Genomic DNA, 57,671 nt, shown 5'->3' on the forward strand with positions numbered 1-57,671 from the left:
TATCTCGGTTATCCGTTAATTCCGTTGGTTTCTTCCTCATCAGAAGCACCCTCTGCATCCAGCACTGGTGCATACTTATCTATGCGGGCATGGCGGGTAATGATGTCCCATAACTCTTCTTTCCCCAATCCCTCTTCGGATGAAAACGGCACAAACAAATCCCCTGAACGAAGACCCAGTGATTCCTTAATGACTTTGATATATTTGGCTCTGCGTGTTTTTGGAATCTTGTCCATCTTGGTTGCTACAACAACCAAAGGCAGTCCATTATGACGAAGCCATTCGTTCATCATCTTGTCCTCTTTGGACGGTTCATGTCTCATATCCACCATCTGCATAACCAGTTTCAATTCTTCGCGTCCCAACAAGTATTTCTCCATCATTTTACCCCAGGCAAAGCGTTGCTCTTTGGAAACTTTAGCGTAGCCATATCCCGGAAAATCGACGAAGTAGAGATCCTGATTAATTTTATAATAGTTGAGTTGCTGTGTCTTACCCGGTGTTGAGCTCGTCCGAGCCAAATTTTTACGATTGATCAAACGGTTGATCAGGGAAGATTTCCCCACATTGGAGCGTCCCGCCAAAGCAATCTCTGGCAGACCGTCATCGGGGTATTGTTCAGGCCGAACGGCACTGATAATAAATTCAGATTGATTTACTTTCATATTGTATCTTTCCTCTCTTGAACGCCTGTGCTATGCATCACCTGTTGAAGGTATTATGCCATGGATTGTTCTATCATACCAAAAAAACCGTTCCAGCGGACGCCGAAGCCTCCGCAGAACGGTCTACTCTTCATACGAACCTTTCGGATGTGTGGATTACAGGTTAATGCCTGTCTGCTCCACAAGTGCATGCTGCAATACCTGATCCATATGGGCTACAGGTACAAACTCCACATCTTCCTTGATGCTGTCTGGAATGTCACGCAGGTCCCGTTCGTTATCCTTAGGCAATAATATTTTTTTATAACCGGCACGATGGGCTGCCAGTGATTTCTCTTTCAGACCACCAATCGGCAGTACACGTCCACGCAGTGTTATTTCACCAGTCATCGCGATATCCTTGGACACATGTTTGTTTGTCAAGGCTGAGATTAACGCTGTTGCCATCGTAATCCCGGCAGATGGACCATCCTTCGGAATCGCTCCTTCCGGAACGTGGATATGGATATCGTTCTTCTCATGGAAGTCAGGCGAAATTCCAAGCTGTGTAGCTTTGGAGCGGGTATAACTGAATGCGGCTTGTGCCGATTCCTTCATGACATCCCCCAGTTTACCTGTGAGAGTCAATTTACCTGTTCCAGGCACAACAGTCACTTCAATGATAAGGGTATCTCCACCCACTTCAGTCCACGCCAGACCCGTTACGGTACCAATCTGATCTTCCAGTTCGGCCATACCATAACGGAACTTGCCAGGTCCAAGGTAGTCTTTGATCTTATCTGATGAGATGTTAATCTGACCTTCCACGCCAGATACGACGTTCTTGGCAGCCTTCCGGCACAACGAAGCCATCTGCTGTTCCAGATTACGCACACCTGACTCCCGTGTATATTCACGAATTACACGCAACAACGCGTCATCCGGGATTTCCAATTGCTCTTCTTCCAGACCATGGTCCTGCTTCTGTTTGGGCAACAAATAGTTTTTCGCAATTTGCAGCTTCTCCAGCTCCGTGTAACCAGGGATATTGAGCATTTCCATCCGATCCAGCAATGGACGCGGAATATTGTGTACCGTGTTGGCAGTTGTTATAAACATAACGTTGGATAAGTCAAACGGCAATTCTACAAAATGATCACTAAACGTATTATTCTGTTCTGGATCAAGTACCTCAAGTAACGCTGCGGAAGGATCTCCGCGGAAGTCTGAAGCCATCTTATCAATCTCGTCCAGCAGGAATACCGGATTCAGTGAACCTGCCGTTTTCATCCCCTGGATGATACGTCCAGGCATGGCGCCTACATAGGTGCGTCGGTGACCACGAATCTCGGCTTCATCACGCACGCCGCCCAGAGATATTCTTACAAACTCCCGACCCAGCGATCTGGCGATCGAACGGGCAAGTGATGTTTTACCAACCCCTGGAGGTCCAACCAGACAGAGAATGGGCCCTTTGAGCTTCTTGACGAGTTTCTGGACAGCCAGATATTCAAGCACACGCTCTTTGGGCTTTTCCAATCCGTAATGATCTGCATTCAGCACATCTTCGGCTTTTTGGATATCCAGATCATCCGCTGTCATCTGACTCCAAGGAAGGCCAAGCAGCCAATCCACGTAGTTGCGAATGACTCCACCCTCAGCTGAACTTGCAGGCATTTTCTCCAGTCGATCAATTTCTTTCTCGACCTTTTCTTTCACCTTGTCCGGCAAGCCGAGTTCTTCCATCTGTGTGCGAAGTTCCTCGACCTCACCCGCACGGCCTTCTTTTTCACCCAGTTCTTTCTGGATCGCTTTCATCTGCTCGCGCAAATAATATTCCTTCTGCGTTTTCTCCATCTGTTTCTTCACACGTTGGCTGATCTTGCGTTCAAGCTCCAGCACCTCGCGCTCATTGTTCAGGATATCCAGCAATTTCTCCAGACGTTCCCGAACGTCGATGGTCTCCAGAATTTCCTGTTTATCCTTGATCTTCAAGGACAGGTGACTCGTGATGACATCGGCCAGCCGCCCTGGTTCTTCGATGTCAGACACCGCTGCGAGTGTCTCTGGTGTCACTTTTTTGGACAGATTAATATAATTCTCGAACTGGTTCAGAACGGTACGCATCAAGGCATCCGTCTCCGGATGGGTGTTCTCCTCTTCAGGCAGCTCTTTAGCCAGTACTTCATAATATTCCTCGTTGTCCGTATATTCAATAATTTCAGCCCGTTCCAAGCCTTCTACGAGTACACGAATCGTACCGTTTGGAAGCTTCAGCATCTGTCTGACCTTGGCCACGGTTCCGATTCTGAAAATGTCCTCTTGTGTTGGTTCTTCAATATTTACTTCGGCTTGGGAACATAGGAGAATCAGATGTTCTTCTACCATCGCTTTTTCTAAAGCCTTGACCGATTTCTCCCGGCCCACATCGAGATGCAGTACCATACTCGGGTAGACGAGAAGTCCTCTTAAAGGCAGTAAAGGAAAACGACGACCTTTCGCTTTGCTCGGTCCCATCGCTTTCGCACCTCCAATGGCTCTCAGGTTGTAGTCATTCATTATTCTATCAAATGTTCACATAAAAAACCAATGAAGGGAAGCGCTTAGCAGCTTCCCGAATCTGTAACCTGTCCTGGGCGAGGCACGTCCGCACGCAAATAGGAAGCGGATGCCGGTGGAAAAATCTCCGTTGCAGGTGCAACTGTCTCCTCTGCAAGCTTCGTTTGTTCCATCTGTTGTGATTCCGGAACCCAGGCGAACACTTCACGGAATACATCCTCTACGGTATCTACCGGGATAACGCGCAAGCCATCCAGATTCTCAAAAATGGACTGCCAGTTCTCCGCGGGAATAATAACGGTCTTCGCTCCTGCCTGAAAGGCAGCCTCCACCTTGGCCAGCACGCCACCAATAGGCTTAACCCGACCATGAATACTGATCTCGCCAGTCATCGCTGTCTCATGATCCACAGGGCGTCCCTGAATCGCTGATGTAATGGCAGTCGCCATGGCAATCCCGGCGGATGGACCATCAATAGGCGTCCCACCTGGGAAATTCACGTGTAAATCGTAATCATTCGGACGAATACCCATGGCTTTTAATACGGTTAACACATTTTCAACCGAGCCTTTTGCCATACTTTTTCGCCGGAGTGTACGCGAACCGCCTCCAATCTCTTCTTCATCCACAACGCCTGTAATGTTGATTCGGCCTTGATCTTTAAGAGCCGGAACAGCAGACACTTCGATCTCCAAAATGGTTCCCATATTCGGTCCGTATACCGCCAAGCCGTTAACAAACCCCACCTGTGGGTGTGTAGGGACCTTCCGATCAGGCCGTGGCTGAATCTGGCTGCTACCCGCCACCCACTCCACATCAGACGCCTGAAGCGTCTCACGCTTCTCTGTCAGCGCAAGCCCAGCAGCCAGCTGGATGATGTTAACCGCTTCGCGTCCATTGGTTGCATATCGCTTGACCACATCAACGGCATCCGGACATGGACTGAACCCTATTTTCTGAACAGCATCCTCTGCAATTCGCCCAATCTCCTCAGGCAACAAAGGACGGAAATAAACTTCCATGCAGCGTGAACGCAAAGCTGGTGGCAGTTCATGAGGCGAACGAGTCGTTGCTCCAACAAGGCGGAAATCGGCCGGAAGGCCATTTTGAAAAATATCGTGGATATAAGCAGGAGTATGCGTGTCTTCCGAGTTATAGTACGCACTCTCCAAAAACACCTTGCGATCCTCCAATACTTTCAACAGCTTATTCATCTGAATCGAATGTAATTCACCTATTTCATCAATAAAAAGCATTCCCCCATGCGCTTTCGTCACAGCGCCCGGTTTGGGTTGGGGAATACCAGCAACGCCCATAGCTCCTGCTCCCTGATATATCGGATCATGAACCGAACCAATTAAGGGGTCCGCTATACCACGTTCATCAAAACGGGCTGTTGTTGCATCCAGCTCCGTGAATTTCGCATCTGGCTTGAAAGGAGAAGATGGATTCTTCTTGGCCTCTTCCAACACAACCCTTGCGGCAGCTGTCTTCCCGACTCCGGGAGGGCCATAAATGATAACATGTTGCGGATTCGCACTGCATAATGCAGCTTTAAGGGCACGCAACCCATCTTTTTGCCCAACAATATCATTAATGGTGGCTGGACGCGTCTTCTCCGACAGCGGCTTGGTGAGTGAGATCGAACGCAGCTTGCGCAGCTTCTCCAGTTCCTTGCGAGATTCACGCTCAACGGCACTGCGGTTCGTTTTCTGGCCACGCAGCAGGTTCCAGAAATACAAACCAATCACCACTCCAAAAAATAACTGAATCAACATGATGACCATACCAAATTCCATGTCTTCACATCCTCCTATTTTGTCGCTATTCTCATATGAGATCATGCTAATACTTGGTAGTATAGCCTTTTCAACGCGACGTAAACGGGCGATGCAGAATTTGTATGCGAGAAAATAAAAAGCCCGCCATCGCTGGCGAGCTTTTGTTGTAACAAGATATGAATCAATCAGTGCGAACGACCAGGAATAACCCCTGTCTCTTCGTAGGCTTCGACGATTTTGTCGATCTCTTTTTTTAATTCCTCAACCATGATTTCTTCAGGTACTTTACGAATCATCTTGCCGTGACGGAACAAGAGACCTTCTCCACGAGCACCTGCAATTCCGATATCCGCTTCTTTGGCCTCACCTGGACCATTAACCGCACAACCCAACACTGATACTTTAATCGGCACCTTCAGTTTGGAGATATACTCTTCCACTTCGTTGGCAATGGAGAACAGGTCGATATCCAATCGTCCACACGTTGGGCAGGAGATCAATGTAGCTGCATTTGTAATGAGTCCAAATGTTTTGAGCAGATCACGAGCGACCTTAATTTCTTCTACCGGGTCCGCACTCAGTGAGATCCGCATCGTAGAACCAATACCCATGGACAATAAGGCTCCCATACCTGCGGAGCTTTTGATCGTACCGGAGAACAGTGTACCTGCTTCGGTAATCCCGAGATGCAACGGATACGGAATGATTTGAGCTGCTTTGGTATATGCCTCAATCGCCATCGGCACATCCGATGCTTTGAGCGACACGATGATATCATGGAAATCAAGCTCTTCCAAAATACCAATGTGATACAAAGCACTTTCTACCATAGCATCTGCCGTAGGATACCCATACTTCTCAAGGAGATGGTTTTCCAAAGACCCCGCATTTACTCCAATCCGAATCGGAATGCCGCGGTCTTTACAAGCCTTAACCACTTCTTCCACTTTCGCACGTTTACCGATGTTACCTGGATTAATCCGAACTTTATCGATGCCGTTCTCAATCGCAAGCAAAGCCAGCTTATAGTTGAAATGAATGTCCGCTACGAGCGGTATATGAATGCGTTTCTTGATTTCCTTGATGGCTGCGGCAGCTTCCTCATTATTCACCGTTACACGTACCACTTGGCAGCCCGCTTCTTCCAGTCGCAGAATCTCTGCAACCGTTGCTTCAACGTCTGCCGTTTTGGTTGTACACATACTTTGGATAATGACTTCGTTACTGCCACCGATCGTTACGTTTCCCACTTTCACGGGACGTGTATCCTGTCTTAAATACATGAGTGATTTCTCTCCCCACAACGTCAAAGCTCCACCCTGACAGAGACATGAATTCGCCTTCTGCCAAAGTGGAGAACTGACAAGTCTATATTTCAGAGTTCAACGGGATTCAGGCCTTTATTAGGCGCTCTCTTCCTGCTTATCGTCCTTCGATTGGCTTAGTTCAGGCACGACTCTTTTCTCAACAACTTCTTCAGTAATGACACAGTTCGTAACATCATCACGTGAAGGCACTTCATACATGATTTCAAGCATGATACCTTCAATGATGGCACGTAATCCACGTGCACCTGTGTTACGTTTAATTGCTTCTTTTGCAATCGCAAGCAATGCAGCTGGTTCAAATACCAGATTCACATTATCCAGCTCAAGCAATTTTTGGTACTGTTTGGTAAGCGCGTTTTTTGGTTCCGAAAGAATCCGTACCAACGTATCTTCATCCAGCGGCTCCAAAGTGGAGATGACTGGCAGACGGCCTACAAATTCCGGAATCAGACCAAATTTCAGCAAATCTTCCGGCAATACCATACCCAGGTATTCACCTGGTTTCAGATCTTTTTGCTCAGAAACGGTATTAAAGCCAATGACTTTTTTACCGATCCGGCGTTTGATCATTTGCTCCAGACCATCAAAGGCACCGCCGCAAATGAACAGGATATTCGTTGTATCGATCTGAATGAATTCTTGATGAGGGTGTTTACGACCACCTTGTGGTGGTACAGAAGCCACAGTTCCCTCAAGAATTTTCAAGAGAGCCTGTTGCACACCTTCGCCCGATACATCACGAGTAATGGATGGGTTTTCGGATTTACGCGCTACTTTATCAATCTCATCGATATAAATAATGCCACGCTCTGCTTTTTCCACATCATAATCAGCAGCTTGAATCAGTTTGAGCAGGATGTTCTCCACATCCTCACCTACATAACCCGCTTCTGTTAATGAAGTAGCATCCGCAATAGCAAAAGGAACATTCAAAATTTTTGCCATCGTTTGCGCAAGCAACGTTTTACCAGAACCCGTAGGTCCTAACAGCAAAATGTTACTCTTTGACAGTTCAACGTCTTCAATTTTGCTTTGTGTGTTGATCCGTTTGTAGTGATTATACACCGCAACAGACAATGACTTCTTCGCTTGTTCCTGTCCAATAACATATTGATCCAGGATATTACGAATTTCTTTTGGTTTTGGAATATCTTTGAGGTCTACTTCTTCGTCATGACCGAGTTCTTCCTCAACGATTTCGGTGCAAAGTTCGATACATTCATCACAAATGTACACGCCTGGTCCAGCGACCAGCTTACGCACCTGCTCCTGAGATTTACCGCAAAAAGAGCATTTCAGTTGCCCTTTCTCATCGTTAAATTTAAACATGAAACCACCCCTTTAGGAATTGATCGGTCTACTGAGCACCTGGTCAATAATGCCGTACGTCTTAGCCTCTTCAGCGCTCATGAAGAAGTCACGGTCTGTATCCCGCTCAATTTTCTCAAGAGACTGACCCGTACGATCGACGTATATTTGATTCAGTTTCTGACGTGTTTTAATAATCCATTCTGCGTGTATCTTAATATCCGCAGCCTGTCCTTGAATGCCGCCAAGCGGCTGATGAATCATTACTTCGCTATTTGTCAGCGCATATCTCTTGCCAGGTGCACCGGCTGTCAGCAATAACGAGCCCATGCTTGCTGCCATCCCAACGCAAATGGTAGATACATCCGGCTTGATAAATTGCATCGTATCGTATATACCCATCCCTGCGGTGACAGAACCACCAGGTGAGTTAATGTACAAGCTGATATCCTTCTCAGGATCGTCGGCTGCCAAAAACAAAAGCTGTGCTATGACAAGATTGGCTACATCGTCATCAATCGCACTGGTTAGAAAGATAATGCGATCTTTCAGCAAACGTGAATATATATCGTAAGACCGCTCGCCTCGATTGGTTTGTTCTATAACCATTGGCACCAGACTCATGAGACCAACCTCTTTTCTACATGTAATTAGACATAGGCCACCTGTAAAGCAAACCCAAATTCATTCTAACACTTTCCTGTGACAATGTCATTTTTCACAAGAAGGGTCAGACATCCGTTTGTTTACTTTTTTAGCCTGATCATATTTAACCATGTTTTCTATGTATGTGCAAATTGAAGCCATCCTATGCCGTATTGCCTTTTTTTATTTGCATGAAGTACATAGGTATGTAAAAAGTGTACAGGGATCAATAAAATTAGTGTTCATCCATATAATTACTTCATTTTCTATAAAATGGATGTCATAATTTAAAAATAAGGCACGCAATAATTCACGTGCCTTATCGTTTATTCAACTGACAAGTTGATAACAGCTTGTCTTATTTTCCGTCAGCTTCTGCAACAACTTCTTCAGCTGGAGCTTCAACCGGTTCAACAACTGTGCTGTTCTCAACAAGAACGTCAATCGTTTTACGCAGTTTAACTTCATCGCGAAGGCTGTCCAGGGAACCATTACCTTCGAGGATGCCACGGATCTCATCAGCAGGACGCTTGTAAGATTCAGCCATTTTCTCGAGTTCTTGATTCACTTCTTCGTCAGATACTTCAATGTTTTCCGCTTTACCTACAGCTTCAAGCACCAGGTTGTTGCGAACACGTTTAGAAGCATCTTCTTGCATTTGTCCTCTCAGGTCAGCTTGAGTCTGGCCAGAGAAGCTCAGGAACATTTCAAGGTTCATACCTTGGTTACGCAAACGGTTATCGAAATCACGCATCATGTTTTGTACTTCGCTCTCAACCATTGCAGCAGGAATGTCCACTTCAGCGTTCTCAGCCACTTTTTCTACAACTGCATTTTCTTGTGCAGCTTTGGCTTCGTCAGCTTTACGGGATTCCAATTGTGTTTTCAGGTCAGCTTTGTACTCTTCAAGAGTGTCGAATTCGCTAACATCTTTAGCAAACTCATCATCCAATGCAGGAAGCTGTTTGCGTTTGATTTCGTGAATTTTCACTTTGAATACCGCTTGTTTGCCAGCAAGTTCTGCTGCATGGTAGCTCTCTGGGAAAGTCACTTCTACGTCTTTGAAGTCACCTGTGGACAGACCCACAACTTGTTCTTCAAATCCAGGAATGAATGTGTTGGAACCCAGTTCCAGGGAATAACGCTCAGCTTGTCCACCTTCGAAAGGTACACCATCAACGGAACCGTCGAAGTCGATTACTGCAACGTCGCCGTTAGCAGCGGAACCTTCATCGATTACAACGAGTTCAGCGTGACGTTGTTGAAGACGCTCAAGTTCTTCAGTCACTTCTGCTTCAGTTACTTCACCTTTTGCTACAGCAACTTCGATTCCTTTGTACTCACCAAGAGTAACTTCAGGTTTCACAGTTACTTTTGCTTTGAACTTGAAAGTTTGTCCTTTAGCGAATTGTTCAACATCTACGTCAGGACGATCAACCGGGAAGATATCCGTTTGGTCGATTGCTTCTGTATAAGCTTCAGGAAGCAAAATGTCAATTGCTTCTTGATAAAGGCTCTCTACACCAAAACGTGCTTCGAAGATGGAACGTGGTACTTTACCTTTACGGAATCCAGGTACGTTTGCTTGTTTAACCACTTTATTAAAAGCTTTGTCGAGTGCTGCAGTTACACGATCTGCATCCACTTCAACCTCAAGAACCCCAAGGTTCTTCTCTATCTTTTCCCAAGTTGCTTTCATTGTATACTTTCCCCTCCAAAATTCACATGTTCACGTAGGCAATCACGTACAAAATAACCATTTTAGTATAAACAAGATTAGATTCTTTTTCAAGGGGAATCCCTTGATACGGTTTAAGGAAAACGTTTCCGGCCTCTATTAACCATCCAATCCGGCAGATACAAACTGCTTCATGGAACGATAAGCCTGCTCCAGCCGAAAGCGCATTGCCCCTGTCACAGCATACATTGAGCGAGTATTTTCCTCATCATGCGAGCCACCCAGACTGTCTGCAACGGTCATATGTAGAGCTGCTGCCCATATATCTGTCATGGAATCATTTTCTTCCAACATGGATACATAATCACGAGTTCCATACACGGCCATGACATATTGTATCCATAACTCCTGAGCAAAATAAAAGAGCGTAGGTTCATGAACCTCCGTCTGATCTGCCACTCGTTCCAAAATCTGAACGATCTGGAGCGGGAATTCCTCTGGTTTAAGAGGCACGGTATCAATCTCGACTTCAACCTGCTCTTCGCCTCTCGTAAACAGGATCATACCTTGAACGCCTCGGCGACGCAAGGTTTGCAGCACCCGAAATTGAAGCAGAGGGTGAAGCGACTTCTCTTTTAACCAACTCGTAAGTGCCTCATCAATCTTCGGCAGATCAAGATAGGCCAGCTGCTCCAAAGCCAGCATCGTCTGTTCAGACAGCGGCTCTTCCATGACTGTGCGAAGCATCTTATCTGCATAGCCATCATCCTGTTCAAGCTTCATTCGGGCATGCTGCCGTGCCATGTCCTCCTCACTAATCTCTTCTTCCTCTTCTCGTTCTTCAAGAACGGCAGGCGAGGTTTCTTCATATTGAGGAAACGCAGCCTGAAGCCATTCGAGCAGGGCCCGCCATTCATCGTAGTGGCGCTCTTCCTGTCCCTGACATTGCAGCAAAAAGTGAAGCAATTTCATCGCTTCACCATACCGTTCATTTTCAAGCATAACTGTCAATTGAATCTGGTAATAGTCCAGCGTCTTAGGAAACAGCACAATATTGTTGTTATGCTCGGTTTCCGGGGTCGTGGATTCCTTAATGGGAGCACCTCCTCTATATCCTGAATCTCCAGTTGGAATCAACCTAAATAGATATATATTAAAACGATTGTTGATCTATTTTTTTGAGTTCTCCTGATATTCTAACATAACCTTAAATATAATGAAAAAAACGTTACTGCCGCCAAATATCATATACGAAAAACAGTTTAAAATAAAATGCTTGATATTCCTGTATGCATATGATAAAATCAATTTTGCTTGAAAAAATTCATGTCTCAGTAGCTCAGCTGGATAGAGCAACGCCCTTCTAAGGCGTCGGTCGGGGGTTCGAATCCCTCCTGGGACGTATTAAAAAGAAGCTTCCTTCGGGAAGCTTTTTTTGCGTTCTGGGGATGAGAATCCCAATGGTTCGTCGGAGCATCCACTTCGTTAGCACCACTTCGCAGTCTCGACTGCAAGGAGAGTATCCCTCCTGGGACGTATTAAAAAGAAGCTTCCTTCGGGAAGCTTTTTTTGCGTTCTGGGGATGAGAACCCCAATGGTTCGTCGGAGCATTCGCTTCGTTAGCACCACTTCGCAGTCTCGACTGCAAGGAGAGTATCCCTCCTGGAACGTATTAAAAAGAAGCTTCCTTCGGGAAGCTTTTTTGCGTTCTGGGGATGAGAATCCCAATGGTTCGTCGGAGCATCCACTCCATTACATGCTCTATGTCGCTGCAGGTGGCAGTATCGATGTTCTAACGAACATAGGACACTTTATTTGCTCCAAATTCAGCATCATGGAATTCTAACGAATCTTAGAAAGCTTATTTCACCATTCTGGAATATTAACTAACTTATTTGCACTTCATAGCCTGATTAACGTCGCTGAGGTTCGGTAGAATCTGAAAATAGCGATTTTACCCATTATAAGACTTCATGGATTCGTTAGAGTTCACAGGCTAGTCAAAGCACCCACGGTCCATTAGGTGTTTTTTCATTTCATTGCTCAATATTGACATAGAATGTTATGCTTACGGAGTGGATTATGTAACAATCCATACATATTAACTTCATAGGACACAGGAGATTTTATCAATGTCATCTTCAATACAGCAACACTCATCTATCCATACCGAGGAAGAACATTCTTCAACATCCAAAAGATTTGGCCTGTTATTAGCAGGCATTATCGTCATCGCCGCTACCATGAGGTCACCGATTACAGCAACCGGACCTGTAGTGGAGATGATCCGCTCAGATACAGGTATCGGCCATACAATGGTCGGGCTTCTGACCTCACTTCCTTTGCTCGCCTTTGCAGCAGTCTCCCCCTTTGCACCACGTCTTGCCAAACGGTTAGGACTCGAATCTGCTCTGCTATTGGCTGTTATGATTGTAACCATTGGGGTGGCCTTACGCTTGTTGCCTTCCGTTCTCTCCTTATATGCTGGAACCGCAATTTTGGGGTGCGGCATTGCATTAAGCAACGTGCTTTTGCCAAGTTTAATCAAACGCGATTTCCCATTGCGAGTAGGTATCGTCACCGGATTATACTCTGTATCCATGAACATATTTGGCGCCATCGCCTCAGGTGTGAGTGTACCCGTAGCAGGAGCCACATCTATGGGTTGGCGTGCTTCGTTAGGCATGTGGGCCTTGTTGTCCGTATTGGCGCTTCTCTTGTGGCTCCCCCAGATCGCCGCAGGACGTCAGCGAATGTTATTCATAGCCACACAGAGTGAAGGGACGCCTGTACGTCTACGGACCTCTTCCCTTGCCTGGTTCATTACTTTATTTATGGGTCTGCAATCTCTAATATTCTATACAACGATTACCTGGCTTCCCGAGATTCTCGCTGAGCAAGGATTCAGTCCCACCTCAGCAGGGTGGATGCTCTCCCTAATGCAGATGGTTAGTGTACCGGCTACCTTTATCGTTCCAATCCTCGCCGGCCGAACGCGAGATCAGCGTGTTCTAACCGCGATTACGTGCTCTTCTTTGATTGTCGGGTATGCTTTATTGTTAAGTGGCATCGCTTCGCTCGTTACCATTGGTGTCACGTTGGCAGGAATAGGTGCTGGAGCTTCATTTGGAATGGTAACCATGTTCTTCGTCCTTCGCACAAAAGATGCCAGACAAGCTGCCAGCCTGTCCGGTATGGCCCAGTCCTTCGGATATATGCTTGCGGCAGTGGGACCTCTACTGTTCGGTATGCTTCATGACTGGACAAAAGGATGGACCCTGCCGTTGCTAATACAGGTCATTCTCGCCATCGCTTTGCTAATCGCAGGGATTCAGGCCAGCAAAAATAGAATGATCGGTTAGTCATACAATTCATTTATAAAAAAACAAAACAGCCTCCATCCTGCAAATCAGGATGGAGGCTGTTTATGCATAGAACAATTCCTTCATTAATTTAATCAATTTTAATCGATTTCAATGAGGGATGAACTTACTTCACTTTTACCTTAATCGTGTCTGTGCTGGTCACACCAGCTGCGTTAATTAACTCTGCCCGATACGTATACGTGCCCGATGCTTTCCCGGACAGTGTAGTCACAGCACTTTGCGCATTAGGTGTAGCCGAACGGAGTTCTTGCGTATCGATCAACTTATCATTTTCATAGAGACGATACTCTGTAGCGTTGGTCCCCCACCACAGGTTCATGGTCACCTTATATTTTCCATCGCCATCCCAGTTATCCTGAGAGAGAACTGCTTTGCCTGGCGTAGCGTTGGTAACCCGAACAGTCAACGTCTGACTCCGCGTTGTTCCCTTGTCGTTGGTCAGCTCAGCCACGTACGTATACGTGCCATTGGCTTTGCCCGTGATCTTCGTCTGAGCAAACTGCGCCCAAGGCGCGTTGTAAGTCAGCTTCTGCGTATCAATCAAAACCCCGTCCTCATATAACTTGTAGCTAGTTCCGTTCTCACCCCACCACAGGTTCATGGTAACGATATACGAGCCCTCTGGCAGGCCGTTGCCTACCCAGTTATTGTGAGACAACACAGGCGTACCTGGGGCCTTGGTTGCCGGAGTTTCAGGTTCGGTCTCCACGGCTTCCAATTTCAGTGCCGTATTGGCTGTGCCCACAAGCCCCTGTTGGTCTTTTACTGTAAGTTCAATGGCATACTCGCCCGCTTCAATTCCCTCCAAAGGAAGGCTGAAGGTACCATCAGCTTGTACTTCAAAGACTCCTTCTTTATAAACCGAACCATCCTCTTTTTTCACAACATACGTTGCTTCCAGGGAAGCTGCCGGATCAAACGTGATGTCCCATCCGCTGGCAAGCGCAGGAGCTACACTGAAGTACAAGTCTTCCACGCTACCATTAAGAACAACAGGCTCATCCTCTTTGAACTCCAACGCTTCTGGTGCAGTTACAGCCGGAGCTGTCTTTTTCACCAAAAATGGTGAAGTGTCTTCCTTATAAGTTTTACCGTCCGTACCAATAGTAGTGATGTCTACCGTATATAAACCATCCGGAATCTCTGTCACTTCATCGGTTGTGTAATCTGCATATGAGCCGTCCCAAGCAAGGTTGTATCTTGCATTGGCACTGAAGTTAAAATAGTTACCAAAGATGGAGCCAATATAACCATCTTGATAATATCCACCTTCCGGATTAAGACCATCATAGATCTCAATCAGGGCAAATGTCATCGGATTATAGAATTCCATCGCTACATTAAGGGTATCCAACGTACCATCAGCCTTCAATGGGTAGTGGAATGGATTTTTCTCAGTGCCTTTTACGGTTTCAATATATTTAACCCCACTCAACGTAACGTTGAAATGAGCAACATATGGCACAGTAAAAGTATTGGTTCCATTCGAGAACTCAATGTACCCTTGTGCTTCTGTAGTCGCAGTAATCCCTCTTGGAACGGTGATTGTCACTGCAAGTTCTTCCTCACCATTCAGTGTGAAGGAACTCTTGTCTACGGCAACGGATACACCTGCCACATTACGAGTTGGATTCACATTTACGGTGTAATCCCCTCCACTACCATTCAGCGCTTCAACTTTAATCGTTTTGGTAATCGTCTTTTCATCTGTGCTCAGGAAATTACCGTAGTTGATACTTCCGGTGATATTTTCCTTCTCAACAACAGAGCCACTTTCTGTGTATTGTGTTACATCAAGCACTTTGACAAAAGCCGCAGGATCAATGGTATTTACAGCCTGAATACGGCCAGCACCTTGATCAAATACATCAAACTTGGCTGTATCCAGCACCTTACTATTGTTCATCAGTGCAACTTTGATATCAAATGGTGTCCATTCCGGATGCTTCTCGATCAGCAGCGCAATCATACCTGCTACATGAGGTGTAGCCATACTTGTACCTGATTTACGATCATAAGCTTGTGCGTAATCTGCGTCTGGCTCATCCTTGCCGTAGGCAGGAATCGTAGACAAAATGCTTGTACCTGGTGCAACAATATCCGGTTTGATGTCCAGTGTGACCTTAGCAGGTCCACGTGAACTGGATGAATTCATTTCATCACCCGGAGTTTGGGAACGTTCAAAATCACTAAAGCTCACTTCAACGGCTTGGCCTGCGTCCAGCTCAGCCTTGATCACATCTCCATCTTCCTTGGACATGCTCAGTGTTGGAATGAGTTCAAAGTTATCGCCCAGACTTACACCGATTGGGCCGGGAATGTTGTTATATACAATAACAGCCAAGGCTCCAGCGGCTTTAGCATTGGCGATTTTCTCTACAAATGCGATTTCACCACGCTGTATTAATGCCACTTTCCCTGTAAAATCCTTGCCTTCAAAATCAGTTGGCTTACCCAGTGCTGCATATTCAAGCTCATATTTTCCTGTCAAAACAGTTTCAGGGTCTGCGGAAAGGCTCCATCCCATCAGATCCAGACGGTAAACCGACTCTGTAATAGCCAGCGGAGCTTCAGTCGGAGCAACTACAGACTCTTCTTCCACAGGAGCAGCTTCAGGAGAAGCTTCAACCGGTGCAGAAGGTGATACAGATGGAGTGTTTTCAGTATTTTCTTCTGTTGTAACTTCTTCTACATTCGGAACTTCAGCTTCGTTAGAAACTGTGTCCTTCACAACTGCTGCACTTTCCTCATCAGCAGTTGCGGGTAAACCTTCCTCCGAATCTTCTGGCTCTTCTGTTCCAGGTGCCGTACCCAGTTCAGGAGATTGTTCAACCTCTGGAACCGGTTGTTGTTCAGGTTGTGTCTCTTCGCCTTCCTCACCAATCCAGAAGTGAGTATCAGCTGTAATCACCTGGCTAGGTCCTGTAGAGTTACCTACCGTAATGGCCATTGCAGACGCACCCGGAGAACCGAGTGTATAACGGTTAGGTCCGCTGTTACCACTTGCTACAACCGCTGTCACACCAGACAACATCGCATTGTTCAGGGCAACTGAAGTAATATAACTCGGGTCGTTGGCGGCGTTACCCAACGAGAGATTGATTACGTCCATGCCATCTTGAACAGAACGATCAATTCCGCCGAGTACCCATGAGGTTTGACCACTACCATACGGTCCAAGTACACGGTAAGCATAGATATCTGCTTCAGGAGCCACACCAACAATGCCGTAGTCCCCCGCCTCGCGAGCAGCAACGGTACCCGCTACGTGCGTACCGTGAGATGTGTAATAGGGGCTTCCAAGCTCGTTAAGCTCAGGCTCGCCCGATCCTTTCCATTCTTGATATGTTGTTTCATACGGGTCATTGTCGTTCCCAACAAAATCCCATCCACCTTTGTAGGCTTCTTGCAAATTAGGATGTTCATAGTCAATGCCTGTATCAATGACGCCGACTTTAATGCCATTTCCTTTGTAACCCAGATCCCATACTTCAGGTGCACCAATAAAAGGCGCTGTGTCTTTCATGTACGGGTTCACTTCATCTGTCTCTGGCGCTATTGTAACTTCAAGGTCAGGATATACGCTGACCACGCCAGGTATTTGAAGCAATTGTCCCACCTGGTTTCCTTTAAGTTCAATCGCTACACCATTCAGGGCATATGCATATTCTTCCAATACTTCATGTTTGATTTTCTTCTGAGTGAGGCTATGTACAAATGACTGTTGTTGTTGCTCAACTTGAGTCACAGCCTTTGTTTCCATAGAGGAGGTAAAAGATTTTCCGGAGAGGGTTGATTCACCTTGCGCTACTGCAACAGGTTTATTGGAAAGCTCAACGATCACTCGGGTGTTCTCTCCACCCAGACCTTCCAAGCTTTTATCCAAAAATGGATCTGCGGCAAGTTTTGCTTCCCGTCCTGCAAGAATCTCTCTCCATTGTTTGGCTTCGGCCGTACTTGGTAAGTTCTCAAGCTGAATAACTGAATCTGTGGGAGCGGCTCCAGCCGCGGGGAGAATAATGGAAAAGACCATCAGAACACTTAATAACGTGGATATCAATCGTTTACTCAAGGCTTTGCCCCTCCTTTTAAATGTGAATACGTCACCAAATGATGGGTTCCTGCTGTTTGTGCGTACTGCAATACACACTCCAATTTCACCGCCTATCTGCAAGAAGGATTGACCCTTGGTAAATTATTCTATCAAAATACCACATTTTCCTTCTAAATACTTACAAATATGATATAGAAATTACTTATATGGGTCTTGAGTATGATAAAAACATCCCTTTGTAATTATTTGTCGTTTGAATATTTCATTTTTAAAATTAATGCATCAAAAAAACCAAGAGCCTCTTTATCCGAAAGAGATTCCTGGTGTATAGGGGAAGCGTGGTTGATATACAAAGGATCGCCATAATTCGTTTAACATCCATAAAATTTGCTACATTTCACAAGATTCTACTTTATTCTGGCTTCACGGCTTCAATACGCAGACGCTTGTAATCGGCATACAGAGCATCATCTTCCCAAAGGTGAGGCATCACGATCTGACTGGTTTCATGGCATATTTGCTGTATCTCTTCATGACTGAGACCCTCAAAATAGTCCCCTCCAAAATGAGTCAACCAGCCTACTATACCTTGCTCACCATCTTCCAATCTGGTAGGACGGTCATAGTGATAGGCATGACGCACCACAAATCCACGTTGCTCTAAAATATGGCTATATTCTCCGATCGAAGGAAAATACCAAGGATTGCGTTCCGATGCACGAATGCCCTTGTTTCGCTCCATAACCTGCTCTAATGCATTCACAATGGTCTGAACGTTCCCTTTACCACCGAATTCTGCTACAAAACGCCCTCCGGGCTTCAAAGATTTCCATATACTATCCACCACTAGTCGTGGGCTTCGCATCCAGTGCAGGGCTGCATTGGAGAAAACGGCATCATACAGTCTATTCGTCTCAAACTGATGACCGTCTCCTTCCACAAACTCAAGTTCAGGGAATTTCTCCCTCGCCCGGCGAATCATGTCTGTCGATGCATCCATGCCAATAACTTCAGCTTCGGCCAAAGAAATTTCATACGTCAAATCCCCCGTCCCGCACCCCAGATCAAGAATGTATTCCCCTTTTTGGGGTTGAAGCCAGGAGATCAGGTTTTTGCCGTATCCGGACACAAAAGTCAGTTTGTTGTCATATTCTTCTGCCTGCCACTGATTTAATGATTTCATGGAACCACCGTCGCTTTCGTTATTGATATCCTCATTGTGGCATAGAATAGTTTATTCTTTAAATATATAAATTCTATATTGTTTATAGGTATAACCAATAAAGGTGCTGACGAAGCGAATGCTCCGACGAATCATTGGGGTTCTCTTCCCTAGAACGCAAAAGAAGCTTCCCAGGGGAAGCTTCTCTTTTTTTTACGTCCCAGGAGGGATTCGAACCCCCGACCGACGCCTTAGAAGGGCGTTGCTCTATCCAGCTGAGCTACTGAGACAAATATGTATAATAAATTTTCGGCGCGGTTCTTATTATACTCTGATTTCTATATTTTTCAATAGTTTTATAAAAAAATTAATAATTATACTTAACTGCGGGCTCAAACATGTACTTTACCGTATTATTCTCATACTCCAGTCCCTTTGAGAATATGATAGCTTGAACCAGGTTATATTGAGGAGATTGGAACATTTAGAGTAAGATTAACATCAGACATTTTCAATGTCAGAATTGCTGGGTAATCTTTTGCATACATACATTCAATGATCCATTGAAGGAGAGAATCGTCATGAGACAACTTTTATCAGCCCTATCCTACTTTAGTATTTTCTTTGCTCCGTTCCTGTTTCCGATCATTATATGGATTGTTGCCAAGGATGATTACATTGAGGGACATGCAAAACGTGCCTTATTCTCACATGTATTCCCCTTTCTCGCTGCCATTCCGTTATTTTATTTCTTCGTAACTGCGCATAGTCTGGGTTCCGCCGTTGGGTTTGTCATTCTATTCTTTGTGATTTACGGATTAAGCTTTGTGTACAACGTGGTCAAAGGGATTCAAGTGCTGCGCGAGTATGCTTGATCAACATCTCCACCTGATCTGACCATCGCATAACAAAACCCGCCGTTCAACAACGGCGGGTTTTTCCAGTTACAGATGCAGTCACAGCAACCAGCAACAGGTCGTTGTCTACGTATAACTCAACATCGAACTCTACTCCACTAACACCACATGTATTACTGGAGTATTACCTGTTAAGCTTGCCCGATCAGATACCGCTGAAGTGTTGGACCAAGCAAACCAAAGGCAAATAACTCACTTTGAAACCGAGCTTTATCTTCTTCGACTGTCATACCTTCGCTGTTCTCAAATGCGGCATCTGTCGCCTCTTCAAACGCAGTATGCATGTTATTGTTATACCAGTCGATCGCCGAATCGGAGTGATTGCGTACAATCCGAACAACTTCCAGCGAATTTCCGGGCTGTGTTGAGGCCACGTATACAAGTAACGACGGATCTCCGGCATTTCCAGGTTGCACTTCAACCTCTGCACAAGACAATCCATCTACCTCGGTTAACCTGCGTATTTTGGCATCTTGAATGGCATACATTCGTCATCGCGCTCCTTTTCCTATGTGCTTATCATGTACTTTGTTCAATCTGGTATCGTGTCTCTGGTGTGCCCAATCGGTAAATCTCCCGATACACCTGTTGTAATACCGTTTCATACGCCCGGTTTACGGACTCCTCCGGTGTATCTGGCCATGGGAATACCATGCCAGGAAAGGCCTCTTCCTCCTTTTCCTGCATGAGGCTCAGCAGTCCCAGTAATTGCTCCGCTTCCTGCGGCGTTGCCTGAATGACCCATTCATACGATGTTACCGACGGATCCGGAATAACGGAGCGGCCCATGACAGACACATAATACTTCCTACTGTCCATTGCATGTTCTCTCCTTCACAGGCATGTTGAGGCCGTTGTTCCTAGAACTAGTTTCCGAAGAGGACAGACATTTTATGCCTGCTTTCGGCATATATTTGTTACGACCTCTGACGAAAAAGACAACATTTGCTGGTTGCCAGTAACTAAGCAGCCATACGGATGAATGACTCGACCAAGAAAGGATGAACAAACCATGTGCGGTATTACCGGCTTCATACAGTGGAATCGGGATTTGACCCAGGAATCAGAGCTGCTGGTCCGTATGACGGATAGCTTGTCGAACCGGGGGCCCGACGCTTCAGGTACATGGATCTCCAATCCTTGTGCCTTTGGACATCGGCGTCTTAGTGTAATGGACCCCGAGAACGGCGCACAGCCCATGCATGCGTTACAGGGAGATACCTCCTATACCGTCGTGTATAACGGAGAACTATACAATGCACCCGAGTTGAAAAAGGAATTACTCCAGCGGGGGCATCAGTTCCGCACGCAATGTGATACGGAAGTGTTGCTCGCCTCTTATATTGAGTGGGGACCGGCGTGTGTTGACCGGTTTAACGGTATTTTTGCTTTTGCCATATGGGACGGGGGACGCGAACAGGTTTTTATCGCACGAGATCGCCTTGGCGTGAAACCTCTGTTCTACAGTAATAACAAAGACACTCTCGTATTTGGTTCAGAGCCCAAAGCTCTGCTTATTCACCCTGATGTGGAAGCCGCTGTTGGCCCGGAAGGATTGGCCGAAGTGTTTATCGTAGGGCCTGCACGTACACCAGGACACGGCGTATACTCTTCACTGAGCGAACTCAAGCCCGCGCACGCGCTGATCTATAACCGAAACGGTATCCGAACCTATGCCTACTGGAAACTGGAAAGCCAGAACCACGAACATAACCTGGAAGAGACGGCAGCCGAGGTACGCTCTCTCTTGCAAGATACACTGGAGCGCCAGTTGGCTTCGGATGTTCCAGTATGCTCTCTTTTATCAGGAGGACTGGACTCCAGTGCCTTGTCTGCATTAGCCGTGGATTATTACAACCGGACCGGGCAAGGCCAAATCAGTACGTATTCTGTCGATTATGTGGATAACGCCAAACATTTTCAGGCGCATTCCTTTCAGCCGGGTGCAGATGGTCCCTGGATTAAGCGAATGGTGGATGAACTCAAGACCGACCATCACTGGATTGAGATTGAGAACGGAGAACTGGTTCATGCTCTGACACAGGCCATGTTAGTAAGGGACCTGCCAGGTATGGCGGATGTAGACTCTTCGCTCTATTTGTTCTGTAAAGAAATCAAAAAAGGGGCTACGGTTGCCATCTCAGGCGAAGCAGCGGATGAAGTGTTTGGCGGTTACCCCTGGTTCCATCGAGAAGATATGCTGAACTCCGGTACGTTTCCGTGGTCTGTAGCGCCTGATATGCGAGCAGCGTTGTTATCCCCGGATATTCGGGAATGGATTCGGCCACTCGATTATTTGTCAGACCGCTATTCGGATGCAGTGGCTGAAGTGCCTCTGTTGGATGGGGAAACAGGTAAAGCTGCACAAATGCGGGTGATGTCCTACCTGAACATTACACGTTTCATGCCTACACTTCTGGATCGCAAAGACCGGATGAGTATGGGGGCAGGATTGGAAGTACGGGTACCTTACTGTGACCATCGTCTGATCCAGTATGTGTTTAACATCCCTTGGGAAATGAAAATAACGGGCGGACGGGAAAAAGGTATTCTGCGTAAAGCACTCGAAGGTGTCCTGCCTGACGATGTGTTATATCGCAAAAAGAGTCCGTATCCGAAAACACATAATCCACAATATCTGGCCGCGGTCAAACAACAGGTACTTGATATCCTGGATGATCCCACATCACCTATTTTGCCTTTGATCGACAAAGATCAGATCCGGAACCTTGCGTCTTCACCAGATGCAGCTTCCAATCTTCCCTGGTTCGGACAGTTAATGTCGGGTCCCCAGTTATTTGCTTATCTGACTCAGATCAATACATGGTTGCGGACATATAAAGTTGCTATTCGTTAAAATCACGTTATGCATTGATTAAGCAAGGTGAATTATTTAAGGGTGCCCAAACAGTAACTACTGTGTTTGGACACCCTTTTATTACTTTTTCATAAGAATCTCTGTACGTATGCGCTCGTTCTTCATCCACATTCCACTCAGTTCAATTTATTGCACTTTGAAACGACTGACGGTCTGTTGCAACTGCTCTGCCATCAAGGAGAGATCATTGGCTGCGGAAGCAATCTCCTGCATCGCAGACAACTGCTCCTCTGAGGATGCACTCACTTCTTCTGTTCCAGCAGCTCCCGCTTGGTGAACAAGTGCAATCCCCTGTTGAACCTCTGCGGATACAACTCCCATAGATTCAGCAGCATTTCGCATTCCCTTCTCAATCGATTCCACAAATGGAACAATTTGATTAGCAGAAAGCGCAGACTGCTCAGACAGCTTCCGAACCTCTGTAGCAACAACCTGAAACCCTCTTCCCTGTTCGCCAGCTCGTGCAGCCTCAATAGCGGCATTAAGGGATAGGAGATTCGTCTGTGCTGATATTTCCGATATGCTGTCCACCAAACACTAACTCTAGTCCGGTAAAACAAAAAAACACCTTCCAGAAGGCAAGTCCAAACCAAAGGTCTGATCCTGCCTATACTAAAAGATGCGTTTGAAGTTACGCTGATATGTGGTTTAGAAACAAATAAACATATTCCAGCTCCCCAGTGGAATAGCTAAATATGAAATGCCGGTCAACGAATCAATACCGGATTACGTTCAAGCAGCCCGCTGCCAAACGTTTCCCTGAACGGGGAATCTTCCATATGGATATAACCGATGTAACAGCCACATTTTTTCATGCGACAAGGCCGATCCGCGGCCAAAGCCTGCAAACCATCGCGGTACAGATGTCCAATGATACGGCGATCCTTATAACACCTTTTCACATGCCCGGACCCCTGAACATAAAATACTTCCGAACCGGCAGCACATCGCTTGCCCAAGCTCTCATAATCCTGCAGATTACCTTCAAAAAGCGGATCAAGCCCACGTAAAAACTGAATCTCTTCCGGTGTGTAATACTTGGGCCGATCTTTGAAGGCATTGACCCACATATACACATCATCCGGCAAAGCCTGTCTCATGGACTCAATTGCGGGGAAAGCACTACGGAGTCCGACAGTACCGACACTAAAAGCAAGTCCCATCTGACGCAAGGTCAGACATTGTTTAACAAAAGAAGCCTCTTTTGTCTCACGAGGATGATACGTCGCCCAAAAGGCTGCTGTGTTCGCATCCAGCTCCCTCGCCCAATCCAGTTTGACGGACAGGTTGGTTTGAATTGAAACTTTATCCACATGTGGCATATGTGACAGCTCAACCATCGCTTCCCGGTACCAACGACGCACCAAAGCTTCACCGTAGGGATTGAAGAATATCGAAAATTGGTGTCCCTCAACTTCCTGCTCCCTCACCCAATTCACAAATTGACGCAATTGTTGCTCGTCCACTTCCAACGTCTCTTTGGAATCCACCGTTTTGCTAAACGGGCAGTAGGGACAGTCGTAATTACAGGAAGACAACTTCCCCCGATAATACAAAGTCGCTCTCATGAGAAAACAAACCCTTCCATCTGTTCACGAATTTCGGCAGATATAAGCCAATCTCCAATCGCATCGGAGTAACCCAGTCCTTCTTCTGTCAGACGCAGCACCTGCTTGCCCTCATCGCTCTCCAACTCCGCCATGCCCTCTGTCAACAGTTCAGCCAACCAGACATAGTCGGACATCACATCGGTACCAAAGCGCTGTTGGTAGTCAGACAACGTCAATCCCTCCCGATGCAGCAAGGCTTTCAGAATAAAGCGACGTCTCTGTTCCTCACAGCTTAACACGATGCCATAATCCGCTACATCGTAGCGCTCAGTTGCCACATAATCGGCAATGATGCTTTGTGTGGCCTTGTAACTCACGCCGTACTTGGAAGCATAATGTACTTCACTCGTATAAGAGCGTGCACCACATCCCAGACCAACCATGCCCTCCTCCTGACAGCTATAAGGCAGAAGCACTTTGGAGGACGACTGTTCTTTGGCAAATCTGCGCATCGAATACTGAACATAACCTTTACTTTTTAAAATCTCACGTGCAGCTTTATACAGCTCCATCCGAATGTCAGGTCCCTGACGGCGAATATCATCAGGCTTCACGATTGTATTCTCCCTTGTATACAAGGGATAAATAAAGATTTCGCCCGGTTCGTAGGCCAGAACTCTTTCCAATGAATAGATCCACGATTCCACCGTTTGCCCTGGCAGACCATAGATCAGATCCAGATTTAACAATGGGAAATCATACCGAGTAAGCTTCTCAAGCGCTCGTTCGACCTCCTGCGGTTTTTGTGGACGATAGATGGCAGATGCTTCAGCTTCAATAAAACTCTGGATGCCCATACTAATACGATCCACACTTCGTTCCTTCATGATGGCCAGCTTGGCATCCGTAACGGTATCCGGCGACGTTTCCACCGAAATCGATGCTTGCGCAGGGTCCAGCCCCATCACCTGTTCAGCAATATTAAAAAGACGATTCAACTGAACCTCATTCAATAATGTAGGCGTTCCTCCACCAATCGCAAACCTCGAATACGGCCTTCGAGATGTAATGGGTGCCCATTGCTTCGCCTGACGTTCCAGCGCATCCACATAACGTTCATGTGTATCATCCCGTCGATCCGGCAGTGTGAACAAATTGCAGAATCCGCAACGAGCAGCACAAAAGGGAATATGCATATATAAAAAATACGTATCGGTATTTTCTCGTTCCCACAGTGGCCCTAACGGCAGTGGTGGGTCAAGCTCCCGATAGGCGGTCTTGTGCGGATACGAGTATAAGTAAGAACGATAAGGGAATGCCCGTACTTCACTGAGACTTGTAGCTATATTGGATCCGGACTGTGTGGAATAGCCTGTTGTTGTATGTTGTAAATGTTTCTCCATCGGTTTCCTCCTGTCTCCGGTTGTTGTCCTCATAAGATCAATACATTCTATACTAAAAATTCACGGTAAGGCACCGTCCAGACGACATCATGCGCAAGCCGGTGTCCTTGATACCCGTCTTCACCGTAAGCTGTACCATGATCGGAAAAAGCCAGGCAATACGCAGGCCGAGCGCGTTTCCTCATCGCCTCGAACAATGGTCCAAGAGCCTCATCTACATATCGAAGTGCAGCTCGCTGAGTCTCCACGGAGTCTTCCTTCGCTCCTTCTACAAAGTAACGATTGGGGCCATGAATGGCAGACACGTTCAAAAACATAAATATCCTTTCATCCTCCGCTGTCTGTTCAAGCAACTTTAATGCATGCTGTACCTGATGTTCTGTTGATTTGGGGTTGGTTACCCCAAAGTTCATTCGCCAGTAGCTCTGTTGGAAATAACCGGGCAATACTTTTGCAAGCGGGTTTTTTTTCGTAAAAAAGATGACGCCGCCAATACAGATGGTACGGTAACCTTCAGCTGCAAACCCGGATACGATATCCGGTGTATCAAACAGCCAGGTGTGCGGATGTGTCTTGAGTCCGGTATTCCGGGAATGAAATAGCCTTACATGAGATTCCTTATCTGTATTGGCAGGTGTCGGCATAAAACCACCAAAAAAAGCATGGTGCGCCGCGTATGTAAAACTTCCCGGGGTATGACGCTTCTCCCACGAACCCGAACCACATAGATTAGGACAATTCTCCTCTTCCAGCTTGGCAACGTCATATCGTAACGTATCCAGCGTAATCATTAACAGATCATGGGAGCCCACGATGGTGTTCATATCAGGCATGTTGAATAGGCTCCTTTCGTAAAAGTTCCATTTCCCACTCGTAGGTTCCGAGGCCATGATGCTCAACCCTGTATAACAGATCTCCAAACGGATTCACATCCAGCACATAAGCACGCGGATTCGAACCACTAGTAAGCATCACATCAATCCCGGCTGACCACGAGTTGGGAAATGCAGACATGGCTGCTTGCGCTGCCGTCCTAACCAGCGACATCCGCTGTTCATCCAGCCCTGCTTCAGCAGGCAGCATACGTTCATTACGCAGATGCAGATTGGTAATCGGCGTACGGCTCAGCCGCATAATCGCGTGACCTGCCTGTCCACCTGCAACCAGTTGGCGAATATCGTAGGCCCGCTGATCAACCGTGGCTTTGGGCATCCATCGTTCAATCCGTGCACCTTCTGCACATAACCAGTTCATCAGCGTAGCAATCTCTTCACTGCGGGTATACTTGCGTAGACGTCCTTCATTGAAGAAAATCGTCTTGCCCTGTCTCTGTTCCATCCCCATCGTTGTTACAGCGATTTCATCACCCGTTCGGGGATTGACTTGATAGGCAACAACTCCTGAAGCCCCGGAGCCACACGCAAGCTTCACAAACACACGATGCATCTCGGCAGCCTTCATTGAGCTACGCAGGTCCATATAATTGCGGATTGGCTGCGAAGTTGGAAGCGCCGGAGGTACATCAACTCCATGTGAAGATAGATGTTGCTGACATGTTCTCTTGTCAAACATCAATTGGATATCGGCGGGATCATTCATGAATCGGACTTCAGGCCATATTTCCCGAGACTCACGGCCGATTAGATCCAGACATGCTTTCCAGCCACGGAACCACTGAGCAGGAGCGTAGATTCTTCCCCACTCCTGTTCCAGCGCAAGTGCCTGTTCTGCGGAAAATTCTTCTGCTCCCATTTCACCCGTTAATGTTGTCGGTGACGTATCGTTCACAGCTCCAAGGAACAGTAGGTCACGCTCCACTTCCCACTCCTCACCAGGAGCATCAATCCGAATCAGGGGTACGGGCAGATTGGAATCTACTGTATCAGCGATGGTTCGACCCTGTCTCCAATTCTGGAGCAATTGAGCATATGGCAGTACAACCGCAGGTTTCAAACCCAATCTATGCCTAGCCTCTTGCAGCCCTTGTGTTCGTCGGTTATCAGGGTTTCCGATCAATAAAAAGGGCTGATCTTGCGTTAGATCATACACATCTATTGGCTGGTGCAGTCTTTCATTCATTCCCTTTACACCTGACATCAACTATTCCGTTAAGGATGGATAACGCCAGTCATCCTCATCACTCTGTTGCTGGTCGCTAACATCTACAGATATACCCGATTGGTTCCAGCGACTGATCATTTCATTGGTCATGTAATGGTAACTTAGATCAAGATGTTTCAGTTTCTTGATCTTGTCACTGGCAAGCAACGCTTCAGCCCCTTCATCGGACAACGTTCCTTGCGATAGATCCAGTACTTCAAGTTGATCCAGAATAGGTGCTTCAGCTGCTGCTTTGGCAATCTCATCCTGAATTTCACTGTCTTTCAGACCCAAGTAAACCAGCTTTGGAAATAATCCTTTTTCTAACAAAGGGAGTATATCTTCAAGTGACCCATCGAAACCATAATTATCCACACCCAGATATAATTCCAGTTTACGCAATTCAGGCAACTTGGCATGGGTGATTGAAGATAACACGTCTTTCGGCAGCCCACCACAAATAATAATCAATTCTTCAAGCTTGGCATGCTGGAGTGGTTCCAGACTGAGGCCGCTACTGCCCATTACAGAGAATGATTTTAATTCTGGAAAGGCACCTAACAGTGGTGTGAGATTTGTCTGGATAATCCACGATACTTCACATTCTTCAAATCCCATATCTCCAATAAACAGTTTCTTCAATGACGGAAAGCTTGGAGCCGACTCGACGAGCGTACCCATGAACTCATCAGGCGAATTTTCATAAGCCTGTCCCCAATCTCCGATGACCAGACTTTCCAATGAGCTGGCCTCCGGTTTAGCCGCCAGTTCTTTAATTAACTTTTCCATACGAATGCCGTCCTCATAATCATCGTAAGATACAACAAGCTTCACTTCTTGCATGAGTGGATCCCTCCGTTTAAGGTCATATGTGATTCGTTAGTTTGAATGTTAACCCATACCACACAAGGCTTGCAACTTCCTCCAACTCCAGTCCCAATGAGATTCCCAATCGTGCAACGTAAACTAATTTTCATATAGGTATAAGAACATACGTTCTATTATATAGTCACAGAAAATAGACCTCACCATTAGGTATATGGATGGACCTCACCAAACCCGATCAAATACTTCATTTCATACAAAAAGCGTTAATGGCGGGCGAACCATCCCATCGGAATGCTTCTGTCCTTCCATTAACGCTTTGATGTTCACATATCATGAAGTTAAATCAAGATGTTCTGTTCCGTTTAATCTCAGCCTTCAAGTCTGGATACAAGCGCTCTCAGCGCGTGACCACGGTGGCTAATCGCCTGCTTTTGCTCAAGCGTCAGCTCTGCCATCGTCATCTCGTATTCAGGTACATAGAAGAGTGGGTCATATCCAAAACCGCCAGCACCTGCAGCTTGAGCCGTGATCCAGCCTTCCGCAGTGCCTTCTGATTCATACTTATCACCTGTTGTCGGATCGTACAGTACCAACGCACATACAAAACGAGCCGGACTTAGTAGCGGCTGTTCGGTGTCCTCACCGGATTTTAACGATTCCAGTGTCTCCAGCAACTTCGCATTATTCTGTGCATCCGTTGCTCCCTCGCCTGCATATCTCGCTGAATATACCCCTGGCTCACCATCCAACAGGTCTACGCAAAGTCCTGAATCGTCTGCCAGAACAGGCAATCCAAGCGCATCACCAACCGCCTTGGCTTTCTTCCAGGCATTCTCCGCAAACGTTACGCCATCTTCTACCACATCCGGTAGCTCCGGATAGTCAAACATGCTCTTGACCTCTTTGCCAAGCGGTGCGAAAGCATGAGCGAATTCACGGACTTTACCCGCATTGCGGGTTGCAACAATGAGGATTGGGCTGTCCAAACTCATCTTAAGCTTCCCCTAATCCACGCGCGCCGATCTTGAGCGCAATCGGTCCGAGCACTTCTTTTTGACGCTCGATCATCTCCAGAATTCCCTGTTCGCCCAGTTCCAACATGGCGTTCAGCTCACGGCGATCAAATGGTGCTTCCTCACCTGTTCCCTGAAGCTCGACGTATTTACCGCCGCCTGTCATCACCAGGTTCATATCCACCTTGGCTTTGGAATCTTCATCATAGTTCAGATCCAGTACAGGCTGTTCACCCACAACACCCACACTTACTGCGGCAATGAAATCCGTAATCGGGAACACTTGCAGTTTGTGCTGTTGGGAGATCTTGTTCACGGCAAGCGCCAGCGCTACAAACGCACCGGTAATGGACGTTGTGCGTGTGCCTCCGTCAGCTTGAATGACATCACAGTCCAAGGTAATCGTACGCTCACCAAGAGCCTGCAGATTAACTACCGAGCGAAGTGCCCGACCAATCAGACGCTGGATTTCCATGGTGCGTCCAGTTAATTTGCCACGATTGGCTTCACGTTGGTTCCGGGTATGTGTTGCACGTGGCAACATGGAATATTCCGCTGTTACCCAGCCTTTACCCTGCCCTTTCATAAAGGGAGGTACACGTTCCTCCACTGTAGCTGTACAGATCACCTTTGTATCTCCAACTTCAATCAGTACAGAGCCCTCGGCGTATTTATTCGTGTTCACTGTTAAATTCAGCGGGCGCAGCTGTTCGCTGGTTCGTCCGTTTGATCTCATATTTTCTGCCTCCTACGACTTAAGCATCCTGTAATGTTGAGCTTGTTCACACTTTTACGAATCCCTTATATTTTACCAAAGAGTTCGGTTAAAAGCATCCTTAAGCATTTCTTCGTTCATTAAATCGGAATTTCGTTGATATATTCAGGCTTGGAAACCGGCGCACTATAATCCCTGTTGTCATCACCCATGACCGTTTTTTGGCCGTTCCATTCGATCTGTACTTTGGCGTCCTTGCTTGCTGTGTTCTCCGCAGTGGTTAATACGACAGACTGTAACAGCTCACTTGGCACGATATCCCCTTCGGCAAACATATCATCTTTCAAGGCAACCGTTACCGTGCCATCCTCGGCGGTTTTGACCGATTGCAGCTCCGTTCCGCCTGTCATAACTTCTTCCAGTTCGCCGCCTTTGTCAGGTCCCTTGATCAGTTCGTTCAATGCTGCCTGCACCCGATCTTCACCAGGTGTAACCAGACGTGTCACCGGAACATAATATTGGATGCCTGCTGGTGAAGCAGCGGAGAAATAGACCGTTACCGGGCTGCTGTTGGTCACAAACGTATCACCCAGATCCAGATTGATTCCCACAGCCCGATTCAGCGGTTCAGGCAGCGGCGTACTGTTTACCGGCATTTGCGTTAACTTTTTGCCATCCACCCAGATCTGCACATTCTCCACATCAGGCGTTCCCGTCAATGTCCACGTGACAGCTTCTAGCATTTTCCGTTCTTCCTTCGCATCATACTTGGCAAAATTACCCGAGAACTCAACAACCGCCAGCTTGTCATCCGCGTGAATCGTTACATTCTGCACAACCGTTCCCTGCGGGAGAACACCCTGGAATCCTTCAGGCAACATACCCGCATAGGCCCCGCCTGTGACAAGTGTATCCAGTGCTGTCTTTGGACTGCTGGCGTCTGTTCCAGAAGGAAGTGTCAGGGATACCGGAGCGAGCAGCCCCTGCTGGTCTTGCAGATATACCGTCGTTAATGGGAGCGTTGCGAGCGCACCATTCCCTTCGGCTGCTTGAATCATGGCTGCTTCCTGAATAGGCGGTGGTGGATCAACAGCTTCGGAAGACTGTGCTCCAAACATGCCGCAGCCTGACAATACCATAGGAATACTCAGCAGCGCTGCTGCCGATACCGTACGCAAAGATTGGATCTTTCTCATGATCACGTTCCCCCTCATCATTTTTACAGTTTGTACTACCATGTATACGAGCCTTTGTCCAAAAAATAACTAAAAGATAATCGCTTCGCTGAAAACTTATATATTATCTTTAAGAAACGTAAAACAGGTTAATAACGTATTAGGAAGCAAGAGTAGGGACATTGCTAACTTCAGAGGAGGAATCGCCCATGGAACATCCTGAGCAAGAAAAAATCCCTTACAGCCTGAATAGCCGCAAAGTGGCGGAGGCAACAAGGGAATGGCTGCATAAGCGGGGCGTCACGATCCCTGAGATCGCAGAGCTGGTCATGTTATTGCAGAAAAAATACTATCCAGGTCTTACGATGGAAGAATGTATCGAAAATGTGGAGATGGTTCTCCGTAAACGTGAGGTACAGAACGCTGTTCTGACGGGTATTCAGCTTGATATTCTGGCAGAACAGGGGCAGCTCATATCTCCTTTGCAGGAGATGATTGAGAACGATGAAGGACTGTATGGCGTGGATGAGATTTTGGCATTCTCCATCGTCAATGTATATGGAAGCATTGGATTTACGAATTATGGTTATGTGGACAAGCTGAAGCCAGGGGTGCTTGAACGACTGAATGACAAGAGCCTGGGCCCTGTCCACACGTTCTTCGATGATATTGTCGGTGCGATTGCATCAGCAGCGAGCAGTCGGATCGCCCATCGCAAACAATCCGAGCTTGAAGAAGCACTGGGAGAAAAACCTGTCAGTGATGACGCTGTATAATACGTAACTCGTTTCATATCTGAAGCCATGTGGAACATTGGACATGTGTATGGATGCTTCGTGAAATAAATGTTCGATAAAATAACTGTTCATGGAAAAAGCGGCCTGATGGCCGCTTCTTTTGCATGTGTAACGATACATATTGGATAATCCACATGTTATTATTTCAGATGTTTAGGTCGTACCGTTCCCACCAAACCAAAACCTTCAACCCAATTCTGCTCGGTAGGTGAACCAGATGTTGCCCGTTTCGGTCCAATCGTGATTTCCGGGCCTTTGCGCTCTCGCAACATGCCACGTAACACCGTGATACCGAAGATGCTGAGTCCGGTAAATACATACATCATCCGCATGATGATGTTGCCAGAATCTGTGCCCGTCACCATGCCGTGAACCAGCAGACCAATGAACATCGGGTAGGACAACATGTGGAACATGAACCACCATTTACGGCCCAGCTTGTTCCGCAGATCACTGGATAACAGGACAATCACTAATCCGTAGAAGGCTAACGTTCCCAGACCACTGCCGATCGGATGCACGGAGGCGGTAAAAGGAATCAGAAGTTCTCCCCAGGTAAATGGGCTGTAATGATCAATATATAAAGTCAACGCATGCACAAGTCCAAGTCCGAAGGCGAGCCAGGTCGTTCGGGTATGCCATTTGAACATGGCTGCTTTCGGTTTGCCTTTGGCCATCGGCATCCCTTGAGCAATGCCCAGAAACACACCGGCAAAGAGCAGCACATAAGCAGCAATCCCACTAATTCGAATGATATTCCACGTTGGCAGATAATCTACAATCCATTGTGCCATAACCGGCTCCCCCATATCTGTTAGACTTGTCCCCGTTTAAATCAGACTGAAGCGATGATCCGGATCAAAACCGGGCCAGTGCTCAGCGAGCGTATCCGTATTCCCTCTAAAATAAGTAATCCCATCCCGTGTCATCCACAGGATGTCATGCCGATCGTAATGTCGGTTTAACCAGCCCACGGCTTCGGCACTCCCCAGAATGCAGACCGTCTTGGCAATGATCTCGCATTGCGAAGCATGCTGTCCCAGAACCGTACACTGCAATACGTCCGTATCTGCCGGCTCCATCGTCCGTGGGTCAATGAGGTGGTGTGCAAAGCTTCCATCCGTATTCTGCCATTGTCTGCGGGAAATACCCGAAGTGGCAACAGCTCCTCGCTGTAAACGGATCGCTCCCGACACAGCACCCTGATTCTGCAAAGGATCTGCTACTTCCAAGGTCCACTGGGGATGGTCTGATGTGCCCCATACTTGGGTATCTCCACCCGCGTTAATCAAACCCGCCGGAATATGCAACGTTCGCTGTAACCAGTCTGCGATACGCTCCACTGCCCAGCCCTTAACAATGCCTCCCAAGTCCAACTCAGCTCCAGGGTCCAGATGAACCATCCGACTACCTTCCCGCTGAATCCAGCTCGGACGGCTGTGGTCATATCGATCTTCCATCCCGCCTGATGATTCAGGTGTTCTCGTTCGCAATATGCGTTCAAGCAATGGACGTTGCAATTGTCGTTGCTGCACCTTCTCGAAACTTAGATCATATCCCGAAGCCTGAAGAGCCTGCGAGATACCCGGTTGAAAAATCCCTTCAGTCAGTCCAATATATCCATAGGCCAGACTCAACACTTCATCCATCGCAGCGGAGATGGGTATCCATCCGGTTGCATGATTCAGACGATTCAGTTCACTGTCTGCCACAAATCGGCTAAAGCGCTGCTCTTGCGTCTCAAACCAATTCTTCACCACGGTTGCTGCATGTTCAGCTTCTTCCTGCCCAGCGGACAGTTGCACTTCAACATCCGTGTTCATCGCACGGAATTGAAATCGGAGCGGACGAGCAACTTGCTCCGTGCGGCTCATGACGCACCTGTACGTGACTGATAGTTGCCACTGCTGTATCCGGAGTCTGTACCCTGGTTATTTTGCCCGATACGCTGAGAATCTGAATAATTCCCCTCGTTACTCGTGCTCTGATCTGGCCCAGCTGCTTGTGTGCTATCAGATGTTCCATTATATTGACTATCATTATTGTCATTGTCCTGCGTGTTCCAGTTGTTGCTGTCTGTTGTACTGTTGATCCATTCATCCATCACATCATCATGCGTATTCACCTGGTTTGAAGCAGTAACATTTGTATCTGTGCCATTTGCTGCTGCATAGGCCACATCAAAGGCATCCGAAGTTCTTACATATTGAAAAAGTGCAGCCACAGTCAACGTTGCTGCCGCTGAAGCTTGCCATTTTCTCCATTGATTCCGTTTTCTTCTGGTCATCGCTCTTCCCTGCTTTCTTTAGGGTGTGTCTCAAGACACGCCCTAGCGAAGTTCATAGATGTATCATAGGCGCGCTGGCTTAAAAATAGATGAATGAACCGTTAAGAGAGGCTAAAAAGGCCCAGAACAGGTGAATTCCCTGTTCCGAGCCTCTATATAAGATCGCATTATCATTTCATATCGATATCATCATTCCGTTTAGATTTTAAAATAGAACATGCCATCCAGTTGCTGCTCTTGCTTCATTACTTCGCGTCGAATTAACTCCTGCAAATGGACCAACGTCTCACTCATGGCAAACCGCAGTTGATGGGTACCAAGCCGATTGCCAAACATGTACACACAGATGTCATAAGCATTCGCCGGTGACTCCTGAATTCGCTCCGTCATCTTCTGAAGACGTTCCTCGTGATGAGCCAGCAATTGAACTGTCCGTTCGCTGAACTGGGCAAAAGGATTCCGATGGCCCGGATACGCCTGCTTGACGTTCAGCTCCCCAAGACGTTGCAATCCTTCCATATAAGACAATAATGGCTGAGGGTCACTGCCGGGTTGCAGACTGATATTCGGTGAAATCTGTGGCAAAACTGCATCTCCGCACAGAATCTCCATGGACTCCGGCGCATAAAAGGATAAATGGCCTGGGGCATGTCCACCCGTCTCCACAGCAACCCAACGTTTCCCGCCCATATTAAGCCACTCGCCATCTTCAATGGGTGAGACATTCGGAAGTGGCGTGATCTGCGAAGTAAATGCCTTCATATGTTCATGTATCTGCTCAGTCTTGTCTTCCGGCATACCATGACGACCATAATAATCAGGTAATATTGTATTAATGCGTGAATCTGGTCCCCACATATAATCGGCCTCTTGGCGGGAGCGTGTGGACATTCGAACGGGTGCGCCCGTCATCTGTTGCATCCAACCCGACAACCCAAGATGATCGGGGTGATGGTGGGTCAGTACAATTTGACGAATATCGCTAAAGGTCCGGCCGAGATCTGCCAGCGCTTCACTCCATTCCTGTTCTGTTTCCGAATTACGCGGTCCCGGATCTATAATAGTTATCTTTCCACCCGGTTCTGATAACACATAACTGTTCACCCATCGCAAGGGAAACGACATGCTGATCTTGACCCGGTGTATGCCCTCTGTCATGGACATCTCTTCTGTGCGCTTCATGTTATCCCCCTTCCAGACTGTCTCTGTTCACTCCACAGGACGACGACCCACAAAAATCATGCGCGGAGAAGTCTGCTCGTCATATTTCTCTTCGTCATAGCCACCATGTACCTGATCTACCCGGAGTCCGGCGGCACTTAACATCTGACTCAGTTGATCCCGTGTGTACAACTTCACACGCTCCTGATATACCCGTGGTTCATGCCCGGATGTGGTATCCGTAATACGAATTTCCTTTTGCACAAATCCATCCTCAATCTTGCGGAACTCCTCAATTCGCTGTCCTTCATCCTCTCGGACGGAGTGCGGAACCAGATGACGAGTCACATAAGCGGTATTCATAAAATCAATAATGTAGCTGCCACCCGGCCGAAGCATGCGATGAATGGCACGTAATACTTTCAATTGTTCTCCGTCCTCAAGGAAATAACCAAACGATGTGAACAGATTGACTACGGCGTCGAAGCCACCTTTCAGCGGGAGTTCACGCATGTCCGCAAGACACCACGATACTCGGTGTTCAGTGTCCATTAGTCGGGCTTCGCGCAAAAGCACATCAGAAAGGTCGACCCCGGTCACTCGTAATCCCGCATCAGCAAGTGCCAATGAGTGCCGTCCCATACCGCAGCATAGATCCAATACTTCAGAGTTAGGCTCAAGCTTCAACCATTTGATCATTTTATGTACTTCCTGATAGGCACCCTGCACATCCCGGTGCTTGTATACGAGCAGATAATCTTCTCCAAAACTCTTTTCATACCATTCCGTCATCCATTCTCGCCCTCCACTTGGTCACTGGCTCTCTATCTGTAGTACGCTTTGTTCAGGCCTCATCATTTCCCCTAGCTTTAATGTATTGTAACGTCTTTATTCTGCAAACTCAAAAAATTCCAGTAAGTTTCCAACATTGAAGAGCCAAAATGCACACGATATAATGTTAGACATATGCCTGTAAATCGGTTAATTATAAGAGGTTGTTCAAAAAGCAACAGGAGGTGTTCTTATGATTCGCATCGGACTTACCGGATGGGGGGATCAGGAAGATCTCTATCCGCACCGTACCAAAGCCAAAGACAAGCTCAGTCTATACGGTCAATACTTCTCCACTGTAGAGGTGGATAGTTCCTTCTACGCCGTTCAACCGCGGGATCGAATGGCACGATGGGCTGCCGAGACGCCCGAATCCTTTGCTTTTATCATCAAAGCCTATCAGGGAATGACCGGAACTCTGCGAGGCAAACCATATTTCACCAGCACATCGGAGATGTATAAGGCTTTCCGGGAATCACTGGAGCCTGTCATTGAAGCTGGCAAGATGCAGGCAGCCTTGTTTCAATATCCGCCTTGGTTTGAGTGCAATAAGGACAATGTCAATGAGCTTCGTGAAGTGAAACTTCGAATGGAGGGCATTCCGTGTGCCCTGGAATTCCGTCATCGCAGCTGGTATGAAGATGACATGCGCGAGCGAACGCTTGCGTTCCTGAAAGAGCAAGGCTGGATTCACAGTGTCTGTGACGAACCTCAGGCGGGTTTAGGTTCCATTCCTATCGTGCCACAGGCCACGGATTCGGAGATGACGTTGGTTCGCATGCACGGACGCAATGTGTCCGGGTGGCATCAGAATGGTGCGCCCAATTGGCGCGAGACCCGTTACCTGTACCGTTACAACAAGGAAGAGCTGTTGGAGTGGAAAGGTTATCTGGAGCAATTGCAGGAGCAGAGCAAGGATGTCTATGTTATTTTTAATAACAACTCCGGTGGCGATGCAGCGGCGAATGCCCAGATGATGATGGACCTGCTGGACCTGCCAGTGAAGCTTTTTCCTGACCGTTCTGAGCCTGAGCAGGAAGAAGGACCAGAGCAGCTGGAATTATTTTGATCCGCGCTAACGATGCAGTTATTCATATTATTGCGTGAAGGTAAGTGTATCTATCATATATATCATTGCTATCTTGCAGATCAGTTTCGAAACTGGAAACATACTAAAAGCGGCAAGCCCTGGGGCTTTGCCGCTTTTTCAGCTCGTTCTCTACCTACTGAAGGCTATCCGCAAATATCCGTTCTGTTACGTCAAGCACTAGCGCTGCGCAGCCGTAACCGAAGAATCGACAGACGCCTTGGAGAGCTGCTGGTTCATTTTATACAATTCAATGCCTGCTAAGAGCACAATGCCGATCCCATGGGTATCGTTCAGATTCCATCCCAGATCATCGCGATAATACAAGGCGGTAAACGAGTACCCGGAACCGCGGCATACCCCGTATATATTACCTTTATAGTCAATCGACAAGCGCGTCATGCCTTCCCATCCTTTGCGTACGGCCTCCAGATAAGGCTCCGGTTGTTCTAGCCACCCTTCCCGAATTCCACGGGCATAAGCGTAGATAAACATGGATGTGCAGGAGGTTTCTTCATACGAATCCGGGCGGTTCAGCACCTGATGCCATAGTCCATTTTCCCCTTGCAACGCTAAATAACCTTCACTTAAATCACGATAGAACTGTAATAGTTCCGACCGTTTCACATGATCATGCGGCAGAATGGACAACAGTTCGGTTAAGGAGAATAGCACCCAGCCGTTACCCCGTCCCCACGGAATACCTGTCGCCCGACCACGCACAAAATCATACACATGGGACATGATCTGTTGTTCGGGAAGGTAGAGGTATTTACGGAACATCAGGAACTGATTGACTGCATCGTCCCAGTACGTTGCATCTCCTGTCAACTGACCATAACGCATCAGAAAAGGTGTACTCATGTACAAGTCATCACACCACATCGTCTCCTGTCGCATCTCCCCACTGCCCCGAACTCGGTAAAAGGCTCCATCCTCCAGACGTTCCTGCTCATCCGTAATGTAGCCCGCAATCCGGTCCGCGGTATCTCTTCCCCCACGAATATCGCCAAACTCCATCGCCGCAAGCAGCGTAGATCCGAACGAACCGCAATCATCCAGACTGTCGATGGCAGACAGTTGATTATTGATTCCCGCTGCACCGTACCCTTCCCGATCCCACAGACCATAGCGGTCAAATGAAGTACTCAGTTCAATATGTTGCCGCACATACTGAATGTAATCGTCTCGTCCCAATTCCTGTCCCGTCTGGAGAAGTCCAAGCAGGGTAACACCAAGCGGATAATTCCACTTTCCGTAATGTGTGTTCTCCAGATAGGGACGAACATGCGTATCGGGAAGATCTACTCGCCAATACACCCCTTGTGCGCCATCATCAAATACGGTATCTGTTCGCACAATATCGGCGTGGGATGGCTCAGCGCCGGGAGCAAACACACCTGTGTACAGCCAGGGGTCCGTGCATCCCGCAACCGGATGAGGAGGCTTCAGTCTCCAGCCTGTGGAACCCGAACGCTCTGCATCTTCCAAAGTGAACCCCCAGGAGCCACCAAGTGCTTGGATTTCACCTTTTGCGACCAAATCCGAGGAACCGTAACGGCGTGGGAGTTCAACGTGAAAGTTACCGCTACTTCCAGCAGAGTATATTTCCGTGCCATCCACATATAAGGTCAAAGCACCCTCATGACGGCCTTTTAAAATAACTGGCGTTGATCCTGGCAAGGTTACATCCAGTTTGGACCATGCGTAGGCCACAGCGGGCTGTTCTGGACCAAAGATTCGGGCAAAAGAACCCATGCTCCGCTCCTCGTCTGTCCAGCCCCTGCGCGGATACCAGGAAAGGCCCGTTTCTTCTTCCGTCATACCGTCATGAGGAAGAGATAATACAGGTTCATCGACAGGTTCCGAATATAACCATCCCTCCTGTCCCTGACGATCTGTCCCAGGAGTGAGGAAGTGCAGCGGGAAATTTTTGAAAGAGGCTGTTCCGTAGATCCCGCCGAATCCCACTTCTGTTTTGACAAAACAAAGCAACACATCATTCCAGCCATAATTCACGGAAATCGGAATCTGGGTTCTTCGCTCGGGGAATAATTCCTGCAACAGCTCGGATTTGAATACCTCTTCGCCGTTCACATAGATCGTCACTGGACTATAACAGTTCAGGCCCGTATTTAACGTTGCATTCTGCTCGCTCCATAACTTGCCCCATACATACACGTATTGCCCTGCACGCGCCTCTACGCATTTCTCATTCAGATTCAGGTCGTAACGATAGTCCCCTAGCCTGCGAAAACCTCCCTGATGATAAGCTCTGAACAAAAAGGAATGTTTCGGATGATCACCAATATAACGCTGAGCCACCGTAGTCAATATATCCGGAATTGAATCGTACACCTTGCCTGCAATCGCCTCGTTCTCATGAAAATAACGAATGATCGTCAGCTCCCTTCCTTATACCTTGATTCGTTCGCTTAGCCGCAACGTCTCTCCGCCCTGCACTTCAACAACCTGCTGATCCGCTGTGAACCAAACCGGGATGGCAGACGGATTATGGATGATGGAGCGATCGGCCGAACACTCCAGTCGTTGCACCGCTTTCCAATAGGCAATCACTTCGATGTTCGTGGCATACCAGATATCGTCCCTGCCCCCAATCTGCTCACCAAACTGTTCGATGATCTCCCAGTTATCATTGTCATTGAACTCATAACTGTGACCCCAGACGTAGAGCAATAGTGGCGTACCTGTTTTGGAATGTTGGATAAAACGTTTGGCATGCCCCGCCAGATCATGGTTATGATGACAGGTCGGATGCCATTCAAGGGGCCGATCTGGCAATGTGTATCTGCCATGAGATTCAACAGTACGAGCATAATCGATGCCAAGCCACTCCAGCTTTGTACTTAAAGCACGGTTGTACCCTCCATTGGGATAAGCCATGCCTCGTACCGGATAACCGACAAGCTTCTCCAGCGCTTTTCGGTCCTCAATAATCTCTTCGGTCAGCAATTCATTCGGAACATAAGGCAGTGTAGGATGAGTAACGGTGTGAACAGCTACTTCATGTCCAGCGTACAGTTCCGCGACTTCCCCCGGCTCGATGCGGCCTGGATTGCCCAGGGTACCGGAATTCAGATTAAATGTTCCCCGCAGTCCATACCGATTACAGATATCCACCAGTCTGCGATCATGCACCACTCCATCGTCATAGCTGAGCGTTAACGCTTTCATCACACCACCTGGATAGCGGTCAAACTGAATACGATGTCCCATCTTGCTCCTCCTTCTGCTTCTTTTCCTGCTCCCTATTTCTGAATTTCCTTCACGTTAAAATAGTGAAAAACACCCTGACCTCCACGATTCGCAAACCGTGTGTTTACAGCATAGATACCCATCTTCGCTCCAACCCAAAGGGCTGTTGTTGCGCTAAACGGTGTACCCATCGTCTGAAACTCAGCTCCGTCCGCACTCCAACTAAACTGGCACAAAGCAGGTTCTGTCAGGGTAAGCCGAAGATGAATGGTCCAGCCGGTTGCCTGCGAACCCTGGCCCTCCCAGTCCAGTCCCGTTTCCTCCCATTCTTCTGCATGCAGATGGCTGTCTTCGCGTTTGGCTCCGCGAATCAGCGATAACCGAATGGTTCCGTCTTCTGTCTGTAACAGGCACAGGCTTGCATACGAATCACCAAACATGATGAGACCTGACTGATCCCCTTCCTGTCCAGGCAGGAACGTGAGTCGGGTTGTCGCTTCAAATTCAGAGGCAGGCAGCTTCTGCAAGAGAAGATGAGGTGTACCAAACAAAGACTGAACGCCCTCCGGGTATGGATGACCACGCAATACGATCCCGCTTTCTGTACCTGCCTCAGCCCATTCAGGACGGGAGTTCGCCTGCCATTGCCACTGCAGCCCCAGACGATCAGCCTGAAAATTATCGGATACCTCAGGTACAGTGATCGGATACGCTGCTCCTACATCTGGTTTGATGTGCACATCAACAGGTTCCCCTGTTCCCGTTCCCTCAGAGTCAATTCCAATGACAGGCCAGCCGTCTTCCGTCCACGTCATCGGCTGTAGATGAACAATTCGGCCATACGCATCCCGATCCTGAAAATGAATAAACCAGGACTGCCCCGATTCCAGCTCCACATATCCTCCCTGATGAGGCCCATTCACAGAGGAAGATCCCTGATGCATCACAATTCGATCCTCATATGGCCCAAATACCTGTTGGGAACGCAAAACCGTCTGCCACCCCGGCTTTACACCACCAGCCGGAGCAAAGATATAATAATACCCATTGCGCTTGTAGAACTTAGGTCCTTCAATGGTCGGATGATGTTCGGTCCCATCGAAGACGATCATGCCTTCGTCCAGAAGCTTCCTGCCATTCGTAGCCATCCGGCACACTTGGATTTTGCTCTTGATTCCACTGCGACTATGGGCAAAAGCATGCACAAGATAGGCTTGGCCATCCTCATCCCATAAGGGACAAGGGTCGATCCAGCCCTTCACTTCATGAACCAGATGCAGCGGTGACCACTCGGCTTCAGGGTGATCCGCCGTAGTCATGAAGATGCCCTCATCCGGTGTGCTGAAGAAAATCCAATACTTTCCGTCATGATACCGAATGCTGGGTGCCCATACGCCTTTGCCATGAAGAGGTACATCGTATCCTGGCAGTTCAAGCCGTTCTATGGCATATCGGACAAGTTTCCAATTCACCAGATCCTTCGAATGTAGAATAGGTAGGCCCGGTGTATGCGAGAAACTGGAGGCCGTCATATAGAAGTCATCTCCTACACGAATCACATCCGGGTCCGAATAATCTGCATGCAGAATCGGATTGCGGTATGTACCGTCACCCTGATCTGCGACCCAGACCGGGTCCAGTCTTTGTTGGTCAGATTGAGCTGTATTCATACTTCCACTCCTTCATCTGAATTCTTCAACAGGTACATGACCTGCATCCTGTAATCGATGATGTTCTGAATCAAAATAAGTGCCTTCCAACAGGCCAATCAACGTATTGGTAATCCGCACTTCAATGTCGTTGTCTCCCGGACGCAACCAGGAGGTCTCCCCCTTCCAGCAATACGGAGACCAGCATCTTACACCCAGGCTATGTCCGTTTACCCGCACTTCCACCACATCCTGCACACGCCAATCGCCAAATTCCAGTTCAAACGAGGCAACACCTTCCTCTGGTTCATCCAGCCAGAACGTGCGTTTATAACTCATTTCCCCGGCATAATGGGGATACAGAGGCTGAGGTTCAGGCCCGATACGAAGGGCCGTGTCCGACTCTCGCACAAGCGAAACCATGCCTTCATGATGGAATTCCACACCGAATCTTCCCTGTAGATACAAGGGATCCACGATGCCATCCTCATCTTTCGTCACCTGCACAATCACCGTCATTTCGTTGAGACCGCTGTGCAGCAACTCCGTGATATCACAAGCGATGTTATTGTGGTCGGTTATTTCGATTGGATCGAATTGTTCTTTTTCAAGCAAATACCCATTAATCTCCATCGACCAAATGCCTGAGATCGCCGCTCTGTCCATGAATAGAAGGCATGCAGGCAATGCCGTTCTCAGCTCAAATGTGGTCGTATATCGGCATTCGATGGGATAGGCTACGGATGCTTTCTTGGGTGTGCCAAATACCTGATTAAACTGGACTGGCAGATGCTGCTGCTCCGATAATTCTGCCGCCTGATCAATAAACGGTTTTACAGCTACATGCTGACTCTCCAGAATCACTCCATTAGCATTGGAAGCCTGAAGATGGAATTGTCCCATTCGCAAAATGTTAGACTGCACCGTTTCCAGTCGCCATGGCCCTTCCGAAGGAACTCTGATCTTACAGGCTTGATTCGCCCCTGCCGAAACATCCGCTCTGAACGTCGAACCCGTTTTGTCTGTTATATCCACCTTCGTTGTTAATGCCTCTTCCTTCGCAGGTTGTAAAGTAAGACGAACAGCATGTGCTTCATAAGGCGCCAGCGTAAGTGAAATACAACATTCCCCTCCACTGCTCGTATACGGTAATGTCTGAAGCTGTCCTGTCTCCAGATCGAGTCGTTCTGCCACGAGACAAGCACCCTCTGCCAGCTCCGTTCCATCCCACAGCTGTCTGGTGACCAGCTTCAACTGTCCCTTCAGGTCCTGACCCTCCTGATTGGTCAAAAAAACCATATGCTCCCCATCGGACAATTGACGGGTGTGCATCAACAGGGAGGCGCTCTCCTCCTCCATAATCCAGCAGATAGGTTCCGGCAATACCTGATCGAGCAGGAGAGAGATCAGCTCCAGCGAAAAGTCATCTCCTTGCCCTGTTCCTGCGGGTAGAAAATAAGCATTCCCCTCACCTTGATGCCACATGGTTTCACGGTTATCGTGACCCGTGTCCCCTCCACGGCCCCAGTACACCTCTTGCGGCTGCTCGCCCGCACCAAAGAACTGGGTAGCTTCATCTCCCTCCGGACTTCCCGGCTGAATCGCAATATGTGGAGGCATCCCAACAGAAATGACGGTCCCTCCCTGATGAACGAATCGCTTCACCTGTTCCCAGGCCGCGGCCTCCAGATTCAGCATCGGTGGCAGAATCAGTACGTCATAATGGGCAACGCCGATCTGAATGATGCCATCCGTTAAGTCAGCTTCAGCCAACAATTCGGGATCAAGGTGATCATAGTCACGTCTGTTTTCAAGCAGATGTGTCGTGATCCTCATCCAGTCCTTCGTTAGACGATTCAGTTGCACCCGTTCTTCTTCGTCTTCGCCGCTATACTCAAATCCATGCAGCGGATTACCCATCAGACTCCAGAATGTCGTCGTTGGGTCAAGCACGGCAATACGAATGTCTGCTGCTCCGGTGCTCATGAGATAGCTCAAACGTCCGGTGTAATCCCCCAACTGCCGGAAATGCTTCCAATAGGGATTCTGCAAAAATTGAGATGGCGGTGCATCATGCTTTGCCAGCCCACCAATCGTATAGAAAAAGGCGTGAAAGTTATAAAAATTGGTACCCATGGCGGCCATTCGATCGATCATCCACTTGGCATCCTGTAGCGTCATCGACCAGCCCACACTGTGAAAACATTCAATCAGATTGCGGCTTCGGCCCAATTGCCGGGCAAGCGAACTGACCATCTTGGGATTGTCACGCATCTTTTGACCGTATCGTTCCAGAATCCACGATAAGGATCGTCCGATTTTCTCATGTGCCGAATCACCACCTGGCATATGGCTGAACAACTGGGTGGTCATCCGTACGCCAGGCACTTCAGCCGCATACTGGATTCCTGCTTCCTCACACCAGTCATGCACCTGTTTGTGATAAGACTCCCGGAGAAGCAGGTGCAGTGACTGGTAATAGTCATACCGAATACGATGCGCGTCCGGAACATCACCATATAACAGGGCCGGTAGCGAATCGATCAGACTATAACCACAACGCTCACTGAAATAACGGGGAAGGTTTGGCGACCAGGGGATACGACCCAGTGGTGCGATCTCATCCGAGAACATACCTTTGATCACGCTTTCAAATTGATCTCCAACCGCTGACTTATAACGCTCATGTGTCAGTTCAATAAAACGACTCATCGCTTCCTTGTGGCAAGGATCAACAAAGTTGCCGTAATATTTGAAATCATCGATCTCTTTTTCCTGAAATATAATCAACTCCCAATCACCTGCCGGAACTTCCCACAACATGCGGAATGCTGTTCGGTAGGTGAAGAACCGCTTACGGTTATACGATGTGAGCCCTGTCTCCTGATACACCTGGTCCGTCTGGATATTGCCGATTTTATTTCGCAAGTCAATGGATTCATGCCACAACCGTTTGCCCTGTGCATCCTTGGGAATCGCCTTGGCAACCAAGACTCGTCCCCATGGCAACTCCAGATCCACAGCTTCTCCGCCCTGAACCACCAACTGATGATGCACGAGCTGGCGCTGCTTCGCTTCAGGAAAATCAAGGGTCACTTCCCCACCAGCCATCCCGCTTGGATAGGGATATTCGTCATATAACCATACCTGCATGCCGTGAGCAGCCGCCGCTTCCACTGCAATCCGCACCTTATCAAACCATGCTTCAGAGAGATAGGGAATCTGTAGTCCCTGACGCGGACAGATGAAGAATCCGCCTACACCTTGCGCCGCCATCTCAGCCACCTGCCGCTTAACCTGCTCTTCTTCCATATCCCCGTTCCAGAACCAAAAGGGATGGACCCTGTACTGCGCCTTGGGATTTTCAAAAGCATCCCCGTTCCACATGTTGCCTTCCTCCCTGCATGTTCAAGAGTGATCGTTAAACTTTACCAATAACGTTCATTTCAGTTCATATAGGTTTGTTTCGTTATGATTATACATCAAAAACCATATTCAGGAAGCCATAATTTCCAGAAAGTTGGATGAAATTTCGTTCACGGATCAAGCCATTACAGCGATAAGAAAAGCCCGGCTGTTTCCGCTACACTGAAAGCACGGCTACCGGGCTTGGCTTATACGACTACTTCAGTGCTGCGTACAGTTCATTAACTTCTTTGACATAATCGTCTCCGCCGTTGTTCTTCCACAGAGCAACAGCATCTTCAAATCCTTTCTCATCAATCTGACCTACGATATATTTGATTCGTGCATCGTTAATGATATTGTCCAGCTGCGGTCCTTTCTGAGCGTAAACATCCGAGATCAGCGGCTCGCCAGGATTGGCGATGACAATCTCTTCGTTGGCCTTCTGCACCTGTGCAACTTTTTCACGGACAGGTGTCTGTTCTACACGAAGCGTTTTATCCTCGGGAACAAACATCAAAATCTGATTTAAGCCCTGCAGATCGCGGAGTGCAAGCTTATCAGTGGATGGGATAATGTAGTCCCCTTTTTTCTCATACTGCTTGCCTTCCAGTCCGTTCCCGAGCAGTGCCTGCAATTCAGGTTCATTGAGTTGATCCAGAAAGCTTAGCACCTTCTTCAGTTCCTCTTCCGTTTTGACACTGCCTTTGGAGATGGCAATCATTCCGGAATATCCGGACGTTGGCATATCCCGCAGCCCCTTCGGACCTTCCATGGCTTGCAGCACATCCACACGTCCTGTCGCATTCGGATCTTTATCAAGTATTTTCTGGTCCATGCGCTGGGCATTGTCTGCCACATCGACCATGACACCCGCTTGCCCATTCACAAATGGATCAGGCAGTTTCGTCGCATCCATCACGGCAAAGTCCTTGTTCACCAGACCTTCGCTATAGATTTGCCGGAAAAATTTCAGGGCTTCCATATATTCTGGTGTCTCATGCGCCGGGATCAGGCCTCCGCTGCCATCATCTCCCCATTTGTTGGGGGCACCGAACCATACCTGCATGTTATCCCACGGGCCCGTGAATTTGCTGGCTACCAGACCGTACGTATCATCCTTTCCGTTACCGTCCGGGTCATCCTTCGTGAACGCTTTCAATACATTGTAAAATTCATCAATCGTCTTTGGCTCTTCCAGCCCCAGATTCTCCAGCCAGTCCTGACGGATAGTCACTCCATTACGTCCCAGAGGGCGAGCCCGATAAATCCCATAAGTTTTGCCATCGATTGACGCATTGTTGGTGATGATTTCATTCATCTTGCTCAGATTCGGATAGTCTTTCAGATATGGACCAAGCTCCCAGAATGCTCCGGTTCGTGCCGCATTAATGAAACTTGGGGACTTCCCTAACACCACCATAATCTGAGGCAGTTTTCCCGAGGCCAATGTAATGTTGAATTTGTCTTCATACGAGCTGCTTGGCACCCACTGCAGGTTCACATCCACCTTGGTCAATTCCTCCAGCTTCTGAATCACAGGGCTGTTGTCCGGCGGATTCTCCGCTTCAAAGTTCGGTAGCATAATCGTGAGCTGATCGGTGCCACCCGCAGAGGTTCCTGAATCTGCTTTGTCCGTGGAGCATGCGCCCAGAATTGTACTAAGTACCAGTGACGCAGAGAGTAGCAGTGCCCCTTTTTTGAATCCCGTTTTTTGTCCCATACGTTCTCCCCCTTGGCTTTAGCCTTTGATTGAACCTAACATGACACCTTTGGCAAAATGCTTCTGCAAAAACGGATACACCAGCAAAATCGGAATGGTACCTACAACGATCACCGCCATTTTGATCGACTGCTCTGGTGGCTGAACAAAATTGGGGTCCATGTTTGCCATATCTCCGACACTGGCTTGCGAGAGTAACACGATCTGTCTCAGCATGACTTGCAGTGGCCATTTGTCACTGTCGGAAATGTACAGCAGTGCCGAGAAAAAGTTGTTCCAGTGGCCTACGGCGTAAAACAAGGCAAACGTGGCAATGACCGGCTTCGATAAAGGCAGAACGATTCGCCACAGCACCCCGAGATCCGAACAGCCGTCGATGCGGGCCGCTTCCTCCAGCCCGGGCGGCATTTGCTGAAAAAAGTTTTTGACAACTATTAAGTTAAAAGCGCTGATCGCGCCAGGAAGCATAAGGGCCCAGTAGGAATCAAGCAGTCCCAGTCCGCGAATGACGAGATACGTTGGAATCATGCCACCGCCAAATAACATCGAGAAAATTACCATGTTCATCATGACGTTGCGACCCCAAAAGTCACTTCTGGATAGTGGATAAGCCATCGTTAATGTGAAAAACAGATTGACCAGTGTACCTGCCACCGTGACGAAAATGGAAACACCAATGCTGCGAAAGATCGTGGACGATGAAAAGATATACTCATACGCGCTGAAGGAAAACACCTTCGGAATGAGGAAAAAACTGCGTTCGGTAATCTCGGCTTCCGTTGCGAAAGAATTCCCTATTATATACAGGAACGGAAGGACGGTTAATATGCCCAGAATCCCCAGCATGACGTAATTGAAGATATCAAATACCTTGCCGGCAGGGCTGTTGTATAGACGGCTGTTCATGGGCGCTCCTCCTTAATAAATTCCGGGATGGCCGAATTTTTTCGCAAGTTTATTACTGCCAAGCACCAGGATAATCCCCACCACAGACTTGAATAGTCCAACAGCAGTACTGTAACTGAATGCACCTTGCGTAATCCCTACCGTGTACACATACGTATCAAATACGTCCGCTACATCCCGGTTGAGGGAGTTGGTCATCAGATAGATCTGCTCAAATCCGGTATCGAGGAAGTTCCCCAGTCTGAGAATAAGCAAAATGACTATGGTCGTACGAATGGCTGGAAGCGTGATATGCCACATCCGCCGTAATCGTCCGGCGCCATCCACAATGGAGGCTTCATATTGTTCCGTATCGACACCTGCGAGGGCTGCCAAGAAAATGATTGTGCCCCAACCCATCTCCTTCCACATCATCTGAACAATAATCAGCGGACGGAACGAACCCGGACTGGAGAGTACATCAATAGGCTTGCCTGTAATCCAGGCGATCAGGTCGTATAACACCCCGCCCTGCGGGGTCAGAAACACGTACGTGATACTGGCGATAATCACCATGGATACAAAATGGGGTACATAGACCAGCGTTTGAATCGTTCTTTTGAAGAAAGCGACCCGAATTTCATTTAATAATAAAGCTATAATGATCGGTGCCGGGAAAAAGAAAATAAGATCATACAGAGCAAGAACCAGCGTATTGCGTAATAGTCGGAAGAAGTCCGGGTTGGAGAAAAAGTTCGTAAAGTTCTCTAGCCCCACCCAGTTGCTCTCCCGAATGCCAAGGAAAGGCTGGTAATCCTGAAAGGCAATGATGATCCCCCACATGGGCAAGTATTTAAAGATGACAAAGTACAAAAAGCCGGGAAGCACAAGTACATATAACCATTTGTTTCGTTTAATCTGCCTTTTCCAATTGGACTCCTGTTTTAATGGCCTTGTGGCCATATCCGCTTGAGCAGTTGCAGCGCCGTTGGTATTCCAGTCCGTCTTCCCGTTCATCATGTCTCCCCTTCCTCAAAAATGTAAGCGTTATCAATTTATCTGTTATTCAGACTATACAGCCGCCTTGTTTCCGGCAACCTTCATTTTTTGCATTGCTCCGGCACACTGACCGAAAAGCCCGCTATAACGCCATTTTCACAAGAAATTGCACATAACGTAGCAGGTAGAATTGCACATTTTTGCGGGTTTATCCTTCTTTGTATCACGGTAAAAAAAAGAAAAAACCGACATCCACTAAAGCTGAATGCCGGTCTGAAATGACAAAGACATAAACGGTTATTGTCCAAACCATTGATCGCGATACTGACTCGGAGTAACTCCCTCCTGTTTCTTGAAGATCCGATTAAAATAACTATGCTGATATCCCACAGCCGCAGCAACATCATTGATTTTCATCGTTGTCTCACGTAACAATTGCTTCGCCGCATCCATTCTCACACGTGTCAGATAATCAATAAAATTGATGCCCGATACCTGTTTGAATGCCTTGCTCAGTGCATAGGGTGTCATCTGCTCCTCGTCAGCACAGTTTTCCAGCGAAATGTCGCTGCGGTAATGTGTATCGATATACAACATCGTTCGTTCCACCACCAGTTTCAGCGGTTCCTGCGATCGTGCTTCAACCTCTTGTATATAAGGTATGAATACCTCATTCATCATCCACTGCCTCATCTGTACAGGTTCACGAATACCGGATAGTCGCTCATACATGTTGCAACCACCAAACAGCTTATACGGTGTGACCCCCGTTTGCAGCATCATGTGCTGAATGCTGCCGAGCAATTGCAGCATCATCTGTTGCACCTGAAATTCGGTACTGCCCGTCCGCGTAATCTCACTCATGAATTGTTCCAGCACACGTTCAGCTTCGGCTTGTTTGCCCAGCCTGACCGCCTGTAACAACTCGCGTTCCAGCCCAAGCGGATAGGAAGCTGCTTCATTTCTGCGGAAACACTCCTCATCCTCCAGATCGAGGATCTGACTTCCTTCCTCCACACTGCGATAAGCCACAGCCTGTTCCATCTCGACGAATCGTCCGGGCAGTTCCTGAAGTGAAGCTGCTGGGCGACTGACCATCAAGGTCACCTTCATTTTGAGCGTCCATCCAATGACTTCCACCAGTTCCTGTCCCCATAACAGCGCTTGTGATTTCACAGGTTCGTCCTGGGGAGCAATCACAAGCATGGCCGAAGACAGGTCATGAAAGTTCATGACACTGATCTGTTTGAAATAATTTTTCGCCACTTCCTGAGTGATATTCACTGCTGCAAAAGTAACCAGTCCCGTATCCTGGCTTCCAAATCTGCCTTGCAGCTGCTCGTACCCCGTAAAATACATCTGCACCAGCAAATACTGCTGACCCTCCAGCTCAAAACCAAGATTACGCATCCGCTGCTGAAGATCCTGCTCGTTATAGGCATATAGATGCCCCTGTACAAGTTGTAAGACAAAGCTGTCGCGCAGATGGGGCAGCTGCTCCTGCAATTGGCGATGTGCCGTGACACTCCGGGAGGTCAGTTCGTTCCACTGTTGCTCCAGCAGCTCAAACTCGTCCAGCTTGGCATCAATTGGTGTTGTTTCGTTTCTGCCAGGCGTAAGCAGATGCAGCATCCGTGCTACAGGCGAATAGATGCGGCGGGAAGCAAACCAGGATAACAACAACCCTAGGATGAGACTGCCTGCACTCGCAATAACGATGATTTTGGATACCAGCTTGACTGGTGAAGTGACAGAGGTCAAAGGTGCTGCGGAGACGTAAGTCCAGTCTGAATCGATCCGACTCAATGAACCGTATGAGACAGAATAGGTCTGGTCCTCATATCGGAACAGGAATGAGCGGCTGCCCGCATGCAGGACTACTTCTTCTTTTAGCTGCTGCTCAAAAGCAGAAGTCTCTCCCGCCGTTCCCGGATTACCGGTAACCAGTGTGTTTCCTTCCTGATCCATGAGGAACGTCAAACCTTCGTCATAAGGAGTAAGCGTTTTCAATAAACTGGCGACTTTCTCATTATCCAGCGTGATGATCAATGCACCAAACGGATTAATGCTCTCCCCCGGTATCTTATGTACTAGAACGAGTGCATTGCCTGCATCCGTATGCAGTAGACTATCGTTGGTCGAAGGTTCGGTATCTCTTTTGACGCTGGAAACCCAGTCTGTCCAGTACACGTGGTTCCCCATGGAAAGGTATCGATCATATGCTTGTACTTTGGCTTCATCGTTCAATTCGGTATAATCCCGATTAAACAAGATTGGCTTCGGTTCCTGCAAATACAGCTGTGCTGACTTGATCAGCGGATGGGAACCTTGTAATACGTATAAGGTAGTCACAATCTCCTGCGTTTCATTAAAATAATACACAAAATCCAGCGTTCGCAGTGCATTGCCAAACCTCGGTTCAAAAGCCCAATGGGATAAGTTCATCTCCAGATAAGCCAGCTGGTCATCCACATTGCGTGCCCGGTTCTCGATCTGGTTCTGATGCATCTGATTGAACTCGGTTTCCATCCGGCCAACAACCTGTTGATACATGACGATACCTGTGATTAGTCCTGGAATGCTGGCAATGAGTAAAATAAGCATCAGGCTGTTTCGATAAAATCGTCCTTTATGCCTTCCTGCCTTCAAATCGGATAACCGCTTGAATCTGCCAAATATTCGATCGCTCCTAGTCGGTTCCATCGCTGCTCACCTGCCTGCTTGCATCGGGTCTGACTGTCATGGAAACTTCCTCAACTCCCCTGAGAATATATGGATGAAATCCTTTTCTTGTATTATACGCACAATCCTCAGGTGAATGAAACGATCTGTAACCGATCATTTTTTTAACCAATGTTTTATTAACATGACAAAATGGATTACAATGAGATATAGCAAACATGAAGGAGGCCTTTTTAATGAAAGAACAGACTTATTTTGAACAAAATAGAGAAAAACACCTGGCAGAACTGAATGAATGGTTGTCCATTCCAAGTATCTCTGCCATTTCAGAGCATAAAGAGGATATTAACCGTGCAGCACAATGGGCAGCAGATGCGCTCACACGTGCAGGCATGGAAAACGTAGAGGTCATTCAAACGGCTGGACATCCGATTGTCTATGCAGATCACCTGCATGCACCCGGCAAACCGACGGCTCTGATCTATGGACATTATGATGTACAACCTGTTGATCCGCTTAACCTGTGGGAGACACCTCCTTTCGAACCTACCGTTCGTGATGGCAAGCTGTATGCCCGTGGTGCAACGGATGACAAAGGACAGATCTTCCTACATATCAAGGCAGTTGAAGCCATTCTCGCCGAAAACAAAGAACTTCCAGTTAATATCAAGTTCTGCATTGAAGGCGAAGAGGAGATCTCCAGCCCGAACTTGCCCATCTATCTGAATGAACATACAGACAAGCTGCGTGCAGATATGGTACTGATCTCGGATACGTCCTTGCTTGAAAAAGGTAAACCGGCGATCTCTACAGGCCTGCGTGGTCTATGCTCGCTTCACGTAGATCTGAACACAGCCAATACCGACTTGCACTCCGGTTCATTTGGTGGTGGTGTACCTAACGCACTGCACGCACTCGTATCCCTGCTCGCTTCGTTGCATGATGAGCAAGGTCGTGTAAGTGTAGATGGTTTCTATGACGGCGTACTGCCACTGTCTCCTGAGATGAGAGAAGAATTTGTGAAACAGGGCTTCAATGAAGAACAGCTTCGTCAAGACCTCGGGCTGGAGCAATTGTACGGTGAAGAAGGTTACTCGTTCGTGGAACGTGTTGGCGCTCGTCCAACATTGGAACTGAATGGCGTATGGGGTGGTTTCCAGGGTGAAGGCAGCAAAACGGTTATTCCAAAGGATGCTCATGCCAAAATTACATGCCGCCTTGTCGCGGATCAAGATCCACAACATGTATTGGATCGTATCGAAGCACATCTGCGCGCTCACGTTCAACCAGGTGCAACGCTGCATGTGAAACAGATCGAAAAAGCTTTTGCTTTCAACACCGATCCTTCCAATCCAATTCTGCAAAAAGCAGCAGATGCGTATGAGCACGTGTATGGCGTTCGTGCCCTCTTTACCAAAGATGGCGGCTCCATTCCGATTGTTGAGAAGCTCTCACGTGTACTTGAAATCCCTGCTGTTATGATGGGCTTTGGATTGCCCGATGAGAACCTGCATGCTCCGAACGAGCACTTCAACCTGGAGAACTTTGATAAAGGGTTGTTGACGATTGTTCAGTTTTTGAAGAGTTTGTAAACACTCTTACACGGAGGTCACTACCCGAGGAGAATAAGCTTCCGATCGCTGTTATCCCCCGATTTCCTTGATCCCCTTTTCTAAAGGGAGAAATTCGGGTGATAAAGGTGAACGCTCCGCTTCTTCAGCTTTTTTCTCCCCACTCCGTTAACGTGTAAATTATTTACTCAACTTCATAGAGTAGGGGCAGATAGATATTACAAAAACGGTGGCCTACAGGTCATCGTTTTTGTTTGAATCGATTTCGTCCCCTCCACTACGTTGCAGCTTGTCGCAGACTGATTTTAGGATTGAGCCTATTTTACAAATGAAGGGTAATAGGTAGGTATATAAGTATACAAAAGGGGTGTGCCGTCCAACTTCATGACGGTACACCCCTTTTATAATTGGTGATCTAGATCTATTTCGTTTCAATGGTTCGGTATTTACTTTTTAACGAACTGCGCACTTGCTATTCGACGAAAATCCGCAGTTTTGACAATATAACGAATCGTAGACGCTTTATTTCCTTGTTTTGCATGTCATTCATCCATTTTCTACCGGAATAACGTGGCTGACGTTCATTGGCCCTGTAACTAAAAGGAGTAACCCACTTTCGGGACATCCTCCAGATTCTACTCCCCTCATCCCCATTATGTGCGGAATGTTGTGAACTTGAGCATGTGCACAAGCTTGGATAAATGTGCGATCTCCTGCTGGACTCCAGAGGTGTCCGTTCCTGCCATTGCCTGGTTCGCTCGCAGCGTTCTACGTGTGTTCAGCATACCTTCGATCAATTTCATGACCGTATTGCGTCCACGATGATCGACAATCATATACTTTTTGCGTACATCCAGCTCTACCCATACGATGTTGCTGAATGATGTGAACAGATGCCTGCGGTACAGCTCCATATCGGTCTCATTGTAATGCTCGCCATAAAAGGCATAATATCCGTGTATGTGCAACTTCTCCGCCAACACTGTGATGAACGGATCATGTTCGAGCATAGCGTTACGTTCCATGTTTCACGCCTCCGTTATGCGTGATCCGCAGATCCCGTCTTTTTGAGATCTATTTTAACATATTGTGCAAGGTGTTGCCTCTCCACAGATAAAAGCCAAGTTTTAACTCCGAAGACCGATGCATCACATAATGAGAGTTATTAGCACGATACTAATTTTCTAAATCTAATATGACTCACCGATCCGTCTGCCCTTGACCCACACACCCTCAATATCCAGCTCCGCATTCAGCAAAACGATATCTGCCTGTTTTCCTTGAGCAAAGGAACCTGTCCGGTGATCAATGCCGAGCAGACGTGCAGGGGTTAGACTTGCTGCCCGTGAAGCAGCCTTCAGACTCAAGCCCACTTCCTGCACCAGATAACGGAAACCGCGAATCATCGTCAGTGTGCTTCCAGCCAGCGCGCCGCCGTCCTTCAGTCTGGCCTCGCCATGCTTCACGATCACGGGCAGGTCGCCGATTTTGTACTCCCCGTCATCCAAACCCGCAGCAGACATGGCATCTGTGATCAACACGAGTTGATCGTTATGTTGCTTCAATTGAGCCAGGATTGATATCGCCGCAGGGTGTACGTGAATGCCATCAGCAATCACCTCGGCACTGATACGTGGATCACTCAGCACAGCTCCAGCAGCCCCGGGCAGCCGATGATGCAGCGGTGTCATCGCATTGAACGTATGTACCGCATGATGAAGTCCTGCCTCGACTGCCCGCTCCACCTCTTCATAGGTCGCATCCGTGTGACCGAGTGCCGCTGTAATCCGCTGTTCTCGCAGCCACGAGATAACCTCCAGTGCACCTTCACGTTCCGGTGCCAGTGTAACTTGACGGATCAGGCCGGGATATTGCTTTTCCCATGCTTCGAGCCAAGATACATCAGGCAGAATGATATGTTCCGGATTTTGCGCACCAGGCCATTTCGGACTGAAGAACGGGCCTTCCAGATGTACGCCCTCAAGCTGTGCATATGGCATTTCACTCGAACGATAGCGGTCCACTTCAGCAAGTACGCTGTCCAGGCGCTCTTTCGGAGCCGTCATGGAAGTCGCAAGCATCGCTGTTGTACCCTGCGTACTATGGAAAGAAGTGATCTTGTCCAACACCTCCGGGCTTGCGTCCATAAAGTCTTCTCCGTTCCCACCATGCACATGGATATCAATGAATCCAGGCACAATGAGACCACCCTCGGGTACAGGTACAGGCAAGGCCTCTTTCCTAATCTGTTCAGACAGACCTTCCGCTATCCCAGCATAGAGGATTTTCTCATCCCTCCAGGCTAATACACCATCTTCCAATATCTCATCTGCAAGGAGCAGCCTGCCTCGAAGAAGAGAAATATTTTTATCACGCTGGCTCCTAGGTTCATGGCTATTCACCTCGGTCATCTCACCAGCCTCCCTGCTGCACGGTCCAGCAATACCACCACATTCGGATGACATTGTAGTAACGATGCAGGACAAGCAGTTGTGATTGGCCCCATGAAAGCTTCGCGGATAATCTCGGCTTTTTCCTCGCCACGGGCAATGAGCAAAATTTGTTTGGCTTTCAAAATGGTACCCACACCCATTGTAATCGCCTGAGCCGGAACTTCATCAATGCTGTCAAAGAAGCGTGCGTTTGCCTTTCTCGTCTCGTCTTTCAAATCCACGACATGTGTTCGTCCTGTAAGTTCAGTTCCCGGTTCATTGAAGCCAATATGGCCATTATGTCCAATGCCCAGCAGTTGAAGGTCTACCGGTCCACAATCGTCCAGCCGTTGTTCATAGGAATTACATTCCTGTTCCAGATCGGCAGCCTGACCATCAGGCACATGCGTTCTGGCAAGATCCATGTCAATATGATGGAATAATTGTTCGTTCATGAAACTGCGGTAACTTTCGCGATGTTCTGTTGGAAGCCCAACATACTCATCGAGATTAAAAGAAGAAGCCTGTGAGAAGCTGACAAGCCCCTTCTGGTACAACGTGATAAGCTGTTTATATATGCCTACAGGAGAACTTCCTGTCGCAAGCCCCAATACAGCCCGTGGTTTGGTTTGCAACAAGCTGGCAATGAGGCCAGCACCCGTGGCGTTTAAATCTTCTTCATTTTCAAAAATGCGTATATTCATCTTCATCTGTCAGGCACCTCCGTTGTGTTGGAATCGATAGGACTGCACGTTGTGATAGGATTGTTCAAGTCTGGGGATAAAACGGTCGAAGTCGGCACTTACCATGCCTGTGAACAAAATATCGACTACATGCAGCAGTGCAATACGTGAAGCCATATCTCCACGCCTCATACCTTCTTCCAGAGAAGAGGTGAACAGTGGGATATCCGATACAGTTGCGAGTGTGTTACTTCCATAGGAAGTCAGTGAAATCGTAGAAGCTCCGGCCTGTTTGGCACAATGCAGGGCATCGATGGTCTCTGGTGTTTCGCCTGAATAGGATACGGCCATCGCCACATCTCCCTCGGCGAGCGAAGATGCGGATGTAATCTGCATGTGTGAGTCGGAGAAAGCCGTACAGCTTTTGCCGATCCGCACCAGTTTCTGATAGAAATCCTGTGTAACAATCGAAGAGGTAGCCACACCGTACAGATCGATGCGTCGAGCCTGGCACAATAATTGAACGGCTTGCTCCAATCTGCCCAAATCCAGCAAACGGGTGGTATCTGCAATAGACGCGAGGTGGTTGGCTTCGATAGCTTCAACAATTTTGGAGAGTGAATTGCCCGCTACAATATCCTGATACGCCGTTTCATCAGATGCGTGGGACAATTCTGCGGCGAGTTTCATTTTGAAATCAGGAAAACCTTTGAAATGAAACGACTTGCAAAAGCGGGTTACCGTCGCCGCACTTGTGCCACTCTGCTCTGCCAGATGACTAATCGTCCAGCCTGGAATGTCCGATGGAGATTGCATAATGACTTCGGCGATACGTCGCTCCTGAGACGGAAGGTTATTCAACTCTTGCTGCAACGCACGTAATATGGCTGCCATGAGGACCTCGCTTTATGAAAATTATTTTTATTTATTTTTAATAAATCAAGAAAATCATTTTTATAACTTCATTTTAATCAAGACGATGATGCAAATCAAGAGGAATTTCACATGGCTTTTGTAATATCAAAAGAAGGAGCAATTCAATGAATCAAAGACAACGGAGAAAGTTCATTCCTTCCACCTGGATTATTGCTACCAAACAAACAGAAGGACATGCCTATTATGCCCTCTATGCCATCGAC

At 47.7% G+C, this 57,671-nt stretch carries 46 protein-coding genes and 2 tRNA genes (1 of these 48 only partly in view); 9 read left to right on the top strand and 39 right to left on the bottom strand.

From position 1 onward, the window contains the following. Positions 1–8: 8 nt before the first annotated feature. The 8 genes from yihA to MKY92_RS23640 all read right to left on the bottom strand — a co-directional run bounded on the left by yihA (position 9) and on the right by MKY92_RS23640 (position 10,945). Entirely contained in the window at positions 9–665 is a 657-nt protein-coding gene (gene yihA, locus MKY92_RS23605; protein WP_221820869.1) for a ribosome biogenesis GTP-binding protein YihA/YsxC, read from the bottom strand. Between the two features lie 156 nt (positions 666–821). Then, positions 822–3,161: an endopeptidase La gene (gene lon / locus MKY92_RS23610; protein ID WP_339297842.1), complete on the bottom strand. Its 2,340-nt coding sequence runs from the start codon at positions 3,159–3,161 to the stop codon at positions 822–824. An 86-nt stretch (positions 3,162–3,247) separates the two neighbouring features. Further along, entirely contained in the window at positions 3,248–5,002 is a 1,755-nt protein-coding gene (lonB, locus tag MKY92_RS23615) for an ATP-dependent protease LonB (protein WP_339297843.1), read from the bottom strand. A gap of 167 nt (positions 5,003–5,169) precedes the next feature. Beyond that, on the bottom strand, positions 5,170–6,267 hold the full coding sequence (ispG, locus tag MKY92_RS23620) for a flavodoxin-dependent (E)-4-hydroxy-3-methylbut-2-enyl-diphosphate synthase (protein WP_076216934.1): 1,098 nt from the start codon (positions 6,265–6,267) through the stop codon (positions 5,170–5,172). 120 nt (positions 6,268–6,387) lie between these two features. Beyond that, complete coding sequence (gene clpX / locus MKY92_RS23625; protein ID WP_076216933.1) at positions 6,388–7,641, bottom strand: ATP-dependent protease ATP-binding subunit ClpX; 1,254 nt, start codon at positions 7,639–7,641, stop codon at positions 6,388–6,390. Positions 7,642–7,653: 12 nt separating this feature from the next. Next, on the bottom strand, positions 7,654–8,244 hold the full coding sequence (clpP, locus tag MKY92_RS23630; protein WP_076216932.1) for an ATP-dependent Clp endopeptidase proteolytic subunit ClpP: 591 nt from the start codon (positions 8,242–8,244) through the stop codon (positions 7,654–7,656). Between the two features lie 379 nt (positions 8,245–8,623). Then, entirely contained in the window at positions 8,624–9,964 is a 1,341-nt protein-coding gene (gene tig / locus MKY92_RS23635; protein WP_339297844.1) for a trigger factor, read from the bottom strand. Between the two features lie 138 nt (positions 9,965–10,102). After that, on the bottom strand, positions 10,103–10,945 hold the full coding sequence (locus tag MKY92_RS23640; RefSeq protein ID WP_256704391.1) for a hypothetical protein: 843 nt from the start codon (positions 10,943–10,945) through the stop codon (positions 10,103–10,105). A 326-nt stretch (positions 10,946–11,271) separates the two neighbouring features. Here MKY92_RS23640 and MKY92_RS23645 point away from each other — a divergent pair. The 3 genes from MKY92_RS23645 to MKY92_RS23655 all read left to right on the top strand — a co-directional run bounded on the left by MKY92_RS23645 (position 11,272) and on the right by MKY92_RS23655 (position 13,305). Next, positions 11,272–11,345: transfer RNA gene (locus tag MKY92_RS23645), tRNA-Arg, on the top strand. Between the two features lie 192 nt (positions 11,346–11,537). Further along, the gene (locus MKY92_RS23650) at positions 11,538–11,789 is read left to right on the top strand and encodes a hypothetical protein (RefSeq protein WP_339297845.1); all 252 of its coding nucleotides are present in this window, start codon (positions 11,538–11,540) and stop codon (positions 11,787–11,789) included. A 286-nt stretch (positions 11,790–12,075) separates the two neighbouring features. Continuing rightward, complete coding sequence (locus tag MKY92_RS23655) at positions 12,076–13,305, top strand: MFS transporter (RefSeq protein WP_339297846.1); 1,230 nt, start codon at positions 12,076–12,078, stop codon at positions 13,303–13,305. Between the two features lie 127 nt (positions 13,306–13,432). Here MKY92_RS23655 and MKY92_RS23660 read toward each other — a convergent pair whose 3' ends face one another. The 3 genes from MKY92_RS23660 to MKY92_RS23670 all read right to left on the bottom strand — a co-directional run bounded on the left by MKY92_RS23660 (position 13,433) and on the right by MKY92_RS23670 (position 18,835). Then, on the bottom strand, positions 13,433–17,401 hold the full coding sequence (locus tag MKY92_RS23660) for a S8 family serine peptidase (RefSeq protein ID WP_339297847.1): 3,969 nt from the start codon (positions 17,399–17,401) through the stop codon (positions 13,433–13,435). A 394-nt stretch (positions 17,402–17,795) separates the two neighbouring features. Further along, entirely contained in the window at positions 17,796–18,566 is a 771-nt protein-coding gene (locus MKY92_RS23665) for a methyltransferase domain-containing protein (RefSeq protein ID WP_339297848.1), read from the bottom strand. Positions 18,567–18,761: 195 nt separating this feature from the next. After that, positions 18,762–18,835: transfer RNA gene (locus MKY92_RS23670), tRNA-Arg, on the bottom strand. 291 nt (positions 18,836–19,126) lie between these two features. Here MKY92_RS23670 and MKY92_RS23675 point away from each other — a divergent pair. After that, on the top strand, positions 19,127–19,420 hold the full coding sequence (locus tag MKY92_RS23675; RefSeq protein WP_017692583.1) for a DUF4870 domain-containing protein: 294 nt from the start codon (positions 19,127–19,129) through the stop codon (positions 19,418–19,420). Positions 19,421–19,593: 173 nt separating this feature from the next. Here the strand turns inward: MKY92_RS23675 and MKY92_RS23680 are convergent, their stop codons facing one another. Both MKY92_RS23680 and MKY92_RS23685 read right to left on the bottom strand, forming a co-directional pair. Continuing rightward, the gene (locus MKY92_RS23680; protein WP_339297849.1) at positions 19,594–19,950 is read right to left on the bottom strand and encodes a hypothetical protein; all 357 of its coding nucleotides are present in this window, start codon (positions 19,948–19,950) and stop codon (positions 19,594–19,596) included. A 31-nt stretch (positions 19,951–19,981) separates the two neighbouring features. Beyond that, complete coding sequence (locus MKY92_RS23685) at positions 19,982–20,281, bottom strand: hypothetical protein (protein WP_339297850.1); 300 nt, start codon at positions 20,279–20,281, stop codon at positions 19,982–19,984. Positions 20,282–20,474: 193 nt separating this feature from the next. On the opposite strand from MKY92_RS23685, the gene asnB reads away from it, so the two are divergent. Further along, positions 20,475–22,319 carry an asparagine synthase (glutamine-hydrolyzing) gene (gene asnB, locus MKY92_RS23690; RefSeq protein ID WP_339297851.1) on the top strand — a complete coding sequence of 615 codons (1,845 nt, stop codon included), beginning with the start codon at positions 20,475–20,477 and terminating at the stop codon, positions 22,317–22,319. 147 nt (positions 22,320–22,466) lie between these two features. On the opposite strand, the gene MKY92_RS23695 is transcribed toward asnB, so the two are convergent. From MKY92_RS23695 to MKY92_RS23735, 9 genes are all read right to left on the bottom strand, one after another. Then, the gene (locus MKY92_RS23695) at positions 22,467–22,871 is read right to left on the bottom strand and encodes a methyl-accepting chemotaxis protein (protein ID WP_339301894.1); all 405 of its coding nucleotides are present in this window, start codon (positions 22,869–22,871) and stop codon (positions 22,467–22,469) included. Between the two features lie 176 nt (positions 22,872–23,047). After that, positions 23,048–23,908 carry an STM4011 family radical SAM protein gene (locus MKY92_RS23700; RefSeq protein ID WP_339297852.1) on the bottom strand — a complete coding sequence of 287 codons (861 nt, stop codon included), beginning with the start codon at positions 23,906–23,908 and terminating at the stop codon, positions 23,048–23,050. After that, entirely contained in the window at positions 23,905–25,293 is a 1,389-nt protein-coding gene (locus MKY92_RS23705; RefSeq protein ID WP_339297853.1) for an STM4012 family radical SAM protein, read from the bottom strand. The genes MKY92_RS23700 and MKY92_RS23705 overlap by 4 nt, the downstream gene beginning before the upstream one ends. 47 nt (positions 25,294–25,340) lie before the next feature. Next, the gene (locus MKY92_RS23710; protein ID WP_339297854.1) at positions 25,341–26,126 is read right to left on the bottom strand and encodes an STM4013/SEN3800 family hydrolase; all 786 of its coding nucleotides are present in this window, start codon (positions 26,124–26,126) and stop codon (positions 25,341–25,343) included. Then, positions 26,119–27,372 (bottom strand): STM4014 family protein, encoded by a 1,254-nt coding sequence (locus MKY92_RS23715; RefSeq protein WP_339297855.1) that lies wholly within the window; start codon positions 27,370–27,372, stop codon positions 26,119–26,121. Before MKY92_RS23715 ends, MKY92_RS23710 begins: the two co-directional genes overlap by 8 nt. 21 nt (positions 27,373–27,393) lie before the next feature. Then, positions 27,394–28,236: an STM4015 family protein gene (locus MKY92_RS23720; protein WP_339297856.1), complete on the bottom strand. Its 843-nt coding sequence runs from the start codon at positions 28,234–28,236 to the stop codon at positions 27,394–27,396. A 353-nt stretch (positions 28,237–28,589) separates the two neighbouring features. Further along, the gene (locus MKY92_RS23725; RefSeq protein WP_017692573.1) at positions 28,590–29,213 is read right to left on the bottom strand and encodes an XTP/dITP diphosphatase; all 624 of its coding nucleotides are present in this window, start codon (positions 29,211–29,213) and stop codon (positions 28,590–28,592) included. Between the two features lies 1 nt (position 29,214). Continuing rightward, positions 29,215–29,970, bottom strand: coding sequence for a ribonuclease PH (rph, locus tag MKY92_RS23730; protein ID WP_017692572.1), 756 nt, complete (start codon positions 29,968–29,970; stop codon positions 29,215–29,217). A 119-nt stretch (positions 29,971–30,089) separates the two neighbouring features. Then, positions 30,090–31,145: a GerMN domain-containing protein gene (locus tag MKY92_RS23735; RefSeq protein WP_091037631.1), complete on the bottom strand. Its 1,056-nt coding sequence runs from the start codon at positions 31,143–31,145 to the stop codon at positions 30,090–30,092. A 188-nt stretch (positions 31,146–31,333) separates the two neighbouring features. Between MKY92_RS23735 and MKY92_RS23740 the strand changes: the two genes are divergently transcribed. After that, positions 31,334–31,900, top strand: coding sequence for a phosphatidylglycerophosphatase A (locus MKY92_RS23740; RefSeq protein ID WP_091037633.1), 567 nt, complete (start codon positions 31,334–31,336; stop codon positions 31,898–31,900). Between the two features lie 161 nt (positions 31,901–32,061). On the opposite strand, the gene MKY92_RS23745 is transcribed toward MKY92_RS23740, so the two are convergent. The 5 genes from MKY92_RS23745 to MKY92_RS23765 all read right to left on the bottom strand — a co-directional run bounded on the left by MKY92_RS23745 (position 32,062) and on the right by MKY92_RS23765 (position 36,161). Further along, a complete protein-coding gene (locus MKY92_RS23745; RefSeq protein WP_339297857.1) occupies positions 32,062–32,715 on the bottom strand; it encodes a ferric reductase-like transmembrane domain-containing protein in 654 nt (217 codons plus the stop codon). A 36-nt stretch (positions 32,716–32,751) separates the two neighbouring features. Beyond that, positions 32,752–33,795: an FAD:protein FMN transferase gene (locus MKY92_RS23750; protein ID WP_339297858.1), complete on the bottom strand. Its 1,044-nt coding sequence runs from the start codon at positions 33,793–33,795 to the stop codon at positions 32,752–32,754. Next, positions 33,792–34,208 carry a hypothetical protein gene (locus tag MKY92_RS23755; RefSeq protein WP_339297859.1) on the bottom strand — a complete coding sequence of 139 codons (417 nt, stop codon included), beginning with the start codon at positions 34,206–34,208 and terminating at the stop codon, positions 33,792–33,794. Before MKY92_RS23755 ends, MKY92_RS23750 begins: the two co-directional genes overlap by 4 nt. Before the next feature lie 198 nt (positions 34,209–34,406). Continuing rightward, complete coding sequence (locus MKY92_RS23760) at positions 34,407–35,390, bottom strand: MBL fold metallo-hydrolase (protein WP_339297860.1); 984 nt, start codon at positions 35,388–35,390, stop codon at positions 34,407–34,409. Positions 35,391–35,417: 27 nt separating this feature from the next. Next, the gene (locus MKY92_RS23765) at positions 35,418–36,161 is read right to left on the bottom strand and encodes a methyltransferase domain-containing protein (RefSeq protein ID WP_339297861.1); all 744 of its coding nucleotides are present in this window, start codon (positions 36,159–36,161) and stop codon (positions 35,418–35,420) included. Positions 36,162–36,393: 232 nt separating this feature from the next. On the opposite strand from MKY92_RS23765, the gene MKY92_RS23770 reads away from it, so the two are divergent. Then, positions 36,394–37,269, top strand: a complete 876-nt coding sequence (locus MKY92_RS23770; RefSeq protein WP_339297862.1) for a DUF72 domain-containing protein — start codon at positions 36,394–36,396, stop codon at positions 37,267–37,269. 198 nt (positions 37,270–37,467) lie between these two features. Here the strand turns inward: MKY92_RS23770 and MKY92_RS23775 are convergent, their stop codons facing one another. From MKY92_RS23775 to MKY92_RS23810, 8 genes are all read right to left on the bottom strand, one after another. Continuing rightward, a complete protein-coding gene (locus MKY92_RS23775; RefSeq protein ID WP_339297863.1) occupies positions 37,468–39,645 on the bottom strand; it encodes a glycoside hydrolase family 88 protein in 2,178 nt (725 codons plus the stop codon). A 57-nt stretch (positions 39,646–39,702) separates the two neighbouring features. Next, positions 39,703–40,524, bottom strand: a complete 822-nt coding sequence (locus MKY92_RS23780; protein ID WP_339297864.1) for a polysaccharide deacetylase family protein — start codon at positions 40,522–40,524, stop codon at positions 39,703–39,705. A gap of 32 nt (positions 40,525–40,556) precedes the next feature. After that, complete coding sequence (locus MKY92_RS23785; protein ID WP_339297865.1) at positions 40,557–42,173, bottom strand: glycoside hydrolase 43 family protein; 1,617 nt, start codon at positions 42,171–42,173, stop codon at positions 40,557–40,559. Positions 42,174–42,185: 12 nt separating this feature from the next. Beyond that, positions 42,186–45,539 (bottom strand): glycosyl hydrolase, encoded by a 3,354-nt coding sequence (locus MKY92_RS23790; protein ID WP_339297866.1) that lies wholly within the window; start codon positions 45,537–45,539, stop codon positions 42,186–42,188. A 235-nt stretch (positions 45,540–45,774) separates the two neighbouring features. After that, positions 45,775–47,280, bottom strand: coding sequence for an extracellular solute-binding protein (locus tag MKY92_RS23795; RefSeq protein ID WP_339297867.1), 1,506 nt, complete (start codon positions 47,278–47,280; stop codon positions 45,775–45,777). 18 nt (positions 47,281–47,298) lie between these two features. Further along, positions 47,299–48,186 (bottom strand): carbohydrate ABC transporter permease, encoded by an 888-nt coding sequence (locus MKY92_RS23800; RefSeq protein ID WP_247899145.1) that lies wholly within the window; start codon positions 48,184–48,186, stop codon positions 47,299–47,301. 12 nt (positions 48,187–48,198) lie between these two features. Further along, a complete protein-coding gene (locus MKY92_RS23805; RefSeq protein WP_026081491.1) occupies positions 48,199–49,128 on the bottom strand; it encodes a sugar ABC transporter permease in 930 nt (309 codons plus the stop codon). 333 nt (positions 49,129–49,461) lie between these two features. Beyond that, on the bottom strand, positions 49,462–51,867 hold the full coding sequence (locus MKY92_RS23810) for an AraC family transcriptional regulator (protein WP_339297868.1): 2,406 nt from the start codon (positions 51,865–51,867) through the stop codon (positions 49,462–49,464). 215 nt (positions 51,868–52,082) lie between these two features. Between MKY92_RS23810 and MKY92_RS23815 the strand changes: the two genes are divergently transcribed. Continuing rightward, entirely contained in the window at positions 52,083–53,438 is a 1,356-nt protein-coding gene (locus tag MKY92_RS23815) for a dipeptidase (RefSeq protein WP_339297869.1), read from the top strand. 632 nt (positions 53,439–54,070) lie between these two features. Here MKY92_RS23815 and MKY92_RS23820 read toward each other — a convergent pair. The 4 genes from MKY92_RS23820 to MKY92_RS23835 all read right to left on the bottom strand — a co-directional run bounded on the left by MKY92_RS23820 (position 54,071) and on the right by MKY92_RS23835 (position 57,426). Continuing rightward, a complete protein-coding gene (locus tag MKY92_RS23820; protein WP_339297870.1) occupies positions 54,071–54,442 on the bottom strand; it encodes a hypothetical protein in 372 nt (123 codons plus the stop codon). Positions 54,443–54,607: 165 nt separating this feature from the next. After that, positions 54,608–55,828, bottom strand: a complete 1,221-nt coding sequence (gene nagA / locus MKY92_RS23825) for an N-acetylglucosamine-6-phosphate deacetylase (protein WP_339297871.1) — start codon at positions 55,826–55,828, stop codon at positions 54,608–54,610. Beyond that, a complete protein-coding gene (nagB, locus tag MKY92_RS23830) occupies positions 55,825–56,553 on the bottom strand; it encodes a glucosamine-6-phosphate deaminase (protein WP_307542504.1) in 729 nt (242 codons plus the stop codon). The genes nagA and nagB overlap by 4 nt, the downstream gene beginning before the upstream one ends. Before the next feature lie 9 nt (positions 56,554–56,562). Further along, positions 56,563–57,426, bottom strand: a complete 864-nt coding sequence (locus tag MKY92_RS23835; RefSeq protein ID WP_339297872.1) for a MurR/RpiR family transcriptional regulator — start codon at positions 57,424–57,426, stop codon at positions 56,563–56,565. A 146-nt stretch (positions 57,427–57,572) separates the two neighbouring features. Here MKY92_RS23835 and MKY92_RS23840 point away from each other — a divergent pair, with 146 nt between their 5' ends. After that, positions 57,573–57,671 carry the start of a hypothetical protein gene (locus MKY92_RS23840; RefSeq protein ID WP_339297873.1) on the top strand. Its footprint extends 249 nt past the window's final position, so 99 of the gene's 348 nt are visible here — the first part of the coding sequence; the start codon lies at positions 57,573–57,575; its stop codon lies off the right edge, out of view.

It is taken from the genome of Paenibacillus sp. FSL R5-0623 (genome assembly GCF_037974265.1).
In the GTDB taxonomy this organism is placed as follows: Bacteria; Bacillota; Bacilli; order Paenibacillales; family Paenibacillaceae; genus Paenibacillus.

Bases quoted from the DNA above. Each gene is read 5' to 3' on its own strand.
- clpP (WP_076216932.1), bottom strand. From the start codon at position 8,244: ATGAGTCTGGTGCCAATGGTTATAGAACAAACCAATCGAGGCGAGCGG.
- MKY92_RS23640 (WP_256704391.1), bottom strand. From the start codon at position 10,945: ATGCTTGAAAATGAACGGTATGGTGAAGCGATGAAATTGCTTCACTTT.
- yihA (WP_221820869.1), bottom strand. From the start codon at position 665: ATGAAAGTAAATCAATCTGAATTTATTATCAGTGCCGTTCGGCCTGAA.
- rph (WP_017692572.1), bottom strand. From the start codon at position 29,970: ATGAGATCAAACGGACGAACCAGCGAACAGCTGCGCCCGCTGAATTTA.
- MKY92_RS23815 (WP_339297869.1), top strand. From the start codon at position 52,083: ATGAAAGAACAGACTTATTTTGAACAAAATAGAGAAAAACACCTGGCA.
- MKY92_RS23790 (WP_339297866.1), bottom strand. From the start codon at position 45,539: ATGTGGAACGGGGATGCTTTTGAAAATCCCAAGGCGCAGTACAGGGTC.
- MKY92_RS23685 (WP_339297850.1), bottom strand. From the start codon at position 20,281: ATGGACAGTAGGAAGTATTATGTGTCTGTCATGGGCCGCTCCGTTATT.
- MKY92_RS23735 (WP_091037631.1), bottom strand. From the start codon at position 31,145: ATGAGAAAGATCCAATCTTTGCGTACGGTATCGGCAGCAGCGCTGCTG.
- MKY92_RS23835 (WP_339297872.1), bottom strand. From the start codon at position 57,426: ATGGCAGCCATATTACGTGCGTTGCAGCAAGAGTTGAATAACCTTCCG.
- ispG (WP_076216934.1), bottom strand. From the start codon at position 6,267: ATGTATTTAAGACAGGATACACGTCCCGTGAAAGTGGGAAACGTAACG.
- nagB (WP_307542504.1), bottom strand. From the start codon at position 56,553: ATGAATATACGCATTTTTGAAAATGAAGAAGATTTAAACGCCACGGGT.
- MKY92_RS23795 (WP_339297867.1), bottom strand. From the start codon at position 47,280: ATGGGACAAAAAACGGGATTCAAAAAAGGGGCACTGCTACTCTCTGCG.
- MKY92_RS23675 (WP_017692583.1), top strand. From the start codon at position 19,127: ATGAGACAACTTTTATCAGCCCTATCCTACTTTAGTATTTTCTTTGCT.
- asnB (WP_339297851.1), top strand. From the start codon at position 20,475: ATGTGCGGTATTACCGGCTTCATACAGTGGAATCGGGATTTGACCCAG.
- MKY92_RS23650 (WP_339297845.1), top strand. From the start codon at position 11,538: ATGGTTCGTCGGAGCATTCGCTTCGTTAGCACCACTTCGCAGTCTCGA.
- MKY92_RS23715 (WP_339297855.1), bottom strand. From the start codon at position 27,372: ATGAATGAAAGACTGCACCAGCCAATAGATGTGTATGATCTAACGCAA.
- MKY92_RS23810 (WP_339297868.1), bottom strand. From the start codon at position 51,867: ATGGAACCGACTAGGAGCGATCGAATATTTGGCAGATTCAAGCGGTTA.
- MKY92_RS23665 (WP_339297848.1), bottom strand. From the start codon at position 18,566: ATGAAATCATTAAATCAGTGGCAGGCAGAAGAATATGACAACAAACTG.
- MKY92_RS23655 (WP_339297846.1), top strand. From the start codon at position 12,076: ATGTCATCTTCAATACAGCAACACTCATCTATCCATACCGAGGAAGAA.
- MKY92_RS23700 (WP_339297852.1), bottom strand. From the start codon at position 23,908: ATGAGAGCGACTTTGTATTATCGGGGGAAGTTGTCTTCCTGTAATTAC.
- clpX (WP_076216933.1), bottom strand. From the start codon at position 7,641: ATGTTTAAATTTAACGATGAGAAAGGGCAACTGAAATGCTCTTTTTGC.
- tig (WP_339297844.1), bottom strand. From the start codon at position 9,964: ATGAAAGCAACTTGGGAAAAGATAGAGAAGAACCTTGGGGTTCTTGAG.
- MKY92_RS23725 (WP_017692573.1), bottom strand. From the start codon at position 29,213: ATGAGTTTGGACAGCCCAATCCTCATTGTTGCAACCCGCAATGCGGGT.
- lonB (WP_339297843.1), bottom strand. From the start codon at position 5,002: ATGGAATTTGGTATGGTCATCATGTTGATTCAGTTATTTTTTGGAGTG.
- lon (WP_339297842.1), bottom strand. From the start codon at position 3,161: ATGGGACCGAGCAAAGCGAAAGGTCGTCGTTTTCCTTTACTGCCTTTA.
- MKY92_RS23770 (WP_339297862.1), top strand. From the start codon at position 36,394: ATGATTCGCATCGGACTTACCGGATGGGGGGATCAGGAAGATCTCTAT.
- MKY92_RS23720 (WP_339297856.1), bottom strand. From the start codon at position 28,236: ATGCAAGAAGTGAAGCTTGTTGTATCTTACGATGATTATGAGGACGGC.
- MKY92_RS23750 (WP_339297858.1), bottom strand. From the start codon at position 33,795: ATGAGCCGCACGGAGCAAGTTGCTCGTCCGCTCCGATTTCAATTCCGT.
- MKY92_RS23785 (WP_339297865.1), bottom strand. From the start codon at position 42,173: ATGAATACAGCTCAATCTGACCAACAAAGACTGGACCCGGTCTGGGTC.
- MKY92_RS23740 (WP_091037633.1), top strand. From the start codon at position 31,334: ATGGAACATCCTGAGCAAGAAAAAATCCCTTACAGCCTGAATAGCCGC.
- MKY92_RS23745 (WP_339297857.1), bottom strand. From the start codon at position 32,715: ATGGCACAATGGATTGTAGATTATCTGCCAACGTGGAATATCATTCGA.
- MKY92_RS23755 (WP_339297859.1), bottom strand. From the start codon at position 34,208: ATGACCAGAAGAAAACGGAATCAATGGAGAAAATGGCAAGCTTCAGCG.
- MKY92_RS23705 (WP_339297853.1), bottom strand. From the start codon at position 25,293: ATGGAGAAACATTTACAACATACAACAACAGGCTATTCCACACAGTCC.
- MKY92_RS23765 (WP_339297861.1), bottom strand. From the start codon at position 36,161: ATGACGGAATGGTATGAAAAGAGTTTTGGAGAAGATTATCTGCTCGTA.
- MKY92_RS23680 (WP_339297849.1), bottom strand. From the start codon at position 19,950: ATGTATGCCATTCAAGATGCCAAAATACGCAGGTTAACCGAGGTAGAT.
- MKY92_RS23710 (WP_339297854.1), bottom strand. From the start codon at position 26,126: ATGCCTGATATGAACACCATCGTGGGCTCCCATGATCTGTTAATGATT.
- MKY92_RS23800 (WP_247899145.1), bottom strand. From the start codon at position 48,186: ATGAACAGCCGTCTATACAACAGCCCTGCCGGCAAGGTATTTGATATC.
- MKY92_RS23805 (WP_026081491.1), bottom strand. From the start codon at position 49,128: ATGGCCACAAGGCCATTAAAACAGGAGTCCAATTGGAAAAGGCAGATT.
- MKY92_RS23760 (WP_339297860.1), bottom strand. From the start codon at position 35,390: ATGAAGCGCACAGAAGAGATGTCCATGACAGAGGGCATACACCGGGTC.
- MKY92_RS23780 (WP_339297864.1), bottom strand. From the start codon at position 40,524: ATGGGACATCGTATTCAGTTTGACCGCTATCCAGGTGGTGTGATGAAA.
- MKY92_RS23820 (WP_339297870.1), bottom strand. From the start codon at position 54,442: ATGGAACGTAACGCTATGCTCGAACATGATCCGTTCATCACAGTGTTG.
- nagA (WP_339297871.1), bottom strand. From the start codon at position 55,828: ATGACCGAGGTGAATAGCCATGAACCTAGGAGCCAGCGTGATAAAAAT.